52 protein-coding genes and 1 tRNA gene (1 of these 53 running past the window's edge) are annotated in these 57,671 nt (G+C 50.4%); 12 read left to right on the forward strand and 41 right to left on the reverse strand.

Annotated features, from left to right (window positions below):
• Positions 1 to 389: 389 nt before the first annotated feature.
• From AC0MA3_RS09535 to ggt, 16 genes are all read right to left on the reverse strand, one after another.
• Entirely contained in the window at positions 390 to 1,346 is a 957-nt protein-coding gene (locus tag AC0MA3_RS09535; RefSeq protein WP_379155492.1) for a 3'-5' exoribonuclease YhaM family protein, read from the reverse strand.
• A 245-nt stretch (positions 1,347 to 1,591) separates the two neighbouring features.
• On the reverse strand, positions 1,592 to 3,889 hold the full coding sequence (locus AC0MA3_RS09540) for an FMN-binding protein (RefSeq protein WP_474655998.1): 2,298 nt from the start codon (positions 3,887 to 3,889) through the stop codon (positions 1,592 to 1,594).
• Between the two features lie 558 nt (positions 3,890 to 4,447).
• A complete protein-coding gene (locus AC0MA3_RS09545) occupies positions 4,448 to 4,900 on the reverse strand; it encodes an IDEAL domain-containing protein (protein ID WP_474655999.1) in 453 nt (150 codons plus the stop codon).
• 352 nt (positions 4,901 to 5,252) lie between these two features.
• Complete coding sequence (locus AC0MA3_RS09550; protein WP_474656000.1) at positions 5,253 to 7,058, reverse strand: adenine deaminase; 1,806 nt, start codon at positions 7,056 to 7,058, stop codon at positions 5,253 to 5,255.
• 18 nt (positions 7,059 to 7,076) lie between these two features.
• Positions 7,077 to 8,309: a pyridoxal-phosphate-dependent aminotransferase family protein gene (locus AC0MA3_RS09555; protein ID WP_379155481.1), complete on the reverse strand. Its 1,233-nt coding sequence runs from the start codon at positions 8,307 to 8,309 to the stop codon at positions 7,077 to 7,079.
• A gap of 22 nt (positions 8,310 to 8,331) precedes the next feature.
• A complete protein-coding gene (locus AC0MA3_RS09560; protein WP_474656001.1) occupies positions 8,332 to 9,621 on the reverse strand; it encodes a M20 family metallo-hydrolase in 1,290 nt (429 codons plus the stop codon).
• Positions 9,618 to 11,012 (reverse strand): allantoinase, encoded by a 1,395-nt coding sequence (locus AC0MA3_RS09565; protein WP_474656002.1) that lies wholly within the window; start codon positions 11,010 to 11,012, stop codon positions 9,618 to 9,620. Before AC0MA3_RS09565 ends, AC0MA3_RS09560 begins: the two co-directional genes overlap by 4 nt.
• 36 nt (positions 11,013 to 11,048) lie before the next feature.
• Positions 11,049 to 11,441: a hydroxyisourate hydrolase gene (uraH, locus tag AC0MA3_RS09570; protein WP_474656249.1), complete on the reverse strand. Its 393-nt coding sequence runs from the start codon at positions 11,439 to 11,441 to the stop codon at positions 11,049 to 11,051.
• A gap of 99 nt (positions 11,442 to 11,540) precedes the next feature.
• A complete protein-coding gene (gene uraD, locus AC0MA3_RS09575; RefSeq protein ID WP_474656003.1) occupies positions 11,541 to 12,071 on the reverse strand; it encodes a 2-oxo-4-hydroxy-4-carboxy-5-ureidoimidazoline decarboxylase in 531 nt (176 codons plus the stop codon).
• 96 nt (positions 12,072 to 12,167) lie between these two features.
• Positions 12,168 to 13,097: an ABC transporter permease gene (locus AC0MA3_RS09580; RefSeq protein WP_474656004.1), complete on the reverse strand. Its 930-nt coding sequence runs from the start codon at positions 13,095 to 13,097 to the stop codon at positions 12,168 to 12,170.
• A 30-nt stretch (positions 13,098 to 13,127) separates the two neighbouring features.
• Complete coding sequence (locus AC0MA3_RS09585; RefSeq protein WP_474656250.1) at positions 13,128 to 14,210, reverse strand: ABC transporter permease; 1,083 nt, start codon at positions 14,208 to 14,210, stop codon at positions 13,128 to 13,130.
• A gap of 29 nt (positions 14,211 to 14,239) precedes the next feature.
• Complete coding sequence (locus AC0MA3_RS09590) at positions 14,240 to 15,772, reverse strand: ABC transporter ATP-binding protein (RefSeq protein ID WP_379155466.1); 1,533 nt, start codon at positions 15,770 to 15,772, stop codon at positions 14,240 to 14,242.
• Between the two features lie 106 nt (positions 15,773 to 15,878).
• Positions 15,879 to 17,051 carry a BMP family ABC transporter substrate-binding protein gene (locus tag AC0MA3_RS09595; RefSeq protein WP_474656005.1) on the reverse strand — a complete coding sequence of 391 codons (1,173 nt, stop codon included), beginning with the start codon at positions 17,049 to 17,051 and terminating at the stop codon, positions 15,879 to 15,881.
• A 209-nt stretch (positions 17,052 to 17,260) separates the two neighbouring features.
• Positions 17,261 to 18,835, reverse strand: coding sequence for a PucR family transcriptional regulator (locus AC0MA3_RS09600; RefSeq protein ID WP_474656006.1), 1,575 nt, complete (start codon positions 18,833 to 18,835; stop codon positions 17,261 to 17,263).
• A 364-nt stretch (positions 18,836 to 19,199) separates the two neighbouring features.
• Positions 19,200 to 20,381: an amidase gene (locus AC0MA3_RS09605; protein ID WP_474656007.1), complete on the reverse strand. Its 1,182-nt coding sequence runs from the start codon at positions 20,379 to 20,381 to the stop codon at positions 19,200 to 19,202.
• 131 nt (positions 20,382 to 20,512) lie between these two features.
• The gene (gene ggt / locus AC0MA3_RS09610; RefSeq protein WP_474656008.1) at positions 20,513 to 22,090 is read right to left on the reverse strand and encodes a gamma-glutamyltransferase; all 1,578 of its coding nucleotides are present in this window, start codon (positions 22,088 to 22,090) and stop codon (positions 20,513 to 20,515) included.
• 250 nt (positions 22,091 to 22,340) lie between these two features.
• Between ggt and AC0MA3_RS09615 the strand changes: the two genes are divergently transcribed.
• Positions 22,341 to 22,919 (forward strand): chromate transporter, encoded by a 579-nt coding sequence (locus AC0MA3_RS09615; protein ID WP_474656009.1) that lies wholly within the window; start codon positions 22,341 to 22,343, stop codon positions 22,917 to 22,919.
• Positions 22,919 to 23,458 (forward strand): chromate transporter, encoded by a 540-nt coding sequence (locus tag AC0MA3_RS09620; protein WP_474656010.1) that lies wholly within the window; start codon positions 22,919 to 22,921, stop codon positions 23,456 to 23,458. Before AC0MA3_RS09615 ends, AC0MA3_RS09620 begins: the two co-directional genes overlap by 1 nt.
• A gap of 19 nt (positions 23,459 to 23,477) precedes the next feature.
• Here the strand turns inward: AC0MA3_RS09620 and AC0MA3_RS09625 are convergent, their stop codons facing one another.
• Positions 23,478 to 23,855, reverse strand: a complete 378-nt coding sequence (locus AC0MA3_RS09625; RefSeq protein ID WP_474656251.1) for a PH domain-containing protein — start codon at positions 23,853 to 23,855, stop codon at positions 23,478 to 23,480.
• Between the two features lie 168 nt (positions 23,856 to 24,023).
• On the opposite strand from AC0MA3_RS09625, the gene AC0MA3_RS09630 reads away from it, so the two are divergent.
• The 3 genes from AC0MA3_RS09630 to AC0MA3_RS09640 all read left to right on the forward strand — a co-directional run bounded on the left by AC0MA3_RS09630 (position 24,024) and on the right by AC0MA3_RS09640 (position 26,791).
• Entirely contained in the window at positions 24,024 to 24,191 is a 168-nt protein-coding gene (locus AC0MA3_RS09630) for a hypothetical protein (protein WP_167374756.1), read from the forward strand.
• A gap of 107 nt (positions 24,192 to 24,298) precedes the next feature.
• Entirely contained in the window at positions 24,299 to 26,305 is a 2,007-nt protein-coding gene (gene abc-f, locus AC0MA3_RS09635) for a ribosomal protection-like ABC-F family protein (RefSeq protein ID WP_474656011.1), read from the forward strand.
• A gap of 24 nt (positions 26,306 to 26,329) precedes the next feature.
• Positions 26,330 to 26,791 carry an ASCH domain-containing protein gene (locus AC0MA3_RS09640; RefSeq protein ID WP_474656252.1) on the forward strand — a complete coding sequence of 154 codons (462 nt, stop codon included), beginning with the start codon at positions 26,330 to 26,332 and terminating at the stop codon, positions 26,789 to 26,791.
• 105 nt (positions 26,792 to 26,896) lie between these two features.
• Here the strand turns inward: AC0MA3_RS09640 and AC0MA3_RS09645 are convergent, their stop codons facing one another.
• The 3 genes from AC0MA3_RS09645 to AC0MA3_RS09655 all read right to left on the reverse strand — a co-directional run bounded on the left by AC0MA3_RS09645 (position 26,897) and on the right by AC0MA3_RS09655 (position 28,835).
• A complete protein-coding gene (locus tag AC0MA3_RS09645; protein ID WP_379155435.1) occupies positions 26,897 to 27,049 on the reverse strand; it encodes a hypothetical protein in 153 nt (50 codons plus the stop codon).
• Between the two features lie 201 nt (positions 27,050 to 27,250).
• A complete protein-coding gene (locus AC0MA3_RS09650; RefSeq protein WP_474656012.1) occupies positions 27,251 to 27,868 on the reverse strand; it encodes an NUDIX hydrolase in 618 nt (205 codons plus the stop codon).
• Between the two features lie 13 nt (positions 27,869 to 27,881).
• Positions 27,882 to 28,835 carry a TRM11 family SAM-dependent methyltransferase gene (locus tag AC0MA3_RS09655; protein WP_379155429.1) on the reverse strand — a complete coding sequence of 318 codons (954 nt, stop codon included), beginning with the start codon at positions 28,833 to 28,835 and terminating at the stop codon, positions 27,882 to 27,884.
• 416 nt (positions 28,836 to 29,251) lie between these two features.
• On the opposite strand from AC0MA3_RS09655, the gene AC0MA3_RS09660 reads away from it, so the two are divergent.
• Complete coding sequence (locus AC0MA3_RS09660) at positions 29,252 to 30,607, forward strand: dipeptidase (protein ID WP_474656013.1); 1,356 nt, start codon at positions 29,252 to 29,254, stop codon at positions 30,605 to 30,607.
• A gap of 138 nt (positions 30,608 to 30,745) precedes the next feature.
• Here the strand turns inward: AC0MA3_RS09660 and AC0MA3_RS09665 are convergent.
• From AC0MA3_RS09665 to AC0MA3_RS09675, 3 genes are all read right to left on the reverse strand, one after another.
• Positions 30,746 to 30,819 (reverse strand) — tRNA-Gly (locus AC0MA3_RS09665).
• 74 nt (positions 30,820 to 30,893) lie between these two features.
• On the reverse strand, positions 30,894 to 33,017 hold the full coding sequence (locus AC0MA3_RS09670) for a putative bifunctional diguanylate cyclase/phosphodiesterase (protein WP_474656014.1): 2,124 nt from the start codon (positions 33,015 to 33,017) through the stop codon (positions 30,894 to 30,896).
• Positions 33,018 to 33,203: 186 nt separating this feature from the next.
• Entirely contained in the window at positions 33,204 to 34,166 is a 963-nt protein-coding gene (locus AC0MA3_RS09675) for an aldolase catalytic domain-containing protein (protein ID WP_379155421.1), read from the reverse strand.
• Between the two features lie 238 nt (positions 34,167 to 34,404).
• Here AC0MA3_RS09675 and AC0MA3_RS09680 point away from each other — a divergent pair, with 238 nt between their 5' ends.
• The 4 genes from AC0MA3_RS09680 (at position 34,405) to AC0MA3_RS09695 (ending at position 37,128) form a co-directional block, all read left to right on the forward strand.
• Entirely contained in the window at positions 34,405 to 34,647 is a 243-nt protein-coding gene (locus tag AC0MA3_RS09680; protein WP_474656015.1) for a FeoA family protein, read from the forward strand.
• Positions 34,644 to 36,656, forward strand: coding sequence for a ferrous iron transport protein B (gene feoB / locus AC0MA3_RS09685; protein ID WP_474656016.1), 2,013 nt, complete (start codon positions 34,644 to 34,646; stop codon positions 36,654 to 36,656). The genes AC0MA3_RS09680 and feoB overlap by 4 nt, the downstream gene beginning before the upstream one ends.
• Positions 36,657 to 36,700: 44 nt before the next feature.
• Complete coding sequence (locus AC0MA3_RS09690; RefSeq protein WP_474656017.1) at positions 36,701 to 36,895, forward strand: FeoB-associated Cys-rich membrane protein; 195 nt, start codon at positions 36,701 to 36,703, stop codon at positions 36,893 to 36,895.
• A gap of 95 nt (positions 36,896 to 36,990) precedes the next feature.
• A complete protein-coding gene (locus tag AC0MA3_RS09695) occupies positions 36,991 to 37,128 on the forward strand; it encodes a hypothetical protein (RefSeq protein WP_379155412.1) in 138 nt (45 codons plus the stop codon).
• Between the two features lie 146 nt (positions 37,129 to 37,274).
• On the opposite strand, the gene AC0MA3_RS09700 is transcribed toward AC0MA3_RS09695, so the two are convergent.
• The 5 genes from AC0MA3_RS09700 to leuB all read right to left on the reverse strand — a co-directional run bounded on the left by AC0MA3_RS09700 (position 37,275) and on the right by leuB (position 42,854).
• Positions 37,275 to 38,774 carry a leucyl aminopeptidase gene (locus tag AC0MA3_RS09700; protein WP_474656018.1) on the reverse strand — a complete coding sequence of 500 codons (1,500 nt, stop codon included), beginning with the start codon at positions 38,772 to 38,774 and terminating at the stop codon, positions 37,275 to 37,277.
• Positions 38,775 to 38,912: 138 nt separating this feature from the next.
• On the reverse strand, positions 38,913 to 40,016 hold the full coding sequence (locus tag AC0MA3_RS09705) for an ATP-binding protein (RefSeq protein ID WP_379155409.1): 1,104 nt from the start codon (positions 40,014 to 40,016) through the stop codon (positions 38,913 to 38,915).
• Positions 40,017 to 40,358: 342 nt separating this feature from the next.
• On the reverse strand, positions 40,359 to 40,766 hold the full coding sequence (locus AC0MA3_RS09710; RefSeq protein ID WP_074085833.1) for a hypothetical protein: 408 nt from the start codon (positions 40,764 to 40,766) through the stop codon (positions 40,359 to 40,361).
• Between the two features lie 224 nt (positions 40,767 to 40,990).
• Positions 40,991 to 41,530, reverse strand: a complete 540-nt coding sequence (locus AC0MA3_RS09715) for a peroxiredoxin (protein WP_474656019.1) — start codon at positions 41,528 to 41,530, stop codon at positions 40,991 to 40,993.
• A gap of 241 nt (positions 41,531 to 41,771) precedes the next feature.
• On the reverse strand, positions 41,772 to 42,854 hold the full coding sequence (gene leuB, locus AC0MA3_RS09720) for a 3-isopropylmalate dehydrogenase (protein ID WP_474656020.1): 1,083 nt from the start codon (positions 42,852 to 42,854) through the stop codon (positions 41,772 to 41,774).
• Positions 42,855 to 43,117: 263 nt separating this feature from the next.
• On the opposite strand from leuB, the gene AC0MA3_RS09725 reads away from it, so the two are divergent.
• Positions 43,118 to 44,098: an aldo/keto reductase gene (locus tag AC0MA3_RS09725; RefSeq protein WP_474656021.1), complete on the forward strand. Its 981-nt coding sequence runs from the start codon at positions 43,118 to 43,120 to the stop codon at positions 44,096 to 44,098.
• 177 nt (positions 44,099 to 44,275) lie between these two features.
• Here the strand turns inward: AC0MA3_RS09725 and AC0MA3_RS09730 are convergent, their stop codons facing one another.
• From AC0MA3_RS09730 to ilvB, 8 genes are all read right to left on the reverse strand, one after another.
• Positions 44,276 to 45,367: a DUF4097 family beta strand repeat-containing protein gene (locus AC0MA3_RS09730; RefSeq protein WP_474656022.1), complete on the reverse strand. Its 1,092-nt coding sequence runs from the start codon at positions 45,365 to 45,367 to the stop codon at positions 44,276 to 44,278.
• Between the two features lie 19 nt (positions 45,368 to 45,386).
• A complete protein-coding gene (locus tag AC0MA3_RS09735; RefSeq protein WP_379155391.1) occupies positions 45,387 to 45,884 on the reverse strand; it encodes a hypothetical protein in 498 nt (165 codons plus the stop codon).
• Between the two features lie 29 nt (positions 45,885 to 45,913).
• Entirely contained in the window at positions 45,914 to 46,369 is a 456-nt protein-coding gene (locus tag AC0MA3_RS09740; RefSeq protein WP_474656023.1) for an anti-sigma factor family protein, read from the reverse strand.
• Entirely contained in the window at positions 46,366 to 46,908 is a 543-nt protein-coding gene (locus tag AC0MA3_RS09745; RefSeq protein ID WP_379155385.1) for an RNA polymerase sigma factor, read from the reverse strand. The genes AC0MA3_RS09740 and AC0MA3_RS09745 overlap by 4 nt, the downstream gene beginning before the upstream one ends.
• A 304-nt stretch (positions 46,909 to 47,212) precedes the next feature.
• Positions 47,213 to 48,754 carry a 2-isopropylmalate synthase gene (locus tag AC0MA3_RS09750; RefSeq protein WP_474656024.1) on the reverse strand — a complete coding sequence of 514 codons (1,542 nt, stop codon included), beginning with the start codon at positions 48,752 to 48,754 and terminating at the stop codon, positions 47,213 to 47,215.
• Positions 48,755 to 48,869: 115 nt separating this feature from the next.
• On the reverse strand, positions 48,870 to 49,862 hold the full coding sequence (ilvC, locus tag AC0MA3_RS09755; RefSeq protein ID WP_074085844.1) for a ketol-acid reductoisomerase: 993 nt from the start codon (positions 49,860 to 49,862) through the stop codon (positions 48,870 to 48,872).
• A 179-nt stretch (positions 49,863 to 50,041) separates the two neighbouring features.
• A complete protein-coding gene (gene ilvN, locus AC0MA3_RS09760) occupies positions 50,042 to 50,530 on the reverse strand; it encodes an acetolactate synthase small subunit (RefSeq protein WP_379155377.1) in 489 nt (162 codons plus the stop codon).
• Positions 50,527 to 52,275 (reverse strand): biosynthetic-type acetolactate synthase large subunit, encoded by a 1,749-nt coding sequence (gene ilvB, locus AC0MA3_RS09765; protein WP_379155374.1) that lies wholly within the window; start codon positions 52,273 to 52,275, stop codon positions 50,527 to 50,529. The genes ilvN and ilvB overlap by 4 nt, the downstream gene beginning before the upstream one ends.
• 587 nt (positions 52,276 to 52,862) lie before the next feature.
• Here ilvB and AC0MA3_RS09770 point away from each other — a divergent pair.
• Complete coding sequence (locus AC0MA3_RS09770; protein WP_379155371.1) at positions 52,863 to 53,324, forward strand: GNAT family N-acetyltransferase; 462 nt, start codon at positions 52,863 to 52,865, stop codon at positions 53,322 to 53,324.
• On the opposite strand, the gene AC0MA3_RS09775 is transcribed toward AC0MA3_RS09770, so the two are convergent.
• The 5 genes from AC0MA3_RS09775 to AC0MA3_RS09795 form a co-directional block, all read right to left on the reverse strand.
• On the reverse strand, positions 53,321 to 53,653 hold the full coding sequence (locus tag AC0MA3_RS09775) for a hypothetical protein (protein WP_474656025.1): 333 nt from the start codon (positions 53,651 to 53,653) through the stop codon (positions 53,321 to 53,323). The genes AC0MA3_RS09770 and AC0MA3_RS09775 overlap by 4 nt on opposite strands.
• A 232-nt stretch (positions 53,654 to 53,885) precedes the next feature.
• The gene (locus AC0MA3_RS09780) at positions 53,886 to 54,836 is read right to left on the reverse strand and encodes an ABC transporter permease (protein ID WP_379155365.1); all 951 of its coding nucleotides are present in this window, start codon (positions 54,834 to 54,836) and stop codon (positions 53,886 to 53,888) included.
• Positions 54,837 to 55,913: an ABC transporter permease gene (locus AC0MA3_RS09785; protein ID WP_379155362.1), complete on the reverse strand. Its 1,077-nt coding sequence runs from the start codon at positions 55,911 to 55,913 to the stop codon at positions 54,837 to 54,839.
• Complete coding sequence (locus tag AC0MA3_RS09790) at positions 55,906 to 57,444, reverse strand: ABC transporter ATP-binding protein (RefSeq protein WP_379155359.1); 1,539 nt, start codon at positions 57,442 to 57,444, stop codon at positions 55,906 to 55,908. The genes AC0MA3_RS09785 and AC0MA3_RS09790 overlap by 8 nt, the downstream gene beginning before the upstream one ends.
• A 180-nt stretch (positions 57,445 to 57,624) precedes the next feature.
• Positions 57,625 to 57,671, reverse strand: partial view of a BMP family lipoprotein gene (locus tag AC0MA3_RS09795; protein WP_379155355.1) — the 3' portion only. 1,033 nt of this gene lie beyond the right edge of the window; 47 of the gene's 1,080 nt are visible here — the last part of the coding sequence; its start codon lies beyond the right edge, outside the window — the gene reads right to left on this strand; its stop codon occupies positions 57,625 to 57,627.

Here is a 57,671-nt window from a genome sequence, read left to right on the forward strand (position 1 = left end):
AGCTTCAAGCTTTATCTCATATGAATACGTTGTGAACTTTTGTCCTTTTTTCACCATAAAAATGCACCCCTTAGATTCATCGGATAAACCAGGGGTTTATTCCAATGTCTATTCTAAGGGGTGCACTTCAAAACGGATCGGGGGTTTTTCTTGCTTCTTCCTGCTACACAACCCTATCTTTATCAGTTGAATTTGAAGTCCTACTAAAGTGGGTAAGTAACGGAGGAGAAGTTTGGAACTGGAGGAGCGGCAGCGGCAGCCTTTATATTTGGATTTCTACCGCGTCCAGCGGTTTCAATCCAGAAATCCAAATATAACAGCGGCCGGAAGTCCAAACATTCTCCGCAGTTACGTTCCATCCGCGTTAGTATATTTTCAGTTCGGCTTATCTAGATCTTTAAACGATATACCGCCTTATTCTCCAGCCCCCGGATAAAAGGCGTCCACTCCTCCGTCTCAGGTGTCGTATCCAGCGCGTCTTCCACCATCTGCAGCTTCGCATCCATAGCATCGATATGATGAAGAGCTACAGCCTCTGCCGTCTGCGGCTGAACCGGGCTTCCCCACTCACCCAAGTTATGATGGGATAATACCAGATGCTGCAGGCCGAGCACTTTTTCGGATTCCAGATCAATACCGGAGCGGATCGCCGCCTCGGTAATCCAATTGGACGCCATAGAGATATGCCCGATCAGCTTGCCCTGAACACTGTAATCCGACACAATCCCGAACTGTGAGATCATTTCCTCGGGCTTGGCGATATCATGCAGAATAATTCCTGCCTTCATCAGATCGGGATTCAGGAACGGGCGCTGCTTGCAGAGAAACTCACCGATTTCCAGCATCCGTACCATATGATAAGCAAGTCCGGCGAAATAAGCGTGATGATGGGTTTTGGCCGCCGGATAATGCATTAATTTCTCTTCCACTTTGCCCACACAAAACGATACAATCGTCGCGATCTCCGGGTCAGTGATGCTCGCCATCACTCCCTTAATGGTATGGATCAGATCCACCGGGCGGATAGGTGCAGACCTTATAAAATCAGTGAGTGAAACATTGTCGGAATCATTAGCAAGCCTGATCTTGGTTACTTTAACCTGAAGCTTCTCGCGATAAGTATGTGCAACCCCGCGTACCTTCACCAGTGCCATCGGGAAAAAGGTTTCTTTATCTGTTGTGCTTACATCCCAGAATTTCGCCGAGATTTGACCACTGGAATCGCCCAGAACAATATCAAAATAATCCTTTGGAGGAGTACCGTTTGTTTGTTTGATTGCCAGCTCCCGTAATAGATAAAAGCCGACAAATTCATCCTGCGGAGATAGCTGTTTAATAAGTGTCATGTTGGAGCCTCCCATTACTAACAGGACCTAAGCCTGTTGTGTATATTAAACTTTAGACATTCATCTCCGAAATCCCTCTAATTACTATACGATTCCCAAATGAATTTATGCTCTCGTCCCACTACATGCCGTTCTTACCCATATCTTAAAGATTCGAAAAAGGGATGAAGGAATGAGCCAAAAAAAGAGGTTGTCCCGGGCCATTTGCATGACCATGAACAACCTCTTTGAGAAGATAGCAGAAATTATTTACCTGCGGTTTCCAGTGCAGCTTTGATAGCTTCTACCACTTTTGTGGAAACTGCCTTTTCAGCATCATTATTGCCGAATGCCGCTGCACGGTATCCGTACTTGTGGAGGCCGTAGCCGCTCGAAGTATTTTCGATCTCAGCCTTCACAGCTTTTTCAGCGTCAGTCAATTGCATGTAAGGCTTAACTTTACCCGCAGCGTCCAGGTAGTACACCAGCATACTTACTGGAACGCCGTATTTCACATTCACCATTACATTTACGGTCTTGTCGGTACTTACTCCAATGAAAGTTCCGTTAAAGTAAGCCGCTTTGTTAGCTTCAGTAACTTCAGCTTTGCCATACGCTCTGTCAACCGCAGCCTTCATTGCATTGCTGCTGCTGGTTGCGCCAGATACCGCATCCACTTGCTGAGCGCCTTCTCTGTTGCCTGCGGCAAGGAAGCCGGCTGTCAGCTGCGGAAGAGCTTTTTGCACTTCAGCATAAGCGTTTTTACCCAGGTCTACCATATTCATGCCTACACGGGTAAGCGTTACGTTTACGATTTTACCATTACGCAGAGTAACATCAGCTCTGTTTGTTCCTTTGTCATAAGCGTCACCATAGGCGGTGAAGGTACCGTCTTTATAGGTTCCTTGTTCTTTGGAAGCATTGGTCAGTGCATCGGTCAATGCTGCTCTTGCTGCTGCCGACAAGGCTTCTTGGCCTGTAACGTCAGGTGCTTGTACACCTTGGGCAAGCAGTCCTGAAGTCAATTGTTCAACCAAAGTCTTTTGTTCTGGAGTCAGCTTGTCGTCAGCAATCAATTTGCCATCGGTTCCGAACAAGCTCAGTTTAATGCCCGTTACCTGGTCTGCGGCTACATCAACAAGCAATAGAACTTTAGATGTATTGTCCACACCGGCAAATTTGCCGTCAAAATACTGGCCGGCTGTTGGAACTTTCAGTGCCTTTTCAAACGCTCTTTCTACAGCCTGATTCCAGCCGTGGCTGCTTTCAGTAGCACCGGAAATACCGTCTACTTTCTCATCATAATTAGCGATATAAGAACCATTAGCAAGCAATTTTGCAGTCATTGGTGCATTGGCTTTTACCACTTCGGCATAGGCAGTTGCGCCTCTGTCGATCAGGTTAGTGCCCAGTCTGTACAGTTTCACGTCTACCAGCTTGCCGTTGCGGATAATAATATCTGCTCTTTCTACGCCCACACTTCTTGCAGTACCGTAGGAAGAATAGAATCCGTCAATGTAAGCGGAAGTATTGTTAATAGTAGCGTTTTGTTCTGCATCCCAGAAAGCTTTGATAGCCGCTTTGGATTCTGCTTCGTATCCGGCAACCGGCTGAGCGGAAGAACCGTTAGCGAGCAGTACTGGTGTGATGGCTGCAATCGCAGCAGTTTGTTCTGCAGTATACGTCTTCTCATCTACGAAACTTCCGTTTGCATTCAAAGGGTACAGCTTAACAGCAGTAAGCTTGTTCTCATCGTAGCTGGCGAATACAGCGTATTTGCCCTCTGGATCTACCCCCATATGATCACCGGCAAAATAAGTAGCATCAGCAGGTTTTACCTTAAGCGATCTTTCAAAAGCTCTGTCTACTGCCAGCTTCCAGCCATTGCTGGAACGGGTTGCGCCGGATACGGCATCGACTCCTGCTGCACTGTCTCTGGTTTGACCAAGCAGTCTGCTTTTCATCAATCCGTAAGCCACCCATACGCCGCTGTAATTGTCGCGTGCATTGACATCGATGATTTTTGGATTGGTTCTCATAAGCTCGATAGCCGTAATCTTGCCATCTTTGATTGTTATTTTTGCGCCTTCAGTGCCTTTGGAGTATGCATTACCATAAGCCACGTACACTCCATCCTGATATACAGCTTGTTTTACTGTTACAGGTGTAGCGGTTGCTACTGGTTTAGCCGTAGCTACTGGTTTAGCCGTAGCTACTGGTTTAGCTGTAGCAACTGGTTTGGCTGTAGCTACCGGTTTAGCAGTGGCTACCGGTTTAACTGTAGCTTTGGCCGTTGCAACAGGCTTTGCCGTTGCCTTTGGCGTTGGTTTGGCTGTTGGTTTAGGTGTAGGCTTAGGTGTTGGTTTGGCCGTTGGCTTTGGCTTGGCCGTTGGCTTGGTTGTTGGCTTTGGCGTTGCAGCCGGTTTGGCTGTAGCTGCCGGTGCTTCTTCCGAGGCCGCTGAAACCGCATCCACCTTCAGATTCAGAGCTGGTGCATTAATCGTGTACGCCAGTGGCGCGAGCAGCAGAGCTGCGGTAACTGTCAAAGAAATTAGCTTTTTCAATGAGTATTCTCCTTTACCATATCCCCAGTAATATGTAACATTTCACAATACAAGCTATACCCTGCTTATCTCTCTTCCGCTCTTATAAAGATCTTCCTTTATCTTCATAAGAGGAGATCCCCCCTCCCGTATGTGCACGACCTATCCTGTGTGTGAAAGGATGCATCCATTTATATGATTTTTGCAAAAGGTGAATTAATTCACATAAAAGGATTGAAGTCTGCAAGCGGTAATTTCTGGCTTGATAATATCAAATTTTTGCTTTAATTCTCTGTATACAAAATCACATACCCTATAAGAAACATCACTATTTCATAAATATCACAAATTGATGCTATTTTTTACTCTCATTTTCTTCCATATGCTCCTTCTTATTATATTCATGTGATTCCTTGTATTGTGTTTCTCATAATGAATGTGATATTTTGGAATGATGCCAACTGGAACGAAGCAGGCTTAACGGATATAAATAAATCAAGCCGCCCATCTGCATAAAAACATGCAAACAGAGCGGCTTTTGAACAAATCCTTTAAGAATAATATGAATGAAAGTTAGACTTATGCAGTCAACTGTTTGTATTTGGAGGTTAATTCCTCGAACCATTGCTTATCCTGTAACGACAGTGCAAAATCGATTAATTCGGCGATTTCCCCCGGCTGAAGTTCCGGTGAATCATTAAAACTAACCTCAGCTCCCGCCATTGCTTCTCCATAAGCACCTTCTGCAAAATCATAAGAAAAGCGGAGCTTGATATCACTCTCCAGAAATTCGTTCCTCAGGAAGTACAGCACCTCGCACATCAGAACCGGCCGGGTGTGGTTGTCAAATACACACTCCATAACCTTGGCCCAGTAGTGCTGGTTGCTTAGATGCAGCTTGTCATTGGTTAACAGATATTGCTCACCTTGAAAGTCATTGACGAACCTCACTTCAAGCGGCTCCATTTTAAAAATCGCAGCAATTTGCTTTCTGGTGATATTCACGATGTCCTGCGTATCCAATCTCATCATTTCATACACCTCGTTCTTCATATTTGGGCTTTCCGTACCTTGTCAGCATGAGAATATAGCAATAATTTTAATTAATTTAAAAGTATTATCGTCTATTTTCTGCAGTTTGTTAATGTTTTTTTATAAAATTCCATAAAAATATGTTTCTTAATGTGATGAAATGGTTAAATTATAGGTTTTGATTACAATATCGTTACTTTTACAGTCCATAGAGACTAAAAATGCTGGTAAAAATCCCTTTGCCGTCCTAAAAAATACAGAGTTCCTTTCGGCGAGAAAAACATGAAAATGGGGTATCCCAGTCAAATTAATGACTGTAGATACCCCAATGGATTGAACTGGCTTTTTAGTGCTATACAAATAAGGAGACGAGTTCTATCCCCTCTTCCGGCGAGATGCGCACCAAGCCTTTATCAGAGATACGCAAAGTCGGGATCACTGCTAACGCAAGCAAGGACAATGTCATGAAGGCATAATTCAGCGTACACCCCGAATCAAAGAGCGCTTTGCTGATCGCTGCAGACTTCGCTGCTGCTACCTCGAAGGGCTCTATGGACATCAGACCCGCAATCGCCAGCGGAAAAAGCGTGATCCCGGCGGTTGTGATGACAGCCACGCCGCCCTGAGCTTCAGCAACCGCCCCCGCTGCTGCGGCCATCAGCCCATCATCATTACCAATCACCAGCACATTGTGGCTGTCATGAGCCACAGTCATGGCAATGGCCGCAGGCTCATGGAAGCCGATTCCTGCTACAACACCAACCGATTTGTTGCCGGTTCCTTTATGGCGTTCGAAAACTGCTATTTTACAAAGGCCGTTCTCCACTTGCAGTATTCCTTCTTCTACGGGCAGCTTCAGGATAAGCTCCTCCGTCTCCACATGATTCTCAATCACCCGGATTACCCGTGTTGACAGACTGCCTGATTCCATGGGCGCGCGGATCACAAAATCTTCCGCCACCGGGAGCCGCGGCAAATGAACCGAAGTGAGTACCTCATCAGGATATGTATACGTCTCAAGGGGAGCAGTCATCATCCCATTCTCAGCCACCACCACACCTGCCGCTATAGTCATCACTACGTGAACATCCGCCAGATTCCCGTCCAACATGATCATATCGGCACAGGATCCGGGTGTAATCGAGCCGATATCACGGGCAACGCCAAAGCGCTCAGCGGTGTTGATGGTCGCCATTTGAAAGGCAGTCACCGGCTTTACCCCTTGCGAGATGGCATGACGCACCACAAAATCCATATGACCTTCGTCACGCAAGGATTCCGAGCTGCGGTCATCGGTCACGAGCAGCATCCGGCGCGGGTCCAGTCCATGCTCCGTGTGCGCGGTGATTGTCTTCGCCACATCATGCCAGGCGGAGCCGCGGCGCATTTTGGCATACATGCCCAGGCGGACGCGCTCGATCACATCCTCGGCTGTGACACACTCATGATCGCCGGTTACGCCAGCAGCCGCATACACGGGCAGCCTCCAATCACTGGACGGCCAGGTGAAATGCCCATCCACCACCCGTTCGGCACGTAAGGTTGCCTGAATTTCTCCGAGCATTCTTGCATCTCCGTAGACCACACCGGGAAAATTCATCACTTCGCCCAGTGCAATCACATCGTCGCCCCAGGTATAGGCTTCCGCTACCTCATCCGGCCCTATGGAAGCGCCGGTCGTCTCAAATTCCGCACCTGCCGAAGGTACGCAGGAGGCCACCTGCATGTAGGCAGCCAGCGGTGTTCCCCGCATCTCCTCCAGCATCAGCTGTATGCCCTTAAGTCCGAATACGTTGGCAATCTCATGCGCGTCGAAGAATCCTCCGGTAGTGCCAAGCGGCAGCACAGCACGGGCGAATTCCGTCACAGTCAGCTGTGTACTCTCAATATGGCAGTGTCCATCCAGCAGACCCGGAGCCAGGTATCTCCCGTCCGCTTCAATGACCCGCGTCCCTTCACCGATCATATGTGAGACATCTTTGCCAACATAAGCGATGCGTCCACCCTGAACGGCGACAGACATTCCCTCCAGAATCTCCCCGGAACATACATTGACCAGCTTGCTGCCCGTAATTACCAGTGTAGCCGGCAGATCCCCTCGCGCGGTAGCCACAAGCTCCGGGACACAATCCGCAAGCGGTTTTCTTTTAAAGGACATTCATTATTCTCCTCCCGTTCATTCCATCTTTGCCTCATATACATCGAGTGCCGCCTGAACGCCAAGCCCGCAAGGCACCGCATATCCATGCCGTATAAGAGCCGCCTCCAGCGCCCCCAACACACGCAGCACATTATTCTCGCGGCAGCTGAAGCCCATAGTGCCAATGCGCCAGATCAGCCCTTTTAACGGACCGAAAGAGCTGGCAATCTCAATGCCAAAGCGGCTAAGCAGCATATCCCGCACCGACTCGCCATTCACCCCTTCCGGAATGCATACACAGGTCACTACCGTCAGCTTACTCTCCGGGTCTCCATACAGCTTGAGGCCCATCGCCATAAGTCCAGCGACCAGAGCCTTTTCGTGTAAGGCATGCCGGACATGCCTATTCTGAAGGCCTTCTTCCAGCACGAGCCGCAGGCCTTCCCGCAAGGCATAGAGCATGGAGGTCATCTCCGTATGATGATTCAGCCTCTGTTCACTCCAGTAATCCTGCAGCATGCTCAGATCGAAATAATTACTGCGGATCACAGGCAGTTCACTGCTCTGAATCCCACCTGTGCGCAGACCGCGTTCAACCTGTTTGCGCTTCATAAGCTTGGCTTCGGCGCGCGCATTATACGTCACCGGCGCCATGCCTGAAGGAATGGACAGACATTTTTGGGTACCGCCGATAACGGCATCCAGCATCCAAGCATCCGTCTCCACCGGCACCCCGCCGATAGTCGCCACAGCATCCACAATCAGCAGCGCGTCATGCTCGCGGCAAGCCCGCCCAATCTCCGCCAGCGGCTGTACCTGCCCTGTCGAGGTCTCGCCATGAACCATGGCAACCACATCAGGTTTGAAGTCCCTAATCGCAGCGATGACCTCATCTGGTGTGAACACACTTCCCCAGGTTTTCTCTATAGTGAATACCTCGGCACCGCAGCGTTCAGCAATCTCATGCAGCAGATGGCCAAACCGCCCGTAGATAGGAATCAGCACCCGGTCGCCCGGGGCAATCAGACTAACCATTACCGCTTCAATCCCGGAGCGGGAGGTACCGTCTACAGGATAAGCCCACTTATTCTCTGTTGCAAACAGCTCACGCAGCATTCCCATTGTCTCATTCATAATATCAGTAAATTCGGGATCGAACTGTCCGAGTACCGGAAAAGACATCGCCCGCAGCACACGCGGATCGACCTCTACCGGACCAGGGGTCATAATACACCGCAGGGACGGCGACAAATCTTCGTACCGCTTCATGATCATCTCTCCCTCTATAGATTCAGCTCTCCTCGTAGGCAAGCTTATATAATAAAGCGATCAGAACATCCAGCCCAGTCGCCAGCTCCTCCGGGGAAGAATACTCCTCCGGAGAATGGCTGATCCCCGCCCGACTAGGAACAAAAATCATGGCTGTCGGACACCTTGGCGCGAACAGCTGGGCATCATGCCCCGCTCCGCTCACCATACTGCGGAAGCTCCTCCCCTGCTCCTGGCAGATGTGTTCAAGGGCTTCGCAGAGTGTCTGGTTCATGAGCGCGGGGGAGGTTGCCAATGTCTGCACCAGCTCAAGCTCAAGGCCGCGCCGGGCTGCAATCTCTCTGAACTCCGTCATGAGCCGGGAGCAGAAGCGCTCCAGCTGCTCTGCCTCGCTATGACGGATATCCAGCGTGAACTCTACTTCGCCTGGAATTACATTCGATGTCCCCGGAAGGACTTCAAGCCTTCCGGTGGTGGCAACCAGCGGTTCTCCCGCTTCTGCAGCGAATCGTTCCATTACAGTCAGCATCTCCGCTGTACCGGCCAGCGCATCGCGGCGTAGCCTCATCGGCGTTGTTCCGGCATGATTGGCGGTTCCAGATACCTTGGCCGTGAAACGTCTTTGGCCCACAATCGCCTGCACCACCCCAATGTGCTGCGCGGAGTGTTCCAGAATAATTCCCTGCTCGATATGCAGCTCGACATACATCCCGATATCATCTCTATAGGAAGAATTCACACAGTGGTCAACGTGATCATCACGTTCTGGCCGCTCCCCCTGGTTTGGCAAGCCGTAGCCGCAGGCCTCCATCGCCGCCATGAGTGTAATCCCCTCCGGATCAGAGATGGATTCTGACACGCTTCCGTTATATAGGCCAGTCACATTTCCGGAACCCCAGAACGTCAGCGGAAAACGGCTTCCCTCCTCCTCACAGAACGCAGCAACCTCCAGCGTCCGCAGCGGCGGCCCGAAAGTCTCCGCCAGATAATGGAGCGCGGTGACCGCAGCCGCCACTCCATAGACTCCGTCATATTGGCCGCCGTTCACTACAGTGTCGATATGTGAGCCGGTCAGGATTACTTTATCGGTATGGCTGGATCCGCTCAGCCGTCCAAAGACATTGCCTACGGGATCGGTGTGAACCTCCAGCCCGAGCGCAGCCATTTTTTCCTGCAAAAAATGCTGGGCCCCGCTCCACTCCGGTGTATATAGCAGGCGGGTAACTCCCGGTCCCGGAGCGCTGAATGCCGCCAGTTCCTTCAGAAGCACCATCATATTCCCGGCTGGTGCGCGCAGGGACGGCCCCTTCATACAGCCGGCTGCCCCTTATGGATCTGCAGCCACTCTCCTCCGTCCGCCGACATCACACCTTGTTCAGCGGTATACACCACGTTCCCCCGGACGATTGTAGCCGTGACCTTGCAGGATAAGGTCATTCCGGTATACGGGCTGTGCTGGTGCCGATAGAGCAGATCCTCCGCAGCCAGTGTGTAATCAGCGTTGGGGTTCAGCAGCACCAGATCTGCATCCAGCCCCATGGCGATGGAGCCTTTGCGGTGATCCAGTCCGAACCGCCGAGCAGGTCTCTCCGACAATAAAGCTGAGACTTGAGTGACTGGCAAGCCGCGTACATGCACGCCTGCATGGAACATCAGCTCCAGGCTACTCTGGGCACCCGAAATCCCGCCCCAGGCTTCAAAAAACGTCAGCTCAGGATTCAGCTTAAGCTCAGGCGGACAAGGCGAATGGTCTGAAGCGATCAGGTCGATTTTATCCTCAGCCAGCACCTTCCACAGCTTCTCCTGCTCTTCCGGGCTGCGGAGGGGCGGAGCGCACTTGGCTACAGGCCCCAGCTGTTCCATGCTATCTTCATTAAGCAACAGATAATGCGGACAGGTTTCCGCTGTCACATCCAATCCGCGCAGCTTCGCAGCATGAATCATATCAATCGCAGCTGCCGTGCTGATATGCACGAAATGCAGCCGGCAGCCGGTACGTTCACTGTACAGCAGTGCCCGGGATACCGCCTCAAGCTCCGCTATCGCCGGACGGGAAGCAGCGAAATCCCGCGCCCCTGTCTTACCGCTGCGGACGGCATCTGCCGACAGCACAGCCGTAATATCTTCGCTCTCCGCATGCAGGGCAAGAATACCTCCGAGGGCGGCGATTTTTTGCATTCCCAAATATAGTGTCTCGTCATCCACCTCACGGAACCGGCCTTCTCCTTCGCCGCCAGGATTAGAGATAAAAGCCTTGAAGCCAGTCACACCAGCCTCCATCAGATCCTCTAAATCCCCCAGATTTCCAGGAACGAGACCGCCCCACAACACATAATCTACTGCAGAATTTGCAGAAGCAGCCTCCGCCTTAAGCTGAAGCGCAGCCTTATTCACCGTAGGCGGATTGCCGTTCAGCGGCATATCTGCATAGCAGGTACATCCCCCTGCTGCCAATGCTGCAGAACCGGAGCGGAATCCTTCCCAGTGGCCAAACGCCGGTTCATTAAAGTGCACATGCATATCGATCATCCCCGGCAGCACATATTGCCCCTCTGCATCGATGACCGTAGTTGCTGCCGTGGCCCTAAGCCCCTGGCCCAGTGCGGCGATCTTTCCGTCCCTTACCCCGACATCCAGCTTCCGCACTTCTCCGGGCAGCACGACATCACCATTTCTGATAATAAGCTCGTATGATTCCTCCATGAGTCGGTCACCTCCGGTCGTTTACTCTTGCTCTATTCAGCTCCCCCGGTATGTACTGTATCCCCCGGGTGCAACCAGCAGCGGAACGTGGTAATGGTCTGTCGTATTAGTGATGTTGAACCGGATCGGGATATTTTCCAGAAAAAAAGCTTCCTGCAATCCCTGGTCGCCCAGCGTTCTCCCATCCTCCAAACCTTCCAGTCCCCTCCCCCGATAGTAATCTCCCGCCATGAACAGCAACTCGTAGCAGCCCGGAATTAGCTCTGCTCCTTCCAGCAGCGGGGCATCCAGTCTGCCGTCATGGTTCGTGGTTGCTTCACGCAACAGCTTCCATGAGCTCTCTTCAAGGCTCCATAGCTGAAGCTTCATACCAGCTGCCGGCAAGCCATGCGACAGGTCCAGCACATGCGTTGTTAGACGACCGCTCATGTCATCCATAGCAATACTTGCAATTCCCGCTCCAGTCATGGCAGAACACCTCCGCTGGTTCTATTGGCTTTGTATCTTCTATTCCCGTTGACTCTCGATTTATTGCTCTGCAGTCTTCTCCTGGATCAGGTCATACAGCCGGAAAGCTGTAATCCGGCCGATCTCAGCTAGCGCCTGCTCCCGCTCTTCCTCCAGTGTCCGGACCACGCGAGCTTCAATAGAGTGAATAATATCATCCTTATTCTTGCCTCGCACAGCCAGGATAAAAGGAAAGCGGAATTTATCCGTATATGCTGCATTCAATTCTGTAAGCCTGGTGAATTCCTCTGGAGTCAGACGGTCGAGTCCAGCCCCCTGCTGCTCTGCCGCGGATAACGGGCTGACCTCCAGCCGGGTCGCCAGATCCGGATGTGCCCGCAACAGCGCCTCTGTCTGTCCTAGCTCTGCATTCCTCGCCGTACGCAACATCGCACTATGCAGCTCTGCGGTGGACTGGAACGGAATATGCGCATAAGCCCCCTCTGCTACCCAGGGCGAATGTTCGAAGATACCGCCAAGGTTCGCCACAAATTCCTGCTTGCTCATACGATTTATCTCTTCCAGCGTCAAAAATACAGGTGGTGTCGTCACAACCTTCCCCTCTTTCTATAGTTAACTCATTTCCGATTATTTTTAATTTTAACTTCTTTCAGGGAGGTTTCATAGCTGATTCGCTGTAGTGAATATTCAGAACCGCTGTTCCCGAATGTATGGTGTTCCCAGTGATTCCGGTGTACCGGAAGGCTTGTTGCGGTTACGGTAACCGAGGTACATGAGCACCAGGATCGTCACCACGTACGGAATCATTTTGAGGAAATAGGGTGGAATGACACTGCCGAGCAGCTGGATACGGAATCCGAGTGAGTCGAGCGCTCCGAAGAAATAGGCACAGAACAATGCACGAAGCGGATTCCATCTTGCAAAAATCACCAGACCCACAGCGATCCAGCCCCGGCCCGCCGTAAGCCCTTCATTCCAGGTCGGTGCATAGGCCAGCACCATGTCGGCACCTGCAAGACCAATCAGCGCGGTCCCGGCAGTGATATAGCTGTAACGGATCAGCTGTACACGGATTCCCATAACGTCAGCCGTGGCTGGACTGTCTCCTACGGCACGCAGATGCAGTCCCCAAGAGGTATGGTGAATCAGCAGATGCAGCACCAGTACCAGCAGCAGGCTGAACCATGTCAGAACATCCATCCGGCCGAAGATATCACCGACCACGGGAATTGACTTGACCCAGCCCAGATCCAGCTTGGGCGAAGGACCCGGCAGCGGAATCCCACTGATCGATTTGCCCAGATAAGCGCTCAGACCGCTGCCAAACAGTGTCATCGCCAGCCCCGACATGGTCTGATTGGCACGCAGGGTAACACACAGGAAGGCGTGCACTAGGCCAAGCACAGCGGTGACCGCAATTGCCGCAAGTAAGGCCAGCAACAGATTTTCACTGCGGATGTAGACGATACAGGTCGTGACTGCCCCCATCAGCATCAGCCCCTCCGCCCCAAGCTGGATAATGCCCGCCCGCTCATTCAGGATACCTCCGAGTGTAGCCAGCAGCAGCGGTGTTCCGGCGGATATGGCGGCTATTAATAACTGTGTAGTGAAATCCATGGTTATACTCCCTTCTCTAAGAGGATGCTGCTATGCGCTCCGGCGGATGCGGAAACGGTGGATCATATCGCCGGCGATCAGGAAAAACAGAATTGCACCCTGCAGCATTTCCGATATGGACGAAGGCAGCCCGATGGTCTGCACACTGTAGCCGCCGACAATAAGACCGCCGAACAGGATTGAGGTGACGATCAGACCAAGCGGATTCAACTTGGCAAGCCAGGCGACAATAATAGCGGTATAGCCGTAACCCGGCGAGATTCCCTGCATGAGCTTGTGTGTGACCCCGGACACTTCGGCCATGCCTGCAATACCGGCCAGACCGCCGCTGATCAGCATGACAATAATAATATGCTTCTTGATGTGAATTCCTGCATAACGCGCAGCGGTCGGATTGGCGCCGATCAGCCGCAGCTCATAACCCCATCGGGTGAATTTGATCATCAGATAATAGACCGCTACCGCCACCAGACCAAAGATCAGCCCGATATGCAGTCTCGTGGTTCCCAGCACAGGCAGCGACTGGGCAGCAGTGAACATCGGTGAACCCGGGAAGTTGAAGCCCTTCGGGTCTTTCCAGGGGCCAAACACCACATAATCCAGCGCCAGCAGTGCTACATAATTCAGCATCAGAGAGGTAATCAGCTCGTTGACGCCAAAATGGGTCCGCGGAATCGCAGTCATCAGTCCCCAGAGAGCTCCGGCGGCCGTTCCAAATACCAGCATGAGCGTAATAGACCAGAAGGACGGCAGATCTGGAAAATAAATGGTCACCGCCGTAGCGGCCATCGCCCCAACGGTCAGCTGTCCCTCTGCGCCGATATTCCATACAGAAATGCGGTATGCCACAGCGATCCCGAGTCCGCACAGCAGTAACGGTATCGCTTTAACCATGGTTTCCGTGAAGCCGTAGGAGGTACCGAAGGCTCCGCGGAACATTTTTTCATATACAGTAATCGGGCTCATACCGTTGGCAGCGATGAACACCGCACAGAGCAGAAGCGCCAGAATAACAGATAGGACCGGTGACCACCATGGAGAGCGCGTACGGCTTGCATCATACTCCAGACGCATGGACAGCCATTTGCCGGGTTTGGCCGGAGCGGACTTCATCGTTACTGTGTCACTTGCATTTTGGGGACTCATATGGCGCTTGCCTCCTTGTTCCGGATTCCGGCCATGAGCAGGCCGAGGTTCTCGCGGTCCGCATGCTCATGGTCACTCTCACCGATGATCGAACCGTTATAAATTACCAGAATCCGGTCTGACAACTGAAGCAGTTCATCCAGATCTTCGGATATCAGCAGTACTCCGCTGCCCGAACTGCGCAGCTCCATCAATAAATCATGCACACCGGCAGTAGCGCCTACATCCAGCCCCTGGGTAGGATGGACCGCAACCATCAGCTTCGGCTGGTGGCTAACTTCACGGGCGAACAGCAGTTTCTGCTGGTTGCCGCCTGACAGCTGTTGTACCGGGGTATCCAGCTCAGGCGTCTTGACATTGAAGCGTTCGACCAGTGCCTGCGACCAGGATCGATTTTTGGCTGCCTTCAGAAAACCGAATTTGGAGTGTTCATCACTGCGGTAAGATTTGAACAGCAGGTTATCTACAGAGCCCAGACGTCCGGCCAGTCCACTCTTCATCCGGTTCTCCGGTACATGAGAGATTCCCGAATCGATAGCGCCCCGCACCGAAGCGGATTTTACCGGCTTGCCATCAAATTCGATGTCGCCGTTCTTCCAGGTCCGAAGCCCTGTCAGTACTTCTGCCAGTTCCTTCTGTCCATTGCCGGCCACCCCGGCAACCCCTACAATCTCACCTTCGCATACCTTGAAGGACAAGCCGTCCAGCGCTTTGCGGCCATGGTCGGCAGTAACCTCTAGATTATTGACAACCAGCAGCGGTTCTCCAGCGGAGACCTCGCGCTCCTGGCGGGTAATTTCAACCTCGCGTCCAACCATCAGGCGGGCCAGCTCCAGCTCATCCGTCTCTGCTGTGGCCAGCGTTGCAATCATTTTTCCTTTGCGCATGACGGAGATACGGTCTGAAGAAGCCATCACCTCTTTCATTTTATGCGTAGTCATGATGACCGTCTTGCCGGCCTGCTTCATGACCTGCAGTGTCGCAAACAGCTGCTCCACCTCACCGGGAGTCAGCACAGAGGTGGGTTCATCCAGAATGATGATATCCGCACCGCGGTAGAGGGTCTTGACGATCTCTACCCGCTGCTGCTCGCCGACGGACAGCTGCCAGATTGGACGATCCACCGGAAATTTGAGCCCGAACCGCTCCGCCAGACCTTCGATTTCCCTGTGTTTATTTTTTATCCAATGACTTCCCCGCCAGAAAGACGACTTTTCGCCAAGCACGATATTCTCCGCTGCCGTGAGACTTTGCACCAGTCTGAAGTTTTGAAATACCATGCCTACGCCAAGGAGTGCAGCATCTTTGGGGGAACGGATCTTGGCCGGCTGGCCGTGAACGAGAATTTCGCCTTCATCCGCTCTGTACACCCCTGAGAGCATACTCATGACCGTGCTTTTACCTGCTCCGTTCTCACCCAGCAACGCGTGAATCTCACCCGCATTTGCCGAAAAATCGACTTCATCGCTTGCCGTTACAGAACCGAATTTCTTCACGATCCCGCGCATTTCAACCGAAGGGTTCTGCATTATGGAACGCTCCTTTCCTTATACTTGTAGTACGGGTGGGGAAGGCTCCGCTGTACGGAACCCGCCCCACCCATAAGGCCTTGCAATATCCACTTGGCTTCAGTGCTTATTTCGGAATCGTGCCTTCAATGCCTTTGACCAGCCAGTTCATGGACAGCACTTCTTCAAGCGTCAGCTTTTGGCCTTCCTGAACCTGAACCTTGCCCTGGTTATCAGTGATGGGGCCGGTAAATACATCCAGCTCACCGCTGATGATTTTGGCCTTGGCATCTTCTACAAGCTTCTTCACATCATCGGGAACCTTGCTGCCGAACGGCGCAATGTCAATCATACCGTCGGCCATATCCCCGGAATACTGTTCGTTCTTCCATGTTCCGTCCATCACGGATTGAACAGCCTTCACGTAATAAGGTCCCCAGTTCCATACAGGGTTGGTCAGATAATTATCCGGAGCGTATTTGCCCATATCCGAGTCGTTCCCCCCGGCAAAAGCACCGCGTTCTGCTGCAGCCTGCAGGGTTGCAGGTGAATCCTGATAAGCGAGCAATACATCTGCGCCTTTATCCAAAAGACTGATTGCCGCCTGACGTTCCGTAGCAGGGTCGTACCAGGTATTCGTCCACACCACGTCCACTTTAACATTCGGGTTGACGCTTTGCGCGCCTAGTGTAAAGGCGTTAAGGTTGTAGATAACCTCACTGATCGGGAAAGCACCTACATAACCAAGGTGGTTTTTCTTGGTCATTTTGCCGGCTGCAATACCCGCCAGGTAGCTGCCCTGATAGTTTTTGCCGAAATAGGTTCCCATGTTGGCGGCTGTTTTGTAGCCGGAAGCATGCATGAATTTTACATTTGGAAATTTATTAGCTACGTTAAGGGTATAGTCCATATATCCGAAGCTTGTGGTAAATACGATATCATGACTCTGAGCCAGCTCGGTAATGATGCGTTCGGCATCGGCACTTTCCGGAACATTTTCTACAGTGTCCGCTTTAATGCCGAGCTCCTTCTCCATATAGAGACGGCCCTGATCATGCTGGAAGGTATATCCGCCGTCACCCGGAGGTCCAATGTAGACAAATGCAACCGTTGGCTTCTTTGCTGCCGGCTCTGTTGTTGCTGCCGCCTCTGTTGTCGTACCTGCATTCGATGCCGCTGGAGCTGCCGTACTGCTGGCGTTGCTGCCTGAATTATTGTTACTTCCACACCCCGCCAAAACCACCGCTAACAGGAACATTAATGCGAAGCTAAAAGTAACTGCCTGACCCCTTTTTTTCATAATTCTCCTCCTCCAGTAAATCTCTCATAATAGCTCAAGCCATTAATGTATCTCTACTATACTGAGACATCGCACTCGCGTAAATTTATATAACATACGTTTGTGCCCCTTCATAAGAATGGCTGGTTTTTTTGTGCCAAACGCACTATGATACGTCGAATTGTCCTTAAATTATGTGATAATACATAACATTAAGTTCGGGATTCCCCTCAATCTTGCTCTAACATGCTGCGGAAAAGAAAGACGAGCTTCAGGCGCATGAGATCATTGATTTTTTTGAAATCAACGTCCAGCAGTTCACTGAGCTTCTCAATCCGGTAAGTGGCGGTATTGCGGTGAATAAACAGCTTCTTCGCGGTCTCGTTCACATGCCCGTCATGATCCAGATAGACCTCCAGGGTATGCAGCATCTCTCTGACATACTCCGGCTCCCGGCTCTGAAGGCCGCGAAGACTGCTGTTACAGTATTTTTCCATAATTTCTGCCGGTATCTGACGCAGCAGCAGGTTCAGTTCAAGCTGCCGGTAATGCACAACATTTCCGTGCCCTCCCCAGTGCTGGAAGGTGCCCATACATTCCTTGATCTCGGTAAAAGCTTCCTTCAGACCTTCCGGCTTCGCCTTGGAGCTACTGAGCGCGGCGCGGGGATAATAACCTTTATCAAATTTCAGATGATCAAAACACTCATTCACCCATTCCCTTAATTGTTCAGGGCTATGCGGACCCGCCGGATACAAGGATAACAGCCCTTCGCCCATCATCATGTGAATGCCATTCAGCTCACGCAGCTCCGGATGCTCCAGATATTCCTCCTTCAAACGGAGCAACTCACCTAATCGTGCTTCCCCAGAAGTTCCAGAATCGGTAAGCATCAGTTGAAAAGGAGCCTGCAGCAGCTCCACTTCCAGCTTGACTGCAGCCTGGGCCAATTCGCCGCAAGACATCCCGCCGCTTAGGAAGCGCCTCATAATTCCGCTGAATTCCCTATGTTCGGCATGCTCGAAATAATCTTCATAACCGGAATGAATATGATAAGATATCAACTCTGCGCCTTGGACAAACAAGCTTTCTTCCACAGGCAGCAGCAAAGGGTCAATGGAGCAGTATACAAGATAACCGGAGCACTTGTCGCTCTGCAGCAAAGGGATCCGGTACCCGGTTCTGTCACCTATGCGGAAGCGCTGATTCCGGCTCTGCCAAGGCCAGCCCTCCAGTAGCTGCTGTGCGGTGTTGTCCGAATTATTGAATACCACTTCCCCACGGGCGCTGATAACAGCCAGCGGAGTCTCAATCACTTCCGATACGGATTCGAACAGCGGGCGGCTGCGCCCGGACCGCAGGGCGAACCGCATCAGCTTGCGCTGCTTCTCCATAATGCTCTGGAGCACACTGGTGCTGCGTGTAAGCTCGGCACGGAACAGCCCGTTCATCTGGTCGGAGAAGGTAAACTGGAACGGGAGCTCAATCAGCGGGAAATTCAGCGTCTCCGCTTCAGCAACCAGCTTCTCCGGGACAGCGTCCCAGAACCGGCCAAGCTTGATCCCCAGGCCCGCAGAGCCGCGCCGGTTCAAGGTCTGCAGCAACGCCGATGCATCCTCCAGATTGTCCTTGATTAGATATGCCGTCGTAAGCAGCATTTCCCCTTCTTTGATCCAGTCAGAAATATCCGGGGCATCCATCACATTGACAGATTTGATCACCCGGTGCTTGCCCTTCGAGCCAGCGATCAGCTTCGCTTCGGACAAAGGATAAATGGACAACGCTTCTTCGACCGTAAGATGCATAGCCACCCCTCCTTATTTTTGAGTTCATGTATTGAAGTTCATTCATGTTTGATGTTATGTTATGTAACATTATAGATAAAGATACCGGTGATGGGAAGAGGAAAATCAGAATCTCAGACAATTATGTTAGGAAACATAACAAATACTCTTAAGCTTACTGAGATGCTGCTGCTTATCTTGACGCAAAAAAAGGATACCCCCTTTTATCAAGGAAGGTATCCTATTCAGGAATAAATTACAGTAAAGCGGGAATAGCCCCCATCATGTTGACAGAACAATGTCTCAGCACGGGATAAGTGCATCATCTCATTGCTGCAGATAACCCAAGTGCGCCAAGCAAGACGCTGCAACCCTAACGAACAGTTCATTGCCATATGCGGCTGACCCAGGAGAGCAGCCGCATATCCTGGCCATGACCGCCTATTACGGACAAGCCCAGCGGCAGGCCGCCAGGTCCCGTCACCGGCAGCGTCAGCTGCGGCAACCCGGCTAAGCCGGCGATACAGCTGAGCATCATTGCGCCGCTGCGGTTCTGCTCCAGCTGGGCCAGATCCCCGCCGCGGCGCGGCGCGGGGCCGGGCACGGTCGGGAGGACGATGCAACCGTCCTCTCCAAGCAATTGCCGCAGCCGGGCGGCAATCTCCGCGCGCACCGCCTGTGCGCGGCTGTGATCCTGCCCGGCCAGGCCCGCCGCCCACGCGAAGCGGGCGGCAATATCCGGGCCGAAGAGCGGCTGCGCACGCTCAATCCAGGCCCCGTGGGTCGCCCATATCTCGGCGCCCTGCAGTTCCCTGAAGACATTCATCCATGTCTTCAGCCCCTCCGGCGCGAGCTCCGTCTCGCCGGATCGTCCCGCACCGGCCTGCAGCTGGCGCAGGCCTCGCTTCAGGCTGGCCGCACTGTCTGCACCAGCCAGCGCCCAAGCCTCCGGCGCGATGTGCAGCATGCTCATCGCGCCATCCCCGCTGCCCGGAGCTACCGCACCGAGCAGGACCTCTCCCGCCCGCAGAAGCACCTCCGGGCTGTCTGCAATCCAGCCTACGGTGTCGAAGCCCGGTGCAAGCGGGATTACCCCTTCCATCTCCACCGCGCCATGCGTCGGGCGGAAGCCGTACACGCCACAATAAGCCGAAGGGACACGAATGGAGCCGCCCGTATCCGTTCCCAGGGCAAAATCCACACTACCTGAAGCCACTGCCACCGCCGAACCACTGGAGGAGCCTCCGGGGATACGGCCCTCGGCACGCGGATTAACCGGCGTGCCATAATGGTAATTCTCCCCGCCAAGGCTGTACATCAGCTCATCGGTATGCGCGGCCCCCCGTAGGCTAGCCCCGGACTGCAGCAGCCTGCGGACCACTGATGCGTGGGTAGCTGAAGGAGGATGGCTGCGCAGCCAATCCGGGTTGCCCGCAGAAGAGCGGTGCCCGGCCACAGCAAATACATCTTTCACAGTAAAACTGGCACCCTCCAGTATTCCGTTCCCTAGAGCCGATACCTCAAGCTCCGGTTCAATAAATGCGCCGTACCGATTATGAAGACCCATCATGTCCCCTCCTCTCCTCCCGGGCAGTTCCGGCAATCTCTTCCTGTACACGCCGCTCTCTTCCAGCCCATTGTCCTTTAGCCTCTAACCATAGACTCTTACCTCTTGCCTGACCATCAGTATGATTGCATTTACCAGCCAATAGCAGTCCCATCACAGCGCGGATCTGTTCCTCCGCTGCGGAAGCCGTTGCTATCGATAGAAATCGCATGGGCATGGCCCATAATCCCATCATAGTCTCCAACAGTGCGCACCAAATGTCCGGCTTCGGATAGTCGGCTCCTTACCCCGGGTGCCACTCTACCCTCCACCTTCAACTCCTGGGTTGGCTCGCCCCAGGTTCTACCCCAGACAAAACGCGGCGCGTTCACCGCCGCCTGCGGGTCCATTCCGTAATGCAGCATGCGGGTCAGAAGCAGACTCTGCGTCTGTGGCTGGCCTTCGCCACCCTGTGTGCCGTAGAGATAAGCCGGCTTGCCGTCACGGCAGGCCATCGCCGGCATCAGCGTATGGAACGTGCGCTTGTGCGGCTCCAGCGTATTGATGTGCCTTGGGTCCAGCGAGAAGAACGAGCCCCTGTTCTGCAGCAGAATCCCCGTATTGCCTGCCACGATGCCAGAGCCAAATTCAAAGTACAGGCTTTGAATGAAGGAAACGGCGTTCCCTTCAGCATCCACTACCGCCGCATAAGCGGTATCCCGGCCCACCGGCTCACTGCCAAGCGGGGTTGCCTTCGCCAGTGAAATCGAGGCAGCCAATTGTTCCGCGTACTGCTTATCCAGCAACTGTTCCAGTGGAATCCGACTGAACACCGGATCAGTGAGCACCCGGTCCCGGTCGCGGAAGCTCAGCTTCAAGGCCTCCACCAACAGGTGGTAATATTCATAGGAGCCATGCGCGATGTCTCCGAAATTGTAATGTTCCAGGATATTCAGCGTCATCAGCGCAGTGAACCCTTGGGAGTTCGGCGGAACCTGGTAGACCATGTGTCCGTGATAATCCGTAGATACCGGCTCGTCCCAGTTCCCCTCATGGTCGGCAAAATCCTCCCGGGTGAGATACCCGCCGGAATCACGCATATATTGACTTATATCTTCGGCGATTTTCCCTTTATAAAAAGCATCCCTGCCTCCCTCTGCCAGGACCCGTAGTGACGCAGCCAGCTGCTTCTGCACAAACCTACTCCCGGCTGCCGGAACTGAACCGCCGGGAAGATAGATCGCGGCTGCCTCCGGCGACAGCGCCGCTCCTGCCAGCATGCTGTTGCCGTACTGGTCCGGCGACAGCGGAAACCCGCCCGCGGCGTAGCCGATCGCCGGCTCCAGCACCTCCCCCAGGGTCAGGCGTCCATACTCGCGCTGGACGGCAGACCAGCTGTCCGCCATTCCGGGTACCGTAATGGCACTGCGCACTCCCCGTCTCGGAATCGCTTCCTCGCCGGCGTAACAGTCCCTGCGGACGCCGTAACCGGAACGTCCGCTGCCGTTGTAAGCCCGGACGCGCCCTTCACCGGCGCTGTAAGTGAGCCAAAAGGCATCGCCGCCCAGTCCCGTCATATGCGGATAGACCACAGCGAGCGTAGCGCTGACCGCTACCGCCGCATCAAAGGCGTTGCCGCCATTTTGCAGAATTCGCGCTCCGGCGGCGGATGCCAGGTAATGAGGGCTGACCACCATCGTTTTTGTGCCTATTACAGGACCTGTCGTCATGCTGCCCATCTCCCATTCCTGTGGTTCAAGTTAGTGTCATTTAACAGCACCGCAAAAACCTTTGTCAATCCAGGCAAATGAAAACGCACGCGCCTTCCCTGTTTTTTGTGAGCTGTGCACAAAGTTTCACGGAACCCCCTTCCATGAGGTAGCTGCAAACCGATGAATTGTATAGAATAGGCCTCAAAACCAGCCCCCTTCTATATTGAGTTTGACAGTTACACTCACCACATTTACTAGGAGGAGTCACGTGAACATCAAAGACAATCCCTATTTACAACTTGCCGTCGCCATGTGCAGAACAGGCATACTCGGGTACGGCGGCGGCCCCTCCGTGATTCCCTTAATCCGTCATGATGCTGTGGCCCGTTACGGGTGGCTGACAGATGATGAATTCGGGGAAACGCTGGCTATCGCGAATGCCCTGCCGGGCCCCATTGCCACCAAAATGGCCGCCTATCTCGGCTATAAGCTGAAGGGAGTCAGAGGCGCAATACTCTCTGTGCTGGCGCATATCCTCCCGAGCGGGATCGCGATGATCGCCCTTCTCTCTGCAGTCAATTATCTCAGCGGCTCCAAGGTAGTTGCCGGAATGATTGCCGCCGTTTCACCTGTCATCGCGGTGATGCTGGGACTCATGGCTTACGAATTTGCCCAAAAAGCCTTTAAAGGCCTCGGCAAGCGGTTCGGCGCCGCTTTTCTGCTGCTCGCCCTGGTATTACTTGAAGTGCTGCATATCCATCCGGCGATTGTGATCGTGCTGTTCCTCGGTTATGGAACCGTTCACTACCGGATTCTCGCGAAACAACAAAAGGGAGGGACCGCCTAATGGAATGGCTGAAACTGATTTACGGCTTTTTTATGGCTAATCTGCTCGGGTACGGCGGCGGCCCCGCTTCCATCCCGCTGATGTATGAGGAAATCGTGCCGCATCACGGCTGGCTTACGGATCAGGAATTTTCGAATATGCTGGCACTTGGTAATGCATTGCCCGGTCCCATCGCCACCAAGATCGCCGTTTTCGTCGGTTATGATGTTTATGGATGGCTGGGAATGACCGCAGCTCTGATCGCCACTGTAGTTCCTTCGGCGGCGGCACTGATCATTCTGCTGGGCGTTATGCAAAAATACAAGCAGTCGCCCGTAGTGAAAGGCATGACCCTGCTTGTACAGCCAGTGATCGCTATTATGATGATTGTCCTCACTTTAAAAATGGCTAAAGGCCCCGCCGAATCGATTGGCATTTGGCAGACACTGATCATTGCCGCAATCGCCTTTGGGGCGATACAAAAGCTTAAACTGCACCCCGCGCTGGTGATCCTGGCTGCATTTGCCTATGGCGGGCTGGTGCTCCGTTATACCGTTTAGCAGCCATGCCGCACTAAGGTTATTTTAAAATATACTGGGACAGCACAGCCTGCACCTCGTAAATATTAACCGATTTGTTAAAGGTCTTCTTAAGCGGCATTGCGCTTCCCGAGACATAAAGGCATAACTCCGCATCCAGATCAAAGTGTCCGGCCGTCTCCACGGAATAATGCGATATGCTTTTGTAAGGGATGGAATGATATTCTGTCTTTTTGCCGGTAACCCCCTGCTTATCCACGAGAATCAGCCGTTTATCCGTAAAAATGAACATATCCCTGACCAGTTTATAGGCCCGCTCGATTTTTTCCTGCGGCGCAAGAATCTGTGCGTATTCCCGCTGAACATCCGTCAGCGCCACCTGGGTGGCATTGCCCAGCAACCCGTTAAAAATCGCCATCGCCAAGACCCCGTTTCCTTGTTTGATTTGGCCAATCATCCCCCGCCATATACTCATACTACTTAAGGCTTTGATCAGATATGCACAGGTGCTGTACTTTTGTTCTTGCATATCCAGCCGTTATTGGTTACACTATTCCTAAATTTGTATGAAGGAGGTGTAGGAGGAATGGATCACAATCGGACCAATAGTGTTAGCAGCCGGCTGATTAATATTATGGCTGGCATCGTTCATGTAAATGCCGACAACGGGAGAAGTCTGTCCATTTACAAGAATTCAATAACACTACAACATTGTGAAATGCCTTTCCTGCCTACGCTTCAACGGACGCTTTAAGACCGGAGAACGATGAAGGCCGCGGGGAGATTTCCCTGCGGTCTTTTTTGTTTTGGAAGATTGGACCAGAGCAGCGATTAGGGCATTCCTATAAAAGGAGAATACCTATGATCATCTCATGCCAAAATGTTCAAAAATACCACGGTGCTCAGCTCGTACTGAGCGATATTACCTTCGATATAAGGCAAGGCGAAAAAATCGGCCTGATTGGCCGCAATGGCTGCGGTAAAACCACCCTTTTCCATCTGCTAAGCGGCGAAGAACGTCCCGAGCAAGGGCAAATCTCTATCCGCAAAGGCAGCGTCATCGGAATGCTGGCTCAAATCCAAGAGGTGAATGACGAGGAAACCGTGTATGCAGTCCTGCAGCGAAGCTTCGCTGAACCACTGAAGTGGCAAGCACGGCTAAGGGAGCTGGAGCTGGAAATGTCCGTACCGGATGCCGCTGCAAGCGGGCAGAGCTGGAATCAGCTGCTTAAGGAATACGGTACGCTTCAAGAGAAGTTCGAGGCCGCTGGTGGCTATGAAATTGAATCTTCTATACAGCGTGTAGCCACAGGCCTCGGCATCGGTGCCGGGCAATATGAGCGGCGCTTCTCTTCCCTCTCGGGCGGCGAGAAAACCAAAGTCGGCCTGGCCGAGCTGCTGCTGCGCCGCCCGGATATTTTGCTGCTGGATGAGCCGACGAACCATTTGGATATGGAGGCCATCGAATGGCTGGAGCAGTTCCTGCAGGATTATGACGGCACGGTGCTGGCCATTTCCCATGACCGCTACTTCCTCGATGCCGTAGTGAAGAAAGTGATTGAGATCGAAGACGGGGAAGCCTTCACCTTCCATACCAATTACAGCGGGTATCAGATCGAGAAAGAAGCCCGGCTGCTGCGGCAATTCGCCGACTACCAGGAGCAGCAGAAGAAAATCAAGCAGATGCAGGAAAGCATCAAACGGCTGATTGAATGGGGCAACCGCTCCAATCCGCCGAATCCTTCCTTCCACCGACGGGCCGCCTCGATGCAGAAGGCGCTGGACCGGATGGTGAAGGTCAAACGACCGATCCTGGAGCGCAAAGCTATGGATTTGCAGCTCCAGCAGGAAGACCGTACCGGTAATCAGGTCGTCATTCTTGAGCAGATCAGCAAAAGCTACGGAGAACGTACCCTTTTCTCGAAAGCCAGTGAAATTCTGCGGTATGGCGAGACCACTGCACTGATCGGCGGCAACGGGGCAGGCAAAAGTACGCTGCTCCGGATTATTCTGGGCCAGGAAATGCCGGACGAGGGAAGCTGCACCTTAGCCTCCAGAGCGGTTGTCGGCTACCTGGCACAGGAAGCTGTTCCCGAAGACGGAACCCTGTCCGTGCTGCGGTACTTCCGGGAGGAAGCAGGCCTCGAGGAAGGTGAGGCCAGGGGACAGTTGGCCAGGTTCCTCTTTTACGGAAGTGACGTGTTCAAGAGCATTTCAAGCCTCTCAGGAGGCGAATGGACACGGCTGCGGTTCGCAGTGCTGATGCATCGCCGTCCGAACCTGCTGGTTCTGGATGAGCCCACGAACCATTTGGATATCGATTCCCGCGAGGCGTTGGAAGAAGCACTGGAAGAATACCCGGGCACCGTGCTGGCGGTATCCCATGACCGTTATTTCATCAATCGCTGCTTCGGGAAGCTCTGGTCCATCGCGAAAGGAAGATTCAGCGCGTTCTCCGGGAACTACGAGTATTACAAAGAAAAGCAGGCTGAACAGGCTGCCGCATTCTCGCAGCCTCTGAACAGCAACTATAAGGGGGACCCGCAACCGCAACCTTCCGCCAAATCCAGCAACAACCCATCTGACGCCAAGACTGCTGCTTCAGATGGAAGGCGAACGGATAAGGGCGAATTCAGACGCAGCAGTTCCACATCGGCCGCCGTCTCCGGGAAGTCACGCCCTCTGGAATACTGGGAGCAGATGATTGCCAAAACGGAGGCCCAGCTTGGCTCCATTGATGCTGAAATGCTTGCTCCGCTGAATTCCAGCGATGCGCATAAGCTCGGAGAACTTCAGCTCATCCGGGATACCTTGCAAGAGAAACTGGATGAATTATTTGCCTGCTGGATGAGCGTAACCGAGCAATAAAAAAGAGAGGAACTGGTGAAGATCATGCAGGAAAACCCTGCCATCATTGAATATTGGAAGGCTTATCTGGAGGAACATCCTGAGGCGGAAGCGTTATACGACAGTGCCTGGTCATTTGGGGACAATGCACGGTTAGCCGATGAGCTGCTTGCACTAGTGCTGCAGGGAGTCAAGACCGGAACAGCCATGAATTATGAGCTAAATGAGTTACGCGGACTGCCTTTGCCTTTTATCGGCGGGCATTCCATCTTGCTGGACAGTCAGGGTGTCCCGCGCGGAATAATCAAAACCACAAAATGTGAAATCACCCCTTTTCACGACGTGACTCCGGAGTTCGCCTATTCCGAAGGGGAAGATGACCGTACCCTGGAATCATGGCGGTTTCATCATGAGGCGTATTTCTCTAGAGAGATGGAGGCTTACGGTATGACTTTTGATCCAGGCATGCGGGTCGTCTGCGAGAATTTCGAACTGGTATTCCGCTAATAAACACAATCACGCACAAATCAAAAAGGCTGCTTCTCCTTCACGGAGAGGCAGCCTTCATTGTATAGTTTCAATTTGGTAGAAGTTGTTGCTCTGCTGTAAGCTCTAGTGCAAAAAAACCATAACCCAGCCTATCACTGATATCCATAAAGGAATGCTGATGAGGATGCCCCATACCAGGCCATTGGCAATGTTGCCTTCTGCAGGACGTGTCATGCCTTCCTGCGTAAGCGGAAGTCTCAATTCTTCTTGTTCCATGCGATCCCCTCCTAAAATATCTATCGTCACAGTAGAGGAAAAAATGTAGACCGCTCGGCCCAAAAAGTTAAATTATCGAAGGTTTTTTAGATATAAAGGCTCAGCGGATTTGTTTTGCAAAGGCTTTCATAATTATCATTAACCAGTTTTTTACTCAATTAAAACTTATATTTCACTTATTCATACATTATATGCATGGTTCTAGTCCAAAATGACCGGTTTTTCGGGATTTCGCAGAAATTGGAACATTGTTCGCAGCTGCTGCTTTGTATTGCGTTCTTCCGAGAGTTCCGGCAGCTCATCCTCGCCAAAAAAGCCCACCCCGCTCGTCTCAACGCCCTCAACCGCTTCACCGCCAGTAATCCGGCAGAGAATAAACATTTTGTAGATATGATACGGTTCAGGGGGATGATGATGGAACTTCTTGTCAAGCACCGCCAGCAGCCGCACAGCCTCAGCCTTATAACCAGACTCCTCAGCAATTTCCTTGACGACTACCTCACTAGGCGAAAGTCCGATATCGGCCCATCCTCCGGGAAGCGCCCAATTGCCGTCCAGCTTTTCACGGACCATCAGAATTTTATCCTCACGGAAAATCACGCCGCGGACATCAACTTTAGGTGTAGCATAGCCCTCTTCACTGGCAAAAGCGAGTCTAATCTTCTCCTTACCTTCAAAGGTATAGTTGGCGAGAATATCCACACTCAGTTCCCGTAAGGCCTGATAACGTTCAATATCATAGACATCCTTGGCATATGTAAGTCCTGTCTGGGCAATCGCCTGTATTTCTTTGGCCCAGGTTAACCATTTCTGCTCCATTACAGCTCCTCCTTTACTCACAAAGCATCAAATGCCGGGAGAACGCACCTTTCTTCGCTATACAGCGGTCGATAATGGTGAAGCCTGCCTCTGCTATCATCTCGTCCACCGCTTCAATGGCGACAATGACGACCCGGTCAGCAATACGGCGGGTATGGACCAGGATCGCAAGCTGCTCTTCGGGTGTAATCCGCGAATACAAGTTGTAGGGCATATCTACAATCGCTACATCATAATGATCTTCAATGTCTGCGATGTCTCCCAGTGTAACGGTGCTGCTGAACCCGAAATGAGCAATATTCGTACGGGCACCGGCAACAATTTGAGGATTAATGTCACGGCCAACGATATCAATGCCCATCGACAGCGCTTCTACCATTACCGTGCCAATCCCGCAGCAAGGGTCAATAGCCCGCACACCAGCAGGATGCGGAATAGCCATATTAACAGCCGCTCTTGCTACACGCGTGCTAAGGGCAATCGAGTAGCTGCGCGGCTTTTTCATCTGCCGGAACCAGGTGGCTTTATTCTTGTGATAGGTACCGAAATACCAGCGTCCGCCCAGTGTTACTATTCCGTATACCAGCTGCGGATGATTCACATCTGCTTCACCTTCGATACGCATGCCAATTTCCCGCTCAATCACTCTGCGTTCATCATACTCAATTTTTTCAGCCGGGGACAAATCGTTTGTCTTCACAAAAATCACTTTGAATGACTGGCCTTCCACTTCTACCTGCTCCGTCTGTTTATAGATCTCTTCCAGGCTATCCCCGGCATACATGACGTCAATCCGTTCCTTAATAAACGGGCTACGGCTAACATCTACTTCAATATCGCTCTCAAAAATCGCTGCCGGAATATCACGGTCAAATAAGCATCGCAGTTCCATGCCGCACAAGGATTCTTCATCCCCGGTGCAGGCGTAAGTATATATGTAAGTTCTTGTATTTGAATTCAATGACACTCTCTATTCCGCTCCTATCGTTTACAATAATCAGTATACTCCATTTATCTCCAACCCGGTCTAAAATTTGCCGTGTAATCGTGCACTCTTCCAGCGTAGACAACTGCCGGATATCCTCCAGCCGGTGACTCTTTGTATGGTCCAAGATGATTACATCCATGTAACTATAGCAAGTAATGGCGCCTTCTTGCTGCTTAAGCTCACTAAGTCTAGCATGGTTAATGAAGGTAATCAACAACCTGAAAAGAACTATAACAGTAGACCTATAAGATAACGGATCCTTTGATCCATCATGACTTCTCCAGTATAATGGAGGCATTACACTGCCAAAAAAAGACTGCGGCACTTGCCGTTATGCCAAGCCGGGTGATACAGCCGGTTTTTTGCAGCGAAATCCAAGGAGGTACATACCCACTATGTCTTACGAAACTTATTTTCAGTCGGAGCGTGAAGCTCACCTGGCCGAACTGAAGCAATGGCTGACAATTCCCAGCATTTCTGCTCTCTCTGCCCACAAAGATGATGTACTGTCTGCAGCACACTGGCTTCTGGATACTCTGAAACGCGCCGGGTTGGAGAATATTGAGCTTCACCCCACAGCAGGCCATCCTGTTATCTATGCCGATTATCTGCATGCTCCCGGCAAACCAACCATTCTGGTCTACGGCCACTATGATGTACAGCCGGTCGATCCGCTTAACTTATGGACAACCCCGCCATTTGAACCGGAGATCCGTGACGGCAAGCTGTATGCGCGTGGAGCAACCGATGATAAAGGCCAGGTATTCATGCACATCAAAGCCATTGAAGCTATCCTGAAGCAGGAAGGCACTTTACCGGTCAATATTAAGCTGTGCATTGAAGGTGAAGAGGAAATCGGCAGCGCCAATCTCCCGCCTTTCCTGGAAGCCAGTAAGGACAAACTGGCAACGGATGCCGTGCTAGTCTCCGACACCTCCTTGCTGGAGCGCGGACGCCCTGCGATCTGCACCGGTCTTCGCGGCCTCTGCTCGCTCGAAGTTACCGTAAACACCGCACTGACCGATCTTCACTCCGGTTCCTACGGCGGGGGTGTACCCAATGCGCTTCATGCACTGGTCTCTGTGTTAAGCTCACTCCATGATGACAAGGGCCGGGTCGCAGTTGAGGGCTTCTATGATGGCGTTCCTGAGTTATCTCCGCTATTGCGTGAAGAATTCGCCAAGCAAGGCGTGGATGAAGACAAAATTAGAGCAGGACTTGGCCTGGAGCAGCTGTATGGCGAAGAGGGCTTCAGCTTTGTGGAGCGTGTTGGCGCACGGCCCACGCTTGAACTGAACGGTGTCTATGGCGGATTCCAGGGTGAAGGCAGCAAGACCGTTATTCCTAAAGAAGCCCATGCCAAAATCACCTGCCGCCTTGTCGGTGACCAGGACCCGCAGCATATCCTGGATGTCATCGAAGCCCATCTGAAGGCCAATATCCAGACTGGAGCGAAGATCCAGGTGAAGCAGATGGAGAAAGCCCGCGCCTTCAACATCGACCCTTCCCATCCAATCCTGCAAACAGCAGCGGATGCCTATGGCAAAGTGTACGGTACCCGCGCTCTCTTCACTAAAGATGGCGGATCCATACCGATCATGGAGAGCTTTTCCCGTATTCTGAAAGCACCGGTAGTACTGATGGGTTTTGGTCTGGACGACGAGAACCTTCACGCACCGGATGAGCACTTCAATCTGGAGAACTTCGATAAAGGTCTGCTGACCATTGTCGAGTTCCTGACAACTGTCTAAGCAAGTCCAGCCCAGTACAATAAAAGCCAGGGAATCCCCAGCATTTCGCGGAGACCCTGGCTTTTTATTCGGACTTTAAACCCGAAATATACGCAAATAAAAAATCCTTGCATAACAAGGATTTCGGAGTTTGTAAGTTGGAGCGGGTGATGGGAATCGAACCCACGCTATCAGCTTGGAAGGCTGAAGTTCTACCATTGAACTACACCCGCATTGGGTAGTGAAGACAAAAAATATTGTATCATTCCCAAGAATAAAATGCAACCCTTTGGAATCTGCTTACTTGTTAAGAGGGCATTCCCAGCGAAGATTTTAGAAAAAACATTTCGAATTCAGCAGCCCGGACCGGCTTGCTGAACAAATATCCTTGCGCCTCATGACAATGCTGCTGGCGCAGGAATTGCAGCTGCTCCTTGTTCTCCACACCTTCTGCCGTTACTTTCAGCTTCAGATGATGGGCCATAGACGTTATAGTCGATACAATAGCTGCGTTATTGGAGTCCTCCATTACTTCTGACACGAAGGAGCGGTCGATCTTCAGCCGGTCAATCGGCATATCCTTCAGATAATGCAAGGAGCTGTAGCCGGTCCCGAAGTCATCAATACTAATAAAAACCCCGAGTCTCTTCAACCGGTTCAGTTGATCAAATGCAGTTTCTTTATCCAGTGTCATACTCTCTGTAATCTCAAGATCCACATAAGAAGGATCGAGCCCTATATCCTGTAGAATAGCATCGATTTTACCCGCGAGATTCGGCTGCAGGAATTGGCGCATAGACAGGTTAATGGAGACGCAAATGGGGCGGTAGCCTGCATTCTGCCAGATTTTATTCTGCAGGCATGCTGTTTTGAGCACCCATTCCCCGATCGGAACAATCAGCCCGCACTCCTCGGCAATAGGAATGAAGTCCACTGGGGATACCAGTCCACGCTTTGGATGATTCCACCGCAGCAGTGCTTCCATGCCCACAATTTCTTCGGAATCCAGCTGAACTTGTGGTTGATAGACCAAATAGAACTCGTCCCGTTCAAGCGCCCGGCGCAGATCATTCTCCAGCTTCAGGCGCTCCTTCGCTTTCATCTGCATAGCAGGTATGTAGCGGCGGATTTCTACGCCCTGGTCCTTGGCATTGTGCACAGCAGTATCGGCATTCTGAATGAGCTCTTCTGCTGTATCTCCGTCACCGGGGTAAATACTCATCCCCAGACTGAGTGAGATATGGTATTCTCCTGATTCGAGCTCCACCGGTGTTTCGAATAGCTTCAAAAGTTCATCCGCCCGAATCAGGCAACTCTCTTCGCCAGTCCGGCCCGACATAAGAAAAGCAAATTCGTCCGCTCCCATGCTGAATAGTTCCTCATCCACATTCACTTCATTTCCAATACGTTTGGACACCAGTTGAAGTAAAAGATCCCCGGCGTAATGGCCAAGAGAGTCGTTGATATTCTTAAAATGATTAATATTCATAATCACAAGTGCAGCAAATCCTCGGCTATTGTCACGTTCACCCTGGATCACGATTTCTTCCATCCGCTGCTTAAGCCGGCGTCTATTCGGTAGTCCAGTAAGGTCATCATGGTAAGCCAAATAGTTAATCCGGGCTTCAGCCTGCTCATTTTCTTGAAAAGGTTCTTCGATCGTAAGCCGGTAGACTCCCTTTAACAGGAGGTAATAGGCCACCCCACTGCAAAACATGCCAAACAAGTAATCCATTTCCCCTACACTTAGCGGATTCATAAAGAATACTTGTCCGAGAGCAAAAAAGATCAATGAGCGGATAATAATCAGGAGGGAGGCTGACTTGTCTGCTTTGCCAGGGTATACGATAAGCGCTACTGCAAGCAGGTATACAAAAAGAACAGCCAGATCCATCAGATGCTGCAGACCAGAGACCCATGAATACCCCGATATCCACGGAGCGAGCATGTAGCCCACAATGAACACAGTCGAAGCTACCAGGATCATTCCAAAGGAAATCCGGAATACCTTATGTTTGTCTGCGGCCGCAACCGGTTTATCTGCCCTGCTGAAAATCAATAAGATCCCCAGTGCGCTGGCCAGACGGGAGAAGGTGAGCAACCAAAGAGATTGTTCAGCATTTATATAGGAAGATATCGCAGGAATGCCTGCAAAGCTAAGCGTGTGCAAAAAGTCTAAGATACAGACACCCAGGAAAAGAGCAGACGTGTACAGTCTTGCCTGGGATAGGCGGTTAGCGAAGAATAGCCAGCCCTGTGCAAAAATCGCAAATGCGAAGGCCACATTGCAGCAGCCAATGATAAGATAGAGTGCAGACAGTATATCTTTATCTTCTATATTCCCAAGCGGCGTCCGAAAAATTTGAATCAGAAGGAACAGCACGGCCCCTAGAATCGCCGCATGAATGGTCTTTTTCTCTTCTTGTCTCATAGGTCCCTCGCGTCTGAAATTGATATCTATAGTAAGTGAATGGATATATTTATGTCCTATGTATAAATATCGGTTTGGTAGTCCCCTAAAGTTACATTCAGCTACATATAAAACAAAGAAAAACAAAGATAAAAAAATAAAAAGCACGTCACCCTGTTGAAGAGTTCAGTGCTTCTTATGAAGCCTTTATTTATCTCCAAAATTCACTTCAGGCGTGGTCAGTTTGTCATAGAATTCGACTGCTTTGTCTTTCTCCTCTGATGCACGCAGCGCCATTGCAGAACGCGGATGCTCATCCAGTGTTCCAGTAATCATGTACGGGATAATGTAACCCCATTCTTCCTTCTCGCGCAGGGGAATCATCAGCCGTTCCACAATATCGAGTACAGGACGAAGTGTGTATTTGGTATTCTTCAAATGAGTAACCAGCAGTTCAGTTGGACAGTTGCCGGCAGCACGCCCCATCCCGTAACAGGAAGCATCCAGCAGCTCTACACCCTTCTCGGCAGCTACTAGTGTATTGGAGAAAGCCAGCTGCAGATTATTATGGGTATGTACACCCAAACGCTTATTCGGCAGGTGGGTCTGGAACTTTTCCACCAGGTAATGAATGTCTTGATGATCCAGACTTCCGTAAGAATCCACAATATATACAACATCTACAACGCTCTCGCGGATCTGCTCGAAAGCCTCCAGCAATTCGTTCTCCATGACATTCGATAATGCCATAATATTAATGGTAGTCTCATAACCTAGATCATGGAAGGTCTGCACCAGCTGAAGTGCCTTGTCTACATCCTTGCTGTAGCAGGCTACACGGATCAGATCCAGCATACTTTCACTACGCGGCAAAATGTCATTCTCATCTACCCGTCCGATATCCACAAGCGCAGAGAGCTTGGTATGACCCTTCTGCGGAATTACTTTTCTAAGAAAATCATCATTCAAAAAACGCCAAGGGCCCGCCCCCTCAGCTCCTTTTAGCAATTTGGGTGAATTCTTATACCCGATTTCCATATAATCAACACCGGCTTCATTCAGACCGGCATACAGATTTTGAACAAATTCAACGCTGAAATCCCAGTTATTCACAAGTCCCCCATCACGGATGGTGCAGTCGACAATTTTGCTCTGATTACTCTTGACCATTGTGTTCTCCCTTCAACTATAACCATCATTATTCCGCCAGGACAGTCTTCCTGTGCAGTCATTATCGTTCAATCATACTGAGCAAAGAAACAATTGTAAAGGAAATTTGAGATTATTTTCATAACCCTTTTCACCACAGGTGCGCTATGACAAATATCACTGCAAAAATACACAAGAAATGCTACAGTACAAGAAAACAATTGAGATTGATTATCAATCTCTCTCAGGGGGTTTAAAAATGGCTTCAACATCCTGCTCCTTACTGCGCTTAGAACCGGGCTCAACGTGTTCAATCCAACGAATTGAAGGAATGAACCCCATCTTGCGGCGCCGCTTGGCTGATCTTGGGGTGTATGAAGGCGTTCTGATTCGTCTGAAAGGGAAAGGACCTTTTCTGGGTCCCATTACCCTCGAATGTAACGGTCAACTGTTCGCCATCCGCCGGAAGGAAGCTTCCAGGATTGAGGTGAACGTCTCATGAGTTCAATAGCCCTCGTAGGCAATCCAAATACTGGTAAAACCTCTCTCTTCAATACATTGACCTCTTCCTATGAATACGTGGGTAACTGGGCAGGTGTAACGGTAGAGAAAAAAGTCGGCAGCCTGAAGAATGGTGCAGGCAAGCTCATAGATCTTCCAGGTATATATTCTCTGCATCCCCTCTCCCGTGACGAGGGTGTGGCCACACAATATTTACTTGAGGAATCCCCGGAAGCCCTCATTAACATCGTTGACGCCTCCCAGCTCGAACGGAACCTGCTGCTCACGCTTCAACTGCTTGAATACGGCAAACCTACTGTCCTGGGACTGAATATGATTGACGTGGCTAAAGCACGCGGTATTTCGGTCAATCCTGAAGTGCTGCAATCACACCTTGGGATTACCGTGCTTCCGCTGATTGCCAGAACCGGCAAAGGCAGCGGACAAGTACTCAGTATTTTGGAGAAAGCCTCTGCCATTCCCCGGGTAACCTTCAAACTGGATTACGGCGAATTGGCCGAGAAAGCCATTACTTCTATAGAAGAAGAATTGAAGACTATTCAGGGACTGCCTAATCTGCGCTGGATTTCCCTTCAACTGATGGAACAAAATCCGGTGGTTCTCGAGCTGCTCAAAAAGCGCATAGATACATCCCGTCTAATGGCTATCTGCGACAGCTGTCAAAGTGAACTGCAGAACCGCAAGCTGGCCTTGACGCTGCCCCAATGGATTCGTTCGGTCCGTATGGACTTCATCCGCTCCCTATGTGCAGCTGCAATGGATACAACACTTCTCAAGCCGCATAATCTGACTGAACGGCTGGATGCGATCCTGACTCATCGTTTCCTCGGGCTCCCGCTGTTCATCGTCTTCATGTACGCCATGTTCAAAACAACCTTTGACTGGATTGGCGGACCATTATCCGATATGCTGGATGGCCTGATCTCCGGCCCCATCAGCGATGGAGCGAATTCGCTGCTTCAGACGATCGGGGCTTCAGGGTTTACACATGCACTTATTGTTGACGGAATCATTGGCGGAGTTGGCGGCGTATTGGTATTCGTTCCGCAGATTTTCATTCTGTTCCTGATGATTTCTTTTCTTGAGGATTCCGGCTATATGGCGCGTGTCTGCCTGCTGATGGACAGTACGATGGAACGCATGGGCCTGAACGGTAAAGCCTTTATTCCTTTTATTATCGGCTTCGGCTGTAACGTTCCTGCGATTATGGCCGCGCGCAGTATTGAACAGCCTAAGGAACGTATGCTGACTACACTCCTATTGCCACTAATGTCCTGCTCCGCCCGTTTACCGGTATATCTGCTGTTTGCGGCAGTATTCTTCCCGGCCCAGCAGGCGACTGTCGTACTTTCGATGTATGTGCTCGGCGTTGTGTTTGCCCTTATTTTGTGCAAATTGTTCTCCAAATATCTGTTCAAGAATGAATCTTCCGTCTTCATTATTGAACTGCCTCCTTACCGCATGCCGCAGATGAAGACACTAGGACGCAGCACCTGGGAAAAAGGCAAAGGGTTTCTGCGCAAAGCAGGAACGATTATTCTCGCCGGTTCGGTTATCATCTGGCTGATGTCCTACGTTGGTCCTTCCGGATTAAATGTGGATATGGATAACAGTTTCCTGGCTAAATTTGGCGGTATGATTGCTCCGCTGCTGCATCCGCTTGGATTCGGCACGTGGCAGGCCGGTTCCACACTGGTTCCTGGGTTCCTGGCCAAAGAGGTAGTGGTATCCACCATGAATATTATCTATCATGCCCCGGATGCAGCCGGACTGGAAGGCCAGATTTCACAGGTCTTTACTCCGCTCAGCTCGGTCAGCTTCATGGCTTTTATCCTGCTCTACACACCCTGTCTGGCTACTGTTGGGGTCATCAAGAAAGAGACAGCTTCATGGAAATGGACCTTTTTCTCCATAGGATATTCCGTTGCACTGGCATATATTGTTGCACTGGTCATTTTTCAAGGCGGCAGCTTATTGGGATTGTCTTAAATCTGGTATACCCAAAGTTACTTGAGCGAAAGCGGGGAACGATAATGTTAATAAATATCTTAATTATAGCGCTTGTATTTGGTTATTCCGGCTGGATGATCTACCGTCACGTGCAAAAGGGCAAACAAGGGGCTTGTGCCGGCTGTGATAAAAGCAAGACCTGCGCAGGCGCTTCGTCAGACTCTCCATTCTCCTGCAGCGTAGGACCTGCAGATACCAAACATTCGGCCAAAGCTTGAACAGCTAATACAAACAGATTCGTTTAGGATCCCTGGGATGCGGGTATGTTACTAATAAGCAACTACAGCCAGACCAACCCAAGGAGGGAATACACATGAATACCAAAAAGACATTATGGACTACAGCAGCACTTGGAGCAGCTTACCTGCTTCGTAACAAGGATGCGCGTAATAAGGTCATGAATGGCATTTCGTCAATTACTTCCCAGATGAGAAGCAAGAAGAACATCTAACCGGAATGTTGGAACAGATTGGACAATGCTTATAGTTATTATAACAAGCCTGAAGGATTCTTATATCTTGGCAAAAAAGCCGCCAGACCTTGGAATATAGGTCTTGGCGGCTTTTTTCTGTAATCGCCTTGGAATTGACTTAACGTTCATGAATGAAGCAAGTAGTGCAAAAGTGTACGCACCATGACCCCGGTTGCCCCCTTAGGATTCACTCCGCGTTCTTTGGACAGAAATGCCGTTCCGGCAATGTCCAGATGAATCCACGGCAGCCCCTCTGCAAACTCGCCGATGAACAACCCTGCCGTTGTGGCTCCCCCGTATCTCCCGGCGGCATTGCGGATGTCTGCCACCTCACTTCGCAGCATTTCCCGAAACTCGGGATACACCGGCAGCCTCCAGATTCTCTCTCCAGCTCTCAACGAGGCTATCTCTAATTTCTCCATCATCGCCTCGTTATTCGTCACAGCACCTGTAGCAATATCACCCAGAACCGATACTACGGCGCCTGTCAGGGTCGCTACATCAATGATCCGTTCCGCCCCCCATTCCAGGGAATAAGTGAGTGCGTCAGCGAGCACAACCCGGCCCTCAGCGTCGGTATTTAGTATTTCAATGGTTCGTCCGCTAAGCGTTGTCACTATATCTCCTGGCTTGAAGGCATTAGCTGCCGGCATATTCTCCGCGGATGGAATTACCATGACCACGTTAATCCGCGGACGCAGCGTTCCAAGCGCATCCATTACCCCTAGTACAGTTGCTGCCCCACCCATATCGCTAATCATGTTTTCCATGCCCGGCGCTCTTTTCAGCGAAATGCCACCCGTGTCAAAAGTAATCCCTTTGCCGACAATTGCTGTAACGTTCTCCCACTGGCTTGCCCCCTGGTAACGGATGACGATCATCCGTGGTGGATGCACACTTCCCTTACCGACGGCAAGCAGGCCCCCCATACCTTTTTGCTCAATTTCCTGTTCATCCAGAACTTCAGCAGGGAATCCGTGCCGCTCAGCAATTTCTATCGCTGCCATAGATAGCGCTGAAGGTGTCAGCAGATTTCCGGGAAGATTAGTAAGCTGGCGTGCCAGATTGGTGGCATCCCCAAATGCTTTTCCCAGCTTAATCCCTTCCACCCATTCCATAGACTCTGCCGTCTCCGCTTGCCGTTCCATATGCAACACAGCAGACTCCAGACCTTTGTATACCGGCTGTTCCCGCTTGTAGTGCTTCCGGCAGTAACTCCCCAGAGCAAGACCCTCCGAGATTGCTTGACTGGCCTCTTCAGCCCCAATAGCAGTCAACTGGCTCCATGTGTCTGGAATCTGAACAATGAGTTTGTGTACTTTCAATCTGAGTGCAGCACGAGCCGTCTGGGCAGCCAAAAGACGGAGTTCCTCCTCTCCTAGCAATCCACTACCGCTGCCTGCCAGAATGACAACCGGAAGTTCTGGCAGGCTTTCTATAGGAAGGACGTAGGTTTGGTTCAGCTTACCGCTGAATAATCCGGCTTTTGACAGCATACTTATTTGTCTTGACCATTGAGCAGACGTATGTCCCCCTTCACATTCTGCCTCAGGCATAATGATGCATAAGGCATCACCTTGTAGTGATTGTGACAAGCTGCCACTACTCCAATGAATATTAATCATAATCCCTCCTGGTTCATCCAATGATACTTATCTACAATAACGCAACGAGGCTGATCTCCCACACAGACGTTGCTGCGCGGGAATCAGCCTCACATGAAATTTATTTTAATACATGAGTGTATTACCTGAATTATTGAATTACTGAATCAGCGGTAGCGAAATAACAAAGCAAGTGCCCTCGTTAACCCGGCTGCTGACCGATATGCATCCGCCATGGTTCTTGATAATCCGGTCGCTGACGGACAAACCGAGTCCAGTCCCATTTTCCTTCGTGGTGAAAAAAGGATTGAACAACCTGTCCAAGGTGCAAATATCCATCCCTTTACCATTATCAGAGATAGAAATACGAACCTCTGCACCTTCTCTGCGTGCCCGAAGCTCGATCTTTCCTATGGCATCATCAACCTTATCCGTAATCGCTTCCATCGCATTTCTTATCATATTAAGAACGACCTGCTTCATCTGCTTGATGTCGCCGGAGATGATCATATCCTCCTGAAACGGATGAAGCTGGATCTCGCAGCCTTTCATTAATGCTTCACTTTCGGTAAGAAGAACAACTTCCTTTAGAAGTCCCGACACAGAGATCATGGCAACTTGAGGTACTGAAGGTTTGGAGGACATGAGAAATTCATGAATAATATCATTGGCCCGGTCAATCTCCGCTAATATGATCTTGGCGTATTCCTCCTTGCCGAGTTGATGAAGATGGGGATGCAGCAATTGAATAAACCCGCGAATCGCTGTTAGCGGATTACGGATCTCATGAGCAATCGAGGCAGATAATTTGCCCAGCATTACCAGACTGTCGTTCTGATATGCTGTTTGTTCAATCATCTTGTAATCGGAGATTTCCTTGAACGTGAACAGATAACAGCCCTTCATTTGCTCGCCGCTGCTTAGTGTCACTTTCCAATACCTGCCGTATTCATCTACAAACTCATAGCTTGGCTTACCCCTCTTCATTATTTCACGGTATCCGCGCAGTACCTGTTTCTTCTTGAATCGGTTCATCTGGATATTCGATAATAAATGAATCATAGTGCAGCCCAACAGCGAATGTCTGCTCAGTCCCAGAATGCTGTACATTTGCTTATTCACAAACGTTAGCACACCTTCTTCATCAAAAAGCATGATTCCGCTGTCCATTTGCTCGAGTACATCCTCATATGTAGTGTTCATCGGTCCAGTATGAAACGTTCTTGCCGGCAAAAGCAAGCTTTCCTGATATTGGCTTATCACGATACGAAGTTCCCCCTTTTACTGCATTTGACGAAGACGCTTAAGCGACATCAAATTACTATGTATTTGAGTATATGACGAAGCCGCCAGAACATTCGGAAATCGTATTATATTATCCAACCGTTTCAACTATATTCCAATCATATCCAAGTGAAGCAGACAACGCAATCAGAGAAACTGTCGAATTACAGATTTATTCTTAAAATGATTCTAAAGACACACATAATCCCAATATAAAACCAGTTTCCCCTTTCGGGTTGCTTCCCAAACCGTAAAAAAGCCTTCGCTTCAGCGAAGGCTCTGTGATCTGCATATTGGTTTACTGGAATAACAGCCCGTTTGTTAGGCTTTTTGCTGTAAGCGGTGACGCCGTTGACTCATCACAGCGAGACGTTTCTTAAGCTCCCGCTCCCATTTGGTATCTTCAATCTGCTTGGCCACAGCCAGCAGGTCAAGGGCCATATCTATCTGGCTGCGCACGATGTGCAGCGGATCTTCACTCTCTACATTGATGACATTCTCGAAAATGGCTTCCTCGTCTTCCATAACATAATCCTGGAAATCAACATCTGTTACGCCGTCACCATGGGCATATTCAGCAAGAATTTCATATTCATTTTCCACTTTATAATGTACCTCAACCCGATGGCAGACCGGGCAAAAAAGCAGGGGAACATTATGGACTTGCGTGCGATAATGCTTTAGGGTTCCCTTCGTTCCAACCATACTCGCTCCACAGCAAAAGCTCATTTTTGTTCACCCTCCTTGGTATTTTACATTGATTTAATATTATATTACAAAATAGCAGTAGAGATTCCTCGCCTTGAAGCTATTATATTAACCTTTGTGCCCATTTTCAAACGAAAGTCAGTTACCTATGGGCTATTTGGTGCAAAAAACCCCCTCGCCGGCAATTACTCCCGCAAGGAGGTTCTTTAAATATCTCAAAGATCGGTGCTTATGCCAACCCTTGCTTACAGATTCTTATCGCCAGGTTTCCAGTTCATGGCGCATAGTCCGCCTGATTGCAGGGCTTGCAGAACACGGAGAGTTTCTTCAACACTACGTCCTACATCATTGTGGTTAACTACCTGGTATTTCAGTTCGCCATCAGGATCGATGATGAACAAACCGCGCAGTGCAATTCCTTCTTCTTCAATCAGGATACCATAATCGCTGGCAACCTTCTTCGTAATATCAGATGCGAGCGGGAAGTTGATCGGGCCAAGACCGTTTGCATCCTTAGGTGTGGTGATCCATGCCTTGTGGCTGTGGACTGAATCGATGCTCACACCAAGAATTTCAGTGTCAAGAGCTGCGAAATCAGCTGCTGCATCGCTAAGTGCTGTGATTTCCGTAGGACATACAAATGTGAAATCAAGCGGATAAAAGAAGAATACAAGCCATTTGCCGCGATAGTCGGACAAGCTTACCTTACCGAAATCCTTACCGTCGCCCGTTACGGTCTCCATTGTGAAATCTGGGGCTGGTTTACCTACCAAACGTTCTGCCATTGCTTAAATCCTCCTTTGAGTATGTAAGAAAAACAATTGTTGAAATCCACTTCCAGTGCAATATGCTTTTCTTGATTGGATGAGTTGGTCAATACGTGTTGCTGTATACCAAATGTTATCATCGTACAAAATTAAAGTCAATATTGCAGTCATTATTTTTTTATAATTATTATAAATAAGCAACTTTCTGTGAAGTTTATTGTTTTTCTGCGTCATAAGGAGAACAAGCTGCTCTAGTATCCTAGGCTTTACGGATAGCGGCCACAATAAGATCGCCCATCTCTGTAGTGCTGATGGCCTTACTCTTGTCGACAGCGATGTCACTAGTGCGGTGTCCGGCATCGAGCACTTCTGCCACCGCTGCTTCAATGGCCGCTGCTGCTTCCTCATAACCAAAGGTCAGGCGGAACATAAGCGCGAGTGACAGAATCGTAGCGATCGGATTCGCCAAGCCTTGTCCGGCAATATCAGGTGCAGAGCCATGTACCGGTTCATACAGGCCGTAGCTGCCCTCACCCAGCGATGCTGAGGCAAGCATGCCAATGGATCCGGTCAGCATCGCTGCTTCATCACTCAGGATGTCACCAAACATATTCTCGGTTACAATAACATCAAAGCTGGAAGGACGACGCAGCAGCTGCATAGCGCAGTTGTCCACGAGTACATGCTCCAGTTCTACCTGCGGATATTCGGGAGCAATTCTGTTCACGACCTCACGCCAGAGGCGCGAAGTTTCGAGGACATTCGCCTTATCGACACTTGCCAGCTTGTTGCGGCGTTTGCCGGCAATTTCAAAGGCTTGGCGAACGATGCGTTCCACTTCGGTAACATTATATACGCAAGTATCCACTGCTTCTTCGCCGAATTCACCTTCACGGCGCAGCTTCTCTCCGAAATAGATACCGCCTGTCAGCTCGCGGACTACCATAAGGTCTGTGCCTTCCAGCACCTCAGGTTTCAACGTTGACGCATCCTTCAGGCAATCGAATACGACAGCCGGACGCAGATTAGAGAACAACCCCAGCGCCTTACGAATACCCAGCAGTCCTGTCTCTGGACGGAGCTCTTTCGGGTTGTTATCCCATTTCGGTCCGCCGACTGCACCCAGCAGCACCGCATCCGCTTTGCGGCAGATCGCCAGCGTGTCCTCCGGAAGTGGTGTTCCCCGTTCATCAATGGCGATTCCGCCAAAGAGTGCCTCCTCGGTTTCAAACGCATAACCGAACAATTCTTCCGTTTTTCTGAGTACTTTCAACGTTTCTGCCACAACTTCAGGTCCGATACCGTCCCCGGATATCACTGCGATTTTTTTAACCTCACTCATTCCCGTCACTCCTCTGGTTTCTGCTGTTCGCAGACATAGTTCTTCTGTATATTGTTGTATCATACCTACGGCCAAAGGACAAAGATATAGATTCTATGAAAGTGATAGGCCCAGCCTATAACGCTATCATTCACCTCGTACTATCCATTCCCTTCCCGGTCGGCCCTGTCTGATCATTTGCTCTTGTTTATTAGGTTGTTTACAATAAGTATGTACTTATGAATGTATGGTTTGACCATTACATGTAGAGGAGTTGTGGTGAGATGCAGTATGCAAAGCTTGGCAAATCCGGTATGAATGTAAGCCGTCTCTGTCTCGGGACGATGAATTTTGGTCCAATTACGGATGAAAAAGAGGCTTTCCGCATTATGGACGCCGCATTGGATGCGGGGATCAACTTTTTTGATACCGCCAACGTGTATGGCTGGGGCGAGAATTCCGGACTGACCGAGACGATTATCGGCCGCTGGTTCAAGCAGGGCGGAGGCCGGCGGGAAAAGGTTGTACTGGCCACCAAAGTCTATGGAGCTATGAGCGACAAGCTTGACGGCCCTAATGATGAAAGCGGTCTCTCCTCCTATATTATCCGCCGTCACCTGGAGGGCTCACTCCAACGCCTTCAGACTGACCACATCGAGTTGTATCAGATGCATCATGTAGATCGGAGTGTCTCCTGGGACGAGCTGTGGAGCGCGTTCGAGCTTGCAGTCAGCCAGGGGAAAATCGGCTATGTCGGCTCCAGTAACTTTGCCGGCTGGGATATTGCAGTAGCCCAGCAGGAAGCTAAAGCCCGGGGGTTCTTGGGGCTTGTATCTGAGCAGCATAAATACAGCCTCACCTGCCGCCTGCCGGAGCTGGAGGTACTTCCTGCATCCCAGAACCTCGGTCTGGGAGTCATCCCTTGGAGTCCGCTCGACGGAGGGCTGCTTGGACGCAATGCGCTCAAGAAAATCGAGGGCAGCCGCAGCGGTGGTAATGCAGAACGGGTAGAACAATACAAGAACCAGCTTGAGGCTTTTGCCGAACTCAGCCAAGAGCTTGGCGAACCCCAAGACAACATTGCGCTGGCTTGGCTGCTGGCGAATCCGGCAGTCACGGCACCAATCATCGGCCCGCGTACCATGGAGCAGTTCGAAAGTGCGCTGCGCAGCCTGGAAGTCGTTCTGGACGAGTCCGTACTCAAGCGTCTGGATGAGATCTTCCCTGGCCCTGGTGGTGCAGCGCCAAAGGCATATGCCTGGTAGGCACGAATTCCATGCGAGGACGAGTCGTGCTTGCGGCTGATGGAGAAGATACCCTTCTTTAACCTTCCGCAAAAAAATAAGCTGTTGTACATGGCATTTACTCTGCCAAGTACAACAGCTCTTTTTATCCGTATCCTATTTTGCCTGCACCACGAATGTTCAACTATATGTCCATCCTTATTCTGCTGTATCCACGGTTACAGATCCGTTACTGGTGGACAAGGAAACTTTGTGCGTCCCGCTCCCGAGCACGGCGGTTCCGTGACTGTTGTCATCACCCTTCCAGCTGACATCTCCTTTGAGCGAGCCATTGCTGGTATCTGCAGTAATCGTTGCATCGTTAGCAGCCGGCAGACTCACTACAATCTTGCCATTGCTGGAAGAGCACTCCCATTCACCGGTAATCGGCGAGTTAATCGTGATCTTGCCGTTGCTGCTCTTCGCGTACAGCGAACCGTCGATATTGCCGAGATTCAGAGCGCCATTGGAGCTAACCAGCTTCACTTCACCCTGCACATTCTGCACAGTCAGTGTTCCATTGCTCGTGTGTGCATCCACGCCACCGGCCACATCATGAATATCCAATGTTCCGTTGCTGGTATCCAATTCTACACCTGACTGCAAATTGCCAGCTTCAATCGATCCGTCACTGGTTTCAACCACTACTGCAAGATTGCTGGGAAGATTAACATTCAAATAGGGATCTTTGAGATTAAATCCAATATGAATGTTGGAGAGCCAGCCCGATTCCCCTTCCAGCTTCATGGTCAAGGTGTCTCCTTCGGCTATGACTGTCCATTTCTGTTCGAGTGTGCTTGAAGCTTCACTTTCCGATTTCCCCGGCACTTCCAGCTTACCCTCATAGTCAAGAGTGCTGCCATCCACACCGCTTAGCTTTACCTTACCGTGCGGCAATTCAATCTTCACCTTCTTGATCCCTGCCTGCACATCCACTGTTCCATTTACTGGCACAATCTCTGTGTTACCGAAAATCCCGCTGAGCGAGCCATCGGCCAGCACCCTCTGGGCCCCGCTTGCGGCAACCAACACCACAATCAGGACAATAGCCCAGCCGCTGACACGCGTTTTGACATCGGACTTCACAAATATGCGGAGCAGGGTCTCCAGCCCGAACAATATAAGCAGCGCAGGCCAGAGATAATTCAGCGCCTGGTAGGTAACCACATCAAATTGGGCTAGTACGATGATAACCCCCAGCATGATGCATCCCAAGGCTGCGGTAAAGCTGCCGATCTTCCATCTCCCCATTGTTCATATCCCCATTTCTTTATACTTTTGGATTTTTCTTCAGCATTCTTAGTCCATAGCCGATCAGGCCCAGCGACAATAGAATGGATCCGATATTCATATCGGTGAGCAAATCCCAGAGCCCCGGGAAGGTAGTAACAATCAGCAACAGAATACCCGCTGTTACACAGCCAAAACCGACCCAGACCGGATTCACATCTTCGTTCGGATACGCCACGCTTCCAGGCATGCCCATACTCCATGGAGCCCCATAGCTGTCAGGATGGAACATCATACGTTCATGCTCTTCGGCAGATATTTTCATCCACGCCGCTTTTTGAAGAGCATCAAATAATTGATAGAACCACAGCGCAGCCAGAGCAAACGGAAAAATGGTTGGCATGGAGGGGATAAAGATAATACAAAGGGATGCCCCGACCATATATTCCAGCCCCAATTTTTTGAAGCCTAAATACAAATGCCCTAGTCCCGGAATCATAGCCAGAAGAAAAGTGAGCCAACGTCTTTTTTTGATCATATAATATCCTCCCATTTGAAGTTGTTTAATTATTCATTTGATCCATCAGGGTTAAGCCAGGCGCTGACCGATGTGGACATATGTCCATTAATTTCTGTAATGCCATAGGCCATATCCTTAAATACCCCAAGCTGCAGCAGCAGGAAGGTCAAGCCGACCGCAACCCCATAGTGTACCCAAGAGGTTTTGGGAGCTGTGCGGCGTCTAACCATAGTTGCTCTGACCGCCCGTTCCCGGCGCCCCGATTCCAGCTGTTCAATTTGCGCCATTACATCGGCAGTAATATCCGGAAAGGCAAATGTATCCAAGGACTCTTGTCCATTCTCCATTTCGTTCCATAACGCAGACATTTCTCTTGCTTCTTCCAGCCACTGTGCGCATTCGGGACAAGACTCGATGTGCAGACGGATTCTCAGCTCCGCTTCCGGAGACAGCAAGTTTTCGATATAATGCGGCATCCATTCTTTTACTGTTGCACAATTCATCGCCATTCCTCCCCGTTTTTACGCATCATCTGTCTGGCCCTGTACAGCTGTGACTCTACTGTTTTTACTGAAACGCCTTTCTGCTCGGCAATCTCCTGATAGGAATGTCGCTGAAAATAATACATCTGCACGACCGACCGGTACGGTTCTGTGAGATGATTCAGATTCGCGCCTAGCGCTTCCGACGCTTCCTTGCGGATCAGCACATGCTCAGGCGTCTGCGATGTTACCCAATCATTCTCCGTATAATCGGCTGTACTGCGGTGCCGCCATTCCCTGTCATTGGCCCGTTTCCAGTCCAGACATGTCCGGTAAGCAATCCGGTACAACCAGGTGGAGAATGAAGATTGCCCTCTGAAGGAAGGGAGCGCCTTGTAGGCTTTGATGAAGACTTCCTGGGCCATATCCTTGGCTGACTCAGCTTCTCCTGTAATTTTGATACATACCCGATACACCATGCCTTGATAACGCGACACCAATTGCTCAAAAGCCTGATGCTGCCCATTTAGCACGGCTGATATCCACTCTGCCTCTTCCAAGTCGTTCTCCCCTCCTTCAGCTTCATAATATTAGACGACAGACTCCGGGCTTCCCCTGCAAAGGTTTCTATTTATTTTTTTGAAGGATCAATAATCCAGTTTATCCGCCTATTCTCTGGTAAATATGGTGAACAACATACTTACTCATTGTACCGGGTATTCCGCCTTCCTCCAAGCGCTATGATGTTCTTAGAAAAACAAATAAAGCCATCCAAACCGCAGAGTCAATCTACGGCCTGAACAGCTCACATCAATAGTTAGTCAAAAGATATAACGCACGAGTCAGGTATGAGACCAACCTGATTTACAGGTTAACATGATCGCGCTTTGTATACGTTTTGCGTTTCTCCAGCAGTTTGTTCAGGGCATTCAGATAAGCTCTGGCACTCGCCTCCAGAATATCTGTGCTGAGTCCTCGGCCCTGAGCGGCAACCTCGCCCTGTGACAATACTACATGGACTTCACCCTGTGCGTCTTTGCCGCGGCTGACAGCCTTGATGGAATAGTCACCAAGTGTAACTTCCTCACCTGTAGCCTGGTCAATGGCATTATAGATCGCATCTACTGACCCGTTGCCTTCGGCAACTGCAATAATCGGTTCCGTGTCCGGCCCTTTAATCGTTATCTTGGCTGTAGGAGTGGCCTCATTGCCGTAAGTCACATAGATCGTCTGCAGGCTGAAAACTTCCGGCGTATCGATCAGTTTCTCTTCCAGCAGCGCCAGAATGTCCTCATCGGATACTTCCTTCTTCTTATCTGCCAGATCCTTGAATTTGGCAAATGCATGATTCAGTTCTTCATCCAAGAGCTCATAGCCCAGATCACTGAGCTTGTCGCGGAATGCATGTCGGCCTGAATGTTTGCCCAGTACCAGCTTGCTCTCTTTGAGCCCGATAGTTTCAGGAGTCATGATCTCGTAAGTGGTTTTCTCCTTCAGCATACCATCCTGGTGAATCCCGGATTCATGGGCGAAGGCATTGGCGCCGACAATTGCCTTGTTGCCTGGAACAACCATGCCTGTAAGCTTGCTGACCAGCCGGCTGGTACGGGAAATCTCAGACAATACGAGCGAAGTCTTGGCATTAAAAAACTCACTGCGTGTCTCCAGCGCCAGCGCCACCTCTTCAATGGCTGTATTCCCGGCACGTTCGCCGATGCCGTTGATGGTACCTTCAATCTGGTCCGCACCATTCTGAATCGCAGCCAGCGTGTTCGCCGTAGCCATACCCAAGTCATTATGACAATGGGCGCTAAGCTGCACTTTCTCAATATCCGGCACGGTGTCCTTAAGAAACTTGAAGATCGCACCATATTCCGAGGGGTTCAGATAACCGACAGTATCCGGTATATTAACCACATTCGCACCTTCACGAATGGCCATCGCCACCATTTCAGCCATGAAGTCGCGTTCAGTCCGGCCAGCATCCTCCAGTGAAAATTCCAGCTTGGAAAAATATTTTTTGGCATAACGGATGGCGGCCTGTGCGGTCTCCAGCACCTGTGCCTTTTCCATACGAAGCTTATGCTGCCGATGAATCGGTGAAGTTGCCAGGAACAGATGAATGCAGGGGTCCTGCGCTCCTTGAAGCGCTTCTCTAACTGCATCGATGTCGCTCTCTCTGGAACGAGAGAGTCCTATCAAGGTTACATTCTTCACAGCTCTCGCTACTGCGTTTACCGCAGCCAGGTCTCCGGGTGACGCAGCAGGAAAACCTGCTTCCATCCGATCAATCCCCAGCTTCTCCAGCTGGTAAGCAATCTCTACCTTTTCACGTGTATTGAGGTTCACACCCGGCGACTGCTCTCCGTCTCGCAGCGTCGTATCGAACACATATATTTTACGCAAAGCTGAGCACCTCCTGAAAAAGATTGCGCTAAAACCCTCAAATGCGGCCCGCAAAAAAAACCGGCCGCATCTGAGAATCACACTATATTACGTTCAACGTTTTAATTATATGAGACTATTTCTTAATCCAGTGCATCATTTCACGCAGCTGACTGCCGACTACTTCTACCGGATGAGCAGCTTCGTTGCGGCGGGTGGCTGTCAGGAAGGCACGGCCGGATTGATTCTCAAGAATAAAGTCGCGGGCGAATTTACCTTGTTGGATATCGCTAAGCACTTCTTTCATTGCTTTTTTGGTTTCATCTGTAATGATGCGTGGACCTGTTACATAATCGCCGTACTCGGCAGTGTTACTGATGGAATCGCGCATAGTTGCAAGTCCGCCTTCATACACCAGGTCAACGATCAGCTTCATTTCATGCAGACATTCGAAATACGCCATTTCAGGAGCATATCCTGCTTCGGTAAGCGTCTCGAAACCAGCTTTGATCAGTGCGGATACACCACCACACAGAACAGCCTGCTCGCCGAACAGATCGGTTTCGGTTTCTTCACGGAAGGAAGTTTCAATAACCCCTGCACGTGTACAGCCGATACCTTTGGCATAAGCCAGACCAATCGCCTGAGCATTGCCGGTTGCATCCTGTTCAATTGCGATCAGTCCAGGAACGCCGAAACCTTCAACATAGGTGCGGCGAACCATGTGACCCGGGGATTTTGGAGCTACCAGCAGTACATCAGCATCCTTAGGGGCAACGATTTGGCCAAAATGTACGTTGAAGCCATGAGAGAACATCAGAGCCGCGCCGTTTTTGAGGTTTGGTTCAATTTCATTTTTATATACGGATGCCTGTGTTTCGTCCGGCATAAGAATTTGCACTACATCTGCACGGGATACTGCTTCAGCTACCGGCAATACTTCAAAGCCGTCATTTTTGGCGGTTTCAAACGATTTGCCTTCACGCAGGCCGATGACAACCTGAAGACCACTGTCACGCAGGTTCTGTGCCTGGGCATGCCCTTGGCTGCCGTACCCGATTACTGCAATTGTCTTCCCTTTTAGTACACTAAGTTCTGCATCCTGTTCATAGTACGTTGTCACTGCCATTGTCAATATCCTCCTTTAATTTGGGACCCATCGTAAAGAGCGGGTGCTTCAAGAGCCTTCAGTCCTTAAGATAGGATAGGCTGCTCTTCAAGCCCCCGCTCTTTCGCGGGAATTTCCTTACCCTTATCTTATCAAATTAATGCAAACAAGCAGCAATTCGTTAAAGCCGTAAAATATAGTCAGGCATTTCCCCGAATCATGGCTGTAACACCGGTACGGGACAGCTCTTTGATGCCGTATGGCTTGAGCAGTTCAATCATTGCATCAATTTTCTGAGTATCTCCAACCACCTGTACGAGCAGGCTGGTTGAACCAATATCGACCACTGAAGCGCGGAAAGTCTCAACAACACCCATGATCTCCGGACGTTCAGCCGGATCCGCTTTGACTTTGATCAACGCCAGTTCGCGGGCAACCATTGGCTTGGAGCCTAGATCCACAACCTTGATTACATCAATCAGCTTGTAAAGCTGCTTCTCGATCTGCTCAAGGGTGTGCTGATCACCCAGGGTAACAATTACCATCCGGGACAAACCCACTTCTTCGGACTGTCCGACGGTGATGCTCTCAATATTGAAGCCCCGGCGGCCGAACAGGCCTGACACCCGCTGCAGTACACCTGGCTGGTCATTTACAAGCACAGCAATCGTATGTTTCATCACTGTCATTCATCCCCCATCAGCATTTGATCGATGGTTGACCCTTGGGTTACCATCGGGTAGACATTCTCGTCCTTAGGAACAACGAATTCTACCAGAACGGGTCCCGGCGTTTCCAGTGCTTCTTTCCACGCAGCGCCTGCTTCTTCCTTGTTTGTTGCCCGTAGTCCCTTTACCCCGTATGCCTCAGCCAGTTTAACAAAGTCTGGGCTGCCCGCAAGGTCAGTATAGCTGTAACGCTTCTCATAGATGAGGTTCTGCCACTGCCGGACCATCCCCAGAACCTGGTTGTTAATCACCACAATTTTGACTGGAATCTTATGGATTGCACAAATTGCCAGCTCTTGCGAACACATTTGCATGCCGCCGTCACCATTGATGGAGACTACCAGCCGTTCCGGATGTGCCATTTGCGCTCCGATGGCTGACGGGAATCCGAATCCCATCGTTCCAAGTCCTCCGGAAGTGATCCATGAACGAGGATGATTGAACTTGTAATACTGAGCAGCCCACATCTGATGTTGTCCAACATCCGTAGTGACAATGGCTTCACCCTTAGTGGTGTCATTGATCATTTCAATTACCCACTGTGGTTTGAGCTCTGTATCAGAATCGTTATAGCGAAGTGGGTAATCCAGCTTCCACTGGGCAATCTGCGTTCTCCAGGCATCCGCATTAGCCGCACGGCTTACTTCAGGATTCAGCATTTCCAGTACGGTCTTCACATCACCGACAATTGGAATGTCTGGTGAGACATTTTTTCCGATTTCAGCCGGATCAATGTCGATATGAACAATTTTCGCTTTGGGCGCGAAACCGTCCAGCTTGCCGGTTACACGGTCATCGAACCGGGCACCGATGTTAATCAACAGATCGCATTGCTGAATGGCATTATTAGCGGTGTAGGTACCGTGCATACCGGGCATTCCCATCCACAGTTCTTCCGCACTCGGGTAACAGCCCAGTCCAAGCAATGTTGTTGTGATTGGAATCTCTGTCCGCTTCACGAATTCGTACATAGCCTCATGAGCCCCGGAGTAAATGACACCGCCGCCGGCAATGATGATCGGGCGTTCAGCGGATGATATTGCGCGGACCAGCTTATCCAATTGAAGCTTGTTCGGAACCGTACGCGGATTGTAGCCGCGAAGGTTAATGCCCTGCTGTTTGGCCGGGGCAAACAAAGTTTTGGCAGCCGATACATCCTTCGGAATATCAATGAGAACCGGGCCTTTACGGCCGGTGTTCGCAATGTGGAAGGCTTCATGAATGACACGCGGAAGATCCTCAACATCACGTACCAGATAACTGTGCTTGGTAATCGGCATGGTTATGCCTGTAATATCCGCTTCTTGAAAAGCATCTGTTCCAATCAGGCTGGAAAAGACATTACCGGTGATTACCACTAGTGGAACAGAGTCCATAAAGGCGGTGGCAATGCCTGTTACCAGATTGGTTGCTCCCGGACCCGAGGTTGCAATACATACGCCCGGCTTACCGCTGGCTCTGGCATAGCCGTCAGCCGCGTGAATCGCGCCCTGCTCATGCCGTGTCAGGATATGTTTGAAATCGGTGAAGCCATGAAGAGCATCGTAGATGTATAATACAGCACCGCCTGGATACCCGAATACGGTATCTACCCCTTCCAATACAAGACTGCGCAGCAGCACTTCGGAGCCCGTAATCACCTCGGGATTTTTCCATTTCTCACGTAACTGCTCTATAGACTGTACTTCCGGTATTTGCGCGCTCATCAGTATTCCTCCCTTCGATAGTTAACATTCATTATGAAAATGACAGAACGTCTTATATACGACCGATAATGTGCCTGACAACAAAAAAACCTTTCGCCACCCACGCGCAAAAGACAGCGCGTGAGGGACGAAAGGTTGATCTTCCGTGGTACCACCCATGTTTGCATTGCATCTCACGATGCAACACCTTATCAGGATACAAAAATCCATCGATGTAGGCAGGGCCCAAATCTCTGTAACCTGAAGTCCCTAACGCGGACCAAACGATTCCCCCTAATAATTCCACCACTCTTGCCGATGGACCTTTCAGGAAAACAGCTCCGAGGTGAGCTCGTATATAAGGGATTCTGGTGGAGGTTGCAGCAATTCCTCTCACTCTCTGAGCAAAAGAGCCCTTAAAACTTCGTCCTCATCATTGCCGATGCATGTATGTTCGTTAAAATGTTTAGACACATTATATGATTCCTCACACGGTTAGTCAATACCCATCTTTTCTGCAATCGTCACAAAACGTTGTTCTATTCTTGCCGGAACGCCCACACGCCTTTGGGCATATGATGTACGACAATGCGTGAAGGGGGCGCTTTATGATTCGCTATCGCAGACCCAAGCAGGATGATCTTATCATTCTTGACTTGATTGAGAAACAACTGGTTCCATTATCGCATCTTCCGCAAACCGTAATCAACCAGGTCCGAAAAGACCTGCCCCGTCGCCTGGGGCAAGGGGTTACCCTTGTAGCTTGTCCGGATTATGAAAGCGATCCCCTGGGATTCGTTCATTTCATGCTGCATGGAGACTTACTCTATATTGACATGTTAGCCATAGCCCCTGCGGCAAGGCGCAAGCGTTGGGGGAATATGCTCATGGACCGGGCTGAGCGGTTTGCACTATCACGCGGTTGCCAGAGAGCCAAAGTTTCAGTGGACACCGGCAATGCGCCGGGAATTTCTTTTTATCAAAAATTGGGCTACAGCGTAGCCCGTTATCAGCCGCAAAACTTCTGCTATGAGTTCGAAAAACCTTTATCCAGCAGATTCAGAGTTTAAAAGAAACCGATCGGCGGTACGCCATAATTGGATCCACAGCAATAAGGTCCAGGCACCGGTCCTGGTCCATACCCTCCGTAGGGTCCAGGTACACCGCCATAGCCTCCGCCATAAGCGTAGGGGGCCGTACCAATGGCCAACAAATCAAACAGCACCAGCGGAATCAAAGCCTTGGTTTGCACTTTTCTACCGCTGGTCCGTTGTAAAACCAGTCGATTTCCCGAGACCCGGAGCAGTTTCCCCGTTACTTTCGTGCCATCTTTTTTCACTGCGGTAATATTTTTACCCACCAGCTTCATCACCTGTTTCCTTGTAACCGGCTGTGTCATCTTATCCCTCCTAAAAGTTTTGTAAACATAGTCTCCCAGAATTTACTCGATACGAATTTTGCTGCAAAAGCTTAGGTTAAGCTCTTCTTCACAACAGTCTATTCGTGCCAAGTACACTTTGCCTGTACACCTGTCCCTGACTGATACATCTAAAATTTCAACAAAAAAAACGCATTCCCAGTTCATACCGGAAATGCGTTTATTGATCTACGCAACAAGCGATACATCCAAATTAACGTTTGCTAGGGTCGTAAGGTTCACCCAATGCCTTCGGAGCCGAAGAACGGCCAACCGCACTGACTAAGACTATAATCGTTAATACATAAGGAATCATGAAGATAAATTCCTGTGGAATGTTTTTGGACCATTCGAACAATTGCACATAGTTCCGGATCGCTTGCGACAACCCGAAGAATACAGCTGCTCCGAACGCGCCAAGCGGATTCCATTTCCCGAAAATCATCGCCGCAATAGCGATAAAGCCCTGACCGGAAACCGTGTTGTGCGCAAAGGTTCCCGTTGTTGTTAGGGTGATAGTGGCTCCGCCAATACCGGCTAACAGCCCGCTCAGCATAACACCAATATATCTCATGCGGTTTACGTTGACACCCAGTGTATCCGCCGCACTCGGGTGTTCACCGACTGCACGCAGCCGAAGACCAAATGGGGTTTTGAAGAGTACAAAATAAATGACAATAACCAGGATTATCGCAAGGTAAGTCGTCGGATAGGAATTAAAAATCCCCTCGCCGATAACCGGAATCTTGGAGAGACCGGGGATAGGTACTTTACTGAATCCGTCCAGTAGCGGAGTTTCACCAGCTCCGTCAAAAATCAGCTTCACAACATAAAGCGTACTGCCAGCAGCCAGAAAGTTAATAACTGTACCACTTATGGTCTGGTCCGCCTTGAACGTAATTGACGCAACGGCATGAATAAGTGCGCCAAGTACACCCACAACCATAGCACAAAGTACACCGACCCATGGCGCCCATTCACCCATCCCTGCATCCTGAGCATAATATCCGCCTACAGCTGCAGCAAAAGCGCCAAACATCATCAAGCCTTCAAGTCCGATGTTCACGACACCGGAACGTTCAGAGAAGATGCCACCGAGGGCGGCAAATATCAGCGCTGTGGAAAAAACAAGCGTTGTATTGAGCAATTGGCCTAATACTTCCATCTATAACACCTTCTCTTTCTTGCGCTTGAAATAGAACGGTTTGAGCACCCAGCGCACAATTCCTTGTGCCGCAATGAAGAAAATAATTGAACCGATTACGATACGAATGAGTTCAGGAGGAACATCCGCTCCAAAACTCATACCTGCAGATCCATAAGTCAAGGTTCCGTAGAGAATAGCAGCCAGAATCACTCCGAGTGGATGCGTCAGACCAAGCAGCGCAACGGCAATCCCGTCAAAGCCATAACCTGGAGAAGCCGCAAATACAGATTGATAATGGAATACGCCAAGCACTTCGCCTGCACCTGCCAGCCCGGCAAAAACACCGCTGATGAACATGGCTTTAATAACATTACGGCCAACATTCATACCTGCGTACTCTGCTGCATGAGGATTCAAGCCGACAGCTCGCATTTCGTACCCCTGTTTGGTTTTCCACAGATAGACATAGAAGAATACCGCTGCAGCCAGTGCAATTGCGGTTCCCCAGTGCAGCCGCGCATTATCAAATAGGGAATTTAAGAATGTCATGGAGAGCGAGGCCGGAATATCCTCTGAACGATTCTGCCCTTCAAGCAGCAAGAACGTTCTGACAATATAATTGGACAGAAATAATGCAATCCAATTCAACATGATAGTGGTAATAACCTCGTTAATTCCGCGTTTTGCCTTGAGATAACCAGCAATGCCTGCCCAGAGTCCGCCACAGACTCCTGCAATGATAACTGCCAGTGGCACCAGTATAAAATTCGGCAGGGTTCCGGCTAGCTTTATGCCAACAATAGAAGCCGCAGTCATTCCAATAAGCACCTGTCCATCCGCCCCGATATTGAACATACCCGAACGGAAGGCGAAAGCTACTGCAAGTCCTGTGAACATCAGTGGTGTCATCTCGCGGATAGCCTCACCAAAGTCATATGGACTACCAAATACGCGTTTGAACAGCGCTGAGTAGGCAGCTACAGGATCGTATCCACCGATCAGCATCACTACAGCCCCTACAAGGAACCCCATCACTATTGCGACTAACGGAACGATATAGCTGTCCGTCGCAAATATTTTTTTGAGTCTATACATCCGAATGGCCTCCCCGCTTCAAGCTTCCCGCCATCATCAGACCCAGTTCCTGATCATTGGTATCCTGCGGGAATACTTCACCGACAATCTGGCCTTCATAGATGACGGCGATTCTGTCGGACACATTCATAATTTCATCAAGTTCAAAAGAAATCAGCAGTACAGCTTTACCTTGGTCACGCTGAGCAATGAGTTGTTTCTGCACAAATTCGATTGCACCAACGTCAAGGCCGCGGGTAGGTTGAGCAGCAATCAGCAGTGTCGGATTTTTATCTATTTCCCGCGCAATAATCGCTTTTTGTTGATTACCACCTGACAAAGAACGGGCTTTGTTCTCAATAGAAGGAGTTCTCACGTCAAACTGCTTGACCAGATCCTCGGCATGCTGATCGATGACTTCTTTGTTCAGGAATCCGTTCTGATTGTATGGACTTTTATAATATGTTTCCAGCACCATGTTCTCGCTAACTGTAAAATCCAGGACTAACCCATGCTTATGCCGGTCCTCCGGAATATGAGAGACATTCATTTCAGAGATTTTACGTGGATTCAGATTAGAAATTTCCTTGCCGGATACGGCAATAGAACCGGAATCAATCTTACGCAGGCCGGTGATCGCCTGGATCAACTCGCTTTGTCCGTTCCCGTCGACGCCAGCAATACCTAGAATTTCCCCAGCCTTCACATCAAAGCTAAGCCCATTCAATACCGGCACACCATCTTTGCTCTTACTGCTTACATTATTCAATTGGAGTACAGTTTCACCAATACGCGGAGGCTGCTTGTCTACCTTGAAGGTTACACCGCGTCCTACCATCTTTTCAGCCAGCTCATTAGGATTTGTATCAGCAGTCTTCACCGTATCAATGACTTTACCCCGGCGGATGATGGTAACCCGGTCAGAAATTTGCATGATTTCCTTAAGCTTATGAGTAATCAAAATGATGGACTTGCCCTCTGCAACGAGCCGCTTCATAATCGCCATCAGTTCTGTAATCTCCTGAGGCGTAAGCACAGCGGTAGGCTCGTCGAATATAAGTATATCCGCACCGCGGTACAGGGTTTTCATAATTTCTACCCTTTGCTGCATGCCGACCGAAATGTCGTAAATCTTGGCATTTGGATTGACTTGAAGGCCGTATTGCTCTGATAGTATACGAACCTGCTCCGCAGCGGATTTATAGTCGATTTTAAGACCTTTTTTCGGTTCCATGCCCAGAACAATGTTCTCAGTTACCGTGAAAGGCTCTACAAGCTTAAAATGCTGGTGAACCATTCCGATGCCAAGCTCAATCGCTTTATTGGGGTTATCGATAACAACTGGTTTCCCGCCGATTTCGATGCTGCCTTCATCGGGCTGATACAGTCCGAAGACGATATTCATCAAGGTGGATTTGCCTGCTCCGTTCTCGCCAAGCAGTGCATGAATTTCTCCTTTTTCGAGCGTCAGACTAATGGAGTCGTTCGCGACGATACCGGGAAAGCGTTTTGTGATTTGCTTCAACTCTACGACAGGAGCCGCAGCACTCATGGAATCACCCTCATCACTGAATATATATTACCTTATAGACATGGCTATACCGCCCCTGAAGGACGGTACAGCTATGTTGACCTATTACCTGAAACATTCACCTAACAAGGAACAAGGCCAGCTCAATAACCGGCCTTGTTCCTTGTTAATTATTGTGAAGCAAGAAACATCAAGTCCGTCTTACTCGGTAGGAACTTTGATTGTTCCATCAATGATTTGTTTGCTGT

Source organism: Paenibacillus sp. LS-5, assembly GCF_056121505.1.

What these genes read in the sequence shown, in the direction of transcription:
- AC0MA3_RS09535 (WP_379155492.1), bottom strand. Translation starts at nt 1,346, where the DNA reads ATGACACTTATTAAACAGCTATCTCCGCAGGATGAATTTGTCGGCTTT.
- AC0MA3_RS09545 (WP_474655999.1), bottom strand. Translation starts at nt 4,900, where the DNA reads ATGATGAGATTGGATACGCAGGACATCGTGAATATCACCAGAAAGCAA.
- AC0MA3_RS09550 (WP_474656000.1), bottom strand. Translation starts at nt 7,058, where the DNA reads ATGTCCTTTAAAAGAAAACCGCTTGCGGATTGTGTCCCGGAGCTTGTG.
- AC0MA3_RS09555 (WP_379155481.1), bottom strand. Translation starts at nt 8,309, where the DNA reads ATGAAGCGGTACGAAGATTTGTCGCCGTCCCTGCGGTGTATTATGACC.
- AC0MA3_RS09560 (WP_474656001.1), bottom strand. Translation starts at nt 9,621, where the DNA reads ATGAAGGGGCCGTCCCTGCGCGCACCAGCCGGGAATATGATGGTGCTT.
- AC0MA3_RS09565 (WP_474656002.1), bottom strand. Translation starts at nt 11,012, where the DNA reads ATGGAGGAATCATACGAGCTTATTATCAGAAATGGTGATGTCGTGCTG.
- uraH (WP_474656249.1), bottom strand. Translation starts at nt 11,441, where the DNA reads ATGAGCGGTCGTCTAACAACGCATGTGCTGGACCTGTCGCATGGCTTG.
- AC0MA3_RS09580 (WP_474656004.1), bottom strand. Translation starts at nt 13,097, where the DNA reads ATGGATTTCACTACACAGTTATTAATAGCCGCCATATCCGCCGGAACA.
- AC0MA3_RS09585 (WP_474656250.1), bottom strand. Translation starts at nt 14,210, where the DNA reads ATGAAGTCCGCTCCGGCCAAACCCGGCAAATGGCTGTCCATGCGTCTG.
- AC0MA3_RS09590 (WP_379155466.1), bottom strand. Translation starts at nt 15,772, where the DNA reads ATGCAGAACCCTTCGGTTGAAATGCGCGGGATCGTGAAGAAATTCGGT.
- AC0MA3_RS09595 (WP_474656005.1), bottom strand. Translation starts at nt 17,051, where the DNA reads ATGAAAAAAAGGGGTCAGGCAGTTACTTTTAGCTTCGCATTAATGTTC.
- AC0MA3_RS09600 (WP_474656006.1), bottom strand. Translation starts at nt 18,835, where the DNA reads ATGCATCTTACGGTCGAAGAAGCGTTGTCCATTTATCCTTTGTCCGAA.
- AC0MA3_RS09605 (WP_474656007.1), bottom strand. Translation starts at nt 20,381, where the DNA reads ATGGGTCTTCATAATCGGTACGGCGCATTTATTGAACCGGAGCTTGAG.
- ggt (WP_474656008.1), bottom strand. Translation starts at nt 22,090, where the DNA reads ATGACGACAGGTCCTGTAATAGGCACAAAAACGATGGTGGTCAGCCCT.
- AC0MA3_RS09620 (WP_474656010.1), top strand. Translation starts at nt 22,919, where the DNA reads ATGGAATGGCTGAAACTGATTTACGGCTTTTTTATGGCTAATCTGCTC.
- AC0MA3_RS09625 (WP_474656251.1), bottom strand. Translation starts at nt 23,855, where the DNA reads ATGGCGATTTTTAACGGGTTGCTGGGCAATGCCACCCAGGTGGCGCTG.
- AC0MA3_RS09630 (WP_167374756.1), top strand. Translation starts at nt 24,024, where the DNA reads ATGGATCACAATCGGACCAATAGTGTTAGCAGCCGGCTGATTAATATT.
- abc-f (WP_474656011.1), top strand. Translation starts at nt 24,299, where the DNA reads ATGATCATCTCATGCCAAAATGTTCAAAAATACCACGGTGCTCAGCTC.
- AC0MA3_RS09640 (WP_474656252.1), top strand. Translation starts at nt 26,330, where the DNA reads ATGCAGGAAAACCCTGCCATCATTGAATATTGGAAGGCTTATCTGGAG.
- AC0MA3_RS09645 (WP_379155435.1), bottom strand. Translation starts at nt 27,049, where the DNA reads ATGGAACAAGAAGAATTGAGACTTCCGCTTACGCAGGAAGGCATGACA.
- AC0MA3_RS09650 (WP_474656012.1), bottom strand. Translation starts at nt 27,868, where the DNA reads ATGGAGCAGAAATGGTTAACCTGGGCCAAAGAAATACAGGCGATTGCC.
- AC0MA3_RS09660 (WP_474656013.1), top strand. Translation starts at nt 29,252, where the DNA reads ATGTCTTACGAAACTTATTTTCAGTCGGAGCGTGAAGCTCACCTGGCC.
- AC0MA3_RS09670 (WP_474656014.1), bottom strand. Translation starts at nt 33,017, where the DNA reads ATGAGACAAGAAGAGAAAAAGACCATTCATGCGGCGATTCTAGGGGCC.
- AC0MA3_RS09675 (WP_379155421.1), bottom strand. Translation starts at nt 34,166, where the DNA reads ATGGTCAAGAGTAATCAGAGCAAAATTGTCGACTGCACCATCCGTGAT.
- AC0MA3_RS09680 (WP_474656015.1), top strand. Translation starts at nt 34,405, where the DNA reads ATGGCTTCAACATCCTGCTCCTTACTGCGCTTAGAACCGGGCTCAACG.
- feoB (WP_474656016.1), top strand. Translation starts at nt 34,644, where the DNA reads ATGAGTTCAATAGCCCTCGTAGGCAATCCAAATACTGGTAAAACCTCT.
- AC0MA3_RS09690 (WP_474656017.1), top strand. Translation starts at nt 36,701, where the DNA reads ATGTTAATAAATATCTTAATTATAGCGCTTGTATTTGGTTATTCCGGC.
- AC0MA3_RS09695 (WP_379155412.1), top strand. Translation starts at nt 36,991, where the DNA reads ATGAATACCAAAAAGACATTATGGACTACAGCAGCACTTGGAGCAGCT.
- AC0MA3_RS09700 (WP_474656018.1), bottom strand. Translation starts at nt 38,774, where the DNA reads ATGATTAATATTCATTGGAGTAGTGGCAGCTTGTCACAATCACTACAA.
- AC0MA3_RS09710 (WP_074085833.1), bottom strand. Translation starts at nt 40,766, where the DNA reads ATGAGCTTTTGCTGTGGAGCGAGTATGGTTGGAACGAAGGGAACCCTA.
- AC0MA3_RS09715 (WP_474656019.1), bottom strand. Translation starts at nt 41,530, where the DNA reads ATGGCAGAACGTTTGGTAGGTAAACCAGCCCCAGATTTCACAATGGAG.
- leuB (WP_474656020.1), bottom strand. Translation starts at nt 42,854, where the DNA reads ATGAGTGAGGTTAAAAAAATCGCAGTGATATCCGGGGACGGTATCGGA.
- AC0MA3_RS09725 (WP_474656021.1), top strand. Translation starts at nt 43,118, where the DNA reads ATGCAGTATGCAAAGCTTGGCAAATCCGGTATGAATGTAAGCCGTCTC.
- AC0MA3_RS09730 (WP_474656022.1), bottom strand. Translation starts at nt 45,367, where the DNA reads ATGGGGAGATGGAAGATCGGCAGCTTTACCGCAGCCTTGGGATGCATC.
- AC0MA3_RS09735 (WP_379155391.1), bottom strand. Translation starts at nt 45,884, where the DNA reads ATGATCAAAAAAAGACGTTGGCTCACTTTTCTTCTGGCTATGATTCCG.
- AC0MA3_RS09740 (WP_474656023.1), bottom strand. Translation starts at nt 46,369, where the DNA reads ATGAATTGTGCAACAGTAAAAGAATGGATGCCGCATTATATCGAAAAC.
- ilvC (WP_074085844.1), bottom strand. Translation starts at nt 49,862, where the DNA reads ATGGCAGTGACAACGTACTATGAACAGGATGCAGAACTTAGTGTACTA.
- ilvN (WP_379155377.1), bottom strand. Translation starts at nt 50,530, where the DNA reads ATGACAGTGATGAAACATACGATTGCTGTGCTTGTAAATGACCAGCCA.
- ilvB (WP_379155374.1), bottom strand. Translation starts at nt 52,275, where the DNA reads ATGAGCGCGCAAATACCGGAAGTACAGTCTATAGAGCAGTTACGTGAG.
- AC0MA3_RS09770 (WP_379155371.1), top strand. Translation starts at nt 52,863, where the DNA reads ATGATTCGCTATCGCAGACCCAAGCAGGATGATCTTATCATTCTTGAC.
- AC0MA3_RS09775 (WP_474656025.1), bottom strand. Translation starts at nt 53,653, where the DNA reads ATGACACAGCCGGTTACAAGGAAACAGGTGATGAAGCTGGTGGGTAAA.
- AC0MA3_RS09780 (WP_379155365.1), bottom strand. Translation starts at nt 54,836, where the DNA reads ATGGAAGTATTAGGCCAATTGCTCAATACAACGCTTGTTTTTTCCACA.
- AC0MA3_RS09785 (WP_379155362.1), bottom strand. Translation starts at nt 55,913, where the DNA reads ATGTATAGACTCAAAAAAATATTTGCGACGGACAGCTATATCGTTCCG.
- AC0MA3_RS09790 (WP_379155359.1), bottom strand. Translation starts at nt 57,444, where the DNA reads ATGAGTGCTGCGGCTCCTGTCGTAGAGTTGAAGCAAATCACAAAACGC.